54 protein-coding genes and 1 tRNA gene (2 of these 55 only partly in view) are annotated in these 55,345 nt (G+C 68.7%); 23 read left to right on the top strand and 32 right to left on the bottom strand.

The genetic code is table 11. The features are described from left to right. The 5 genes in view from AC6R2M_RS07885 to AC6R2M_RS07905 are tightly spaced (at most 54 nt apart) and all read left to right on the top strand, a layout consistent with a single transcriptional unit that may run on beyond the window. Window positions 1–1,712, top strand: the 3' portion of a protein-coding gene (locus tag AC6R2M_RS07885; RefSeq protein ID WP_500487141.1) for an acyl-CoA dehydrogenase. The gene continues 568 nt to the left of window position 1, outside the view; only the last 1,712 of its 2,280 coding nucleotides appear in the window; its start codon lies off the left edge, out of view; its stop codon occupies window positions 1,710–1,712. Continuing rightward, window positions 1,709–2,992: an acetyl-CoA C-acetyltransferase gene (locus AC6R2M_RS07890; protein ID WP_500487143.1), complete on the top strand. Its 1,284-nt coding sequence runs from the start codon at window positions 1,709–1,711 to the stop codon at window positions 2,990–2,992. The genes AC6R2M_RS07885 and AC6R2M_RS07890 overlap by 4 nt, the downstream gene beginning before the upstream one ends. Window positions 2,993–3,017: 25 nt before the next feature. Then, window positions 3,018–5,144 (top strand): 3-hydroxyacyl-CoA dehydrogenase NAD-binding domain-containing protein, encoded by a 2,127-nt coding sequence (locus AC6R2M_RS07895; RefSeq protein WP_500487145.1) that lies wholly within the window; start codon window positions 3,018–3,020, stop codon window positions 5,142–5,144. Window positions 5,145–5,198: 54 nt separating this feature from the next. Further along, the gene (locus AC6R2M_RS07900; RefSeq protein ID WP_500487147.1) at window positions 5,199–6,974 is read left to right on the top strand and encodes an acyl-CoA dehydrogenase family protein; all 1,776 of its coding nucleotides are present in this window, start codon (window positions 5,199–5,201) and stop codon (window positions 6,972–6,974) included. Window positions 6,975–6,984: 10 nt separating this feature from the next. Continuing rightward, the gene (locus AC6R2M_RS07905) at window positions 6,985–7,731 is read left to right on the top strand and encodes a crotonase/enoyl-CoA hydratase family protein (protein ID WP_500487149.1); all 747 of its coding nucleotides are present in this window, start codon (window positions 6,985–6,987) and stop codon (window positions 7,729–7,731) included. A gap of 77 nt (window positions 7,732–7,808) precedes the next feature. On the opposite strand, the gene AC6R2M_RS07910 is transcribed toward AC6R2M_RS07905, so the two are convergent. Next, a complete protein-coding gene (locus AC6R2M_RS07910) occupies window positions 7,809–9,191 on the bottom strand; it encodes a class II 3-deoxy-7-phosphoheptulonate synthase (RefSeq protein ID WP_500487151.1) in 1,383 nt (460 codons plus the stop codon). A gap of 114 nt (window positions 9,192–9,305) precedes the next feature. After that, window positions 9,306–9,950: a gamma-glutamylcyclotransferase family protein gene (locus AC6R2M_RS07915; protein ID WP_500487153.1), complete on the bottom strand. Its 645-nt coding sequence runs from the start codon at window positions 9,948–9,950 to the stop codon at window positions 9,306–9,308. Window positions 9,951–10,238: 288 nt separating this feature from the next. On the opposite strand from AC6R2M_RS07915, the gene AC6R2M_RS07920 reads away from it, so the two are divergent. Next, a complete protein-coding gene (locus AC6R2M_RS07920; protein ID WP_500487155.1) occupies window positions 10,239–11,099 on the top strand; it encodes an alpha/beta hydrolase family protein in 861 nt (286 codons plus the stop codon). A gap of 31 nt (window positions 11,100–11,130) precedes the next feature. Here the strand turns inward: AC6R2M_RS07920 and gor are convergent, their stop codons facing one another. The 3 genes from gor to rpiA form a co-directional block, all read right to left on the bottom strand. Then, window positions 11,131–12,531: a glutathione-disulfide reductase gene (gor, locus tag AC6R2M_RS07925; RefSeq protein ID WP_500487157.1), complete on the bottom strand. Its 1,401-nt coding sequence runs from the start codon at window positions 12,529–12,531 to the stop codon at window positions 11,131–11,133. A 121-nt stretch (window positions 12,532–12,652) separates the two neighbouring features. Then, window positions 12,653–13,195, bottom strand: a complete 543-nt coding sequence (locus tag AC6R2M_RS07930; RefSeq protein WP_500487159.1) for a DUF2059 domain-containing protein — start codon at window positions 13,193–13,195, stop codon at window positions 12,653–12,655. An 86-nt stretch (window positions 13,196–13,281) separates the two neighbouring features. Further along, a complete protein-coding gene (gene rpiA, locus AC6R2M_RS07935; protein WP_500487161.1) occupies window positions 13,282–13,986 on the bottom strand; it encodes a ribose-5-phosphate isomerase RpiA in 705 nt (234 codons plus the stop codon). 254 nt (window positions 13,987–14,240) lie between these two features. Between rpiA and AC6R2M_RS07940 the strand changes: the two genes are divergently transcribed. Further along, entirely contained in the window at window positions 14,241–14,930 is a 690-nt protein-coding gene (locus tag AC6R2M_RS07940) for an HAD hydrolase-like protein (RefSeq protein ID WP_500487163.1), read from the top strand. 61 nt (window positions 14,931–14,991) lie between these two features. Then, window positions 14,992–15,066, top strand: a tRNA-Val gene (locus AC6R2M_RS07945). A 260-nt stretch (window positions 15,067–15,326) separates the two neighbouring features. On the opposite strand, the gene AC6R2M_RS07950 is transcribed toward AC6R2M_RS07945, so the two are convergent. The 4 genes from AC6R2M_RS07950 to AC6R2M_RS07965 all read right to left on the bottom strand — a co-directional run bounded on the left by AC6R2M_RS07950 (window position 15,327) and on the right by AC6R2M_RS07965 (window position 19,218). Further along, a complete protein-coding gene (locus tag AC6R2M_RS07950) occupies window positions 15,327–15,866 on the bottom strand; it encodes a hypothetical protein (protein ID WP_500487165.1) in 540 nt (179 codons plus the stop codon). A gap of 262 nt (window positions 15,867–16,128) precedes the next feature. Continuing rightward, window positions 16,129–17,187 (bottom strand): YcjF family protein, encoded by a 1,059-nt coding sequence (locus tag AC6R2M_RS07955; protein ID WP_500487167.1) that lies wholly within the window; start codon window positions 17,185–17,187, stop codon window positions 16,129–16,131. Beyond that, the gene (locus tag AC6R2M_RS07960) at window positions 17,184–18,635 is read right to left on the bottom strand and encodes a YcjX family GTP-binding protein (protein WP_500487169.1); all 1,452 of its coding nucleotides are present in this window, start codon (window positions 18,633–18,635) and stop codon (window positions 17,184–17,186) included. The genes AC6R2M_RS07955 and AC6R2M_RS07960 overlap by 4 nt, the downstream gene beginning before the upstream one ends. 76 nt (window positions 18,636–18,711) lie before the next feature. After that, window positions 18,712–19,218 (bottom strand): SixA phosphatase family protein, encoded by a 507-nt coding sequence (locus AC6R2M_RS07965; RefSeq protein ID WP_500487171.1) that lies wholly within the window; start codon window positions 19,216–19,218, stop codon window positions 18,712–18,714. A gap of 227 nt (window positions 19,219–19,445) precedes the next feature. On the opposite strand from AC6R2M_RS07965, the gene dksA reads away from it, so the two are divergent. Next, complete coding sequence (gene dksA, locus AC6R2M_RS07970; RefSeq protein ID WP_500487173.1) at window positions 19,446–19,862, top strand: RNA polymerase-binding protein DksA; 417 nt, start codon at window positions 19,446–19,448, stop codon at window positions 19,860–19,862. A gap of 114 nt (window positions 19,863–19,976) precedes the next feature. On the opposite strand, the gene AC6R2M_RS07975 is transcribed toward dksA, so the two are convergent. Then, on the bottom strand, window positions 19,977–21,407 hold the full coding sequence (locus tag AC6R2M_RS07975; RefSeq protein ID WP_500487175.1) for a flagellar biosynthetic protein FliO: 1,431 nt from the start codon (window positions 21,405–21,407) through the stop codon (window positions 19,977–19,979). 289 nt (window positions 21,408–21,696) lie between these two features. On the opposite strand from AC6R2M_RS07975, the gene cckA reads away from it, so the two are divergent. The 3 genes from cckA to alaS all read left to right on the top strand — a co-directional run bounded on the left by cckA (window position 21,697) and on the right by alaS (window position 28,359). Further along, the gene (gene cckA / locus AC6R2M_RS07980; protein ID WP_500487177.1) at window positions 21,697–24,231 is read left to right on the top strand and encodes a cell cycle histidine kinase CckA; all 2,535 of its coding nucleotides are present in this window, start codon (window positions 21,697–21,699) and stop codon (window positions 24,229–24,231) included. A 186-nt stretch (window positions 24,232–24,417) separates the two neighbouring features. Beyond that, entirely contained in the window at window positions 24,418–25,485 is a 1,068-nt protein-coding gene (gene recA, locus AC6R2M_RS07985; RefSeq protein WP_500487179.1) for a recombinase RecA, read from the top strand. Window positions 25,486–25,701: 216 nt separating this feature from the next. Continuing rightward, window positions 25,702–28,359 (top strand): alanine--tRNA ligase, encoded by a 2,658-nt coding sequence (gene alaS, locus AC6R2M_RS07990; RefSeq protein WP_500487181.1) that lies wholly within the window; start codon window positions 25,702–25,704, stop codon window positions 28,357–28,359. A 198-nt stretch (window positions 28,360–28,557) separates the two neighbouring features. Here the strand turns inward: alaS and AC6R2M_RS07995 are convergent, their stop codons facing one another. Together AC6R2M_RS07995 and AC6R2M_RS08000 are read right to left on the bottom strand one after the other, a co-directional pair. Next, the gene (locus AC6R2M_RS07995) at window positions 28,558–28,926 is read right to left on the bottom strand and encodes a PRC-barrel domain-containing protein (RefSeq protein ID WP_500487183.1); all 369 of its coding nucleotides are present in this window, start codon (window positions 28,924–28,926) and stop codon (window positions 28,558–28,560) included. A gap of 157 nt (window positions 28,927–29,083) precedes the next feature. Further along, the gene (locus tag AC6R2M_RS08000) at window positions 29,084–30,301 is read right to left on the bottom strand and encodes an NADP-dependent isocitrate dehydrogenase (RefSeq protein WP_500487185.1); all 1,218 of its coding nucleotides are present in this window, start codon (window positions 30,299–30,301) and stop codon (window positions 29,084–29,086) included. A gap of 190 nt (window positions 30,302–30,491) precedes the next feature. On the opposite strand from AC6R2M_RS08000, the gene AC6R2M_RS08005 reads away from it, so the two are divergent. The 5 genes from AC6R2M_RS08005 to ttcA all read left to right on the top strand — a co-directional run bounded on the left by AC6R2M_RS08005 (window position 30,492) and on the right by ttcA (window position 34,126). Beyond that, the gene (locus tag AC6R2M_RS08005; RefSeq protein WP_500487187.1) at window positions 30,492–31,262 is read left to right on the top strand and encodes an RNA methyltransferase; all 771 of its coding nucleotides are present in this window, start codon (window positions 30,492–30,494) and stop codon (window positions 31,260–31,262) included. Next, window positions 31,259–32,038 carry a glutamate racemase gene (murI, locus tag AC6R2M_RS08010; protein WP_500487189.1) on the top strand — a complete coding sequence of 260 codons (780 nt, stop codon included), beginning with the start codon at window positions 31,259–31,261 and terminating at the stop codon, window positions 32,036–32,038. Before AC6R2M_RS08005 ends, murI begins: the two co-directional genes overlap by 4 nt. Before the next feature lie 160 nt (window positions 32,039–32,198). Further along, on the top strand, window positions 32,199–32,357 hold the full coding sequence (locus tag AC6R2M_RS08015; protein WP_500487191.1) for a YqaE/Pmp3 family membrane protein: 159 nt from the start codon (window positions 32,199–32,201) through the stop codon (window positions 32,355–32,357). 207 nt (window positions 32,358–32,564) lie between these two features. Continuing rightward, window positions 32,565–33,182 (top strand): 30S ribosomal protein S4, encoded by a 618-nt coding sequence (gene rpsD / locus AC6R2M_RS08020; protein ID WP_500487193.1) that lies wholly within the window; start codon window positions 32,565–32,567, stop codon window positions 33,180–33,182. Window positions 33,183–33,265: 83 nt separating this feature from the next. After that, window positions 33,266–34,126, top strand: a complete 861-nt coding sequence (ttcA, locus tag AC6R2M_RS08025; protein WP_500487195.1) for a tRNA 2-thiocytidine(32) synthetase TtcA — start codon at window positions 33,266–33,268, stop codon at window positions 34,124–34,126. Between the two features lie 5 nt (window positions 34,127–34,131). On the opposite strand, the gene AC6R2M_RS08030 is transcribed toward ttcA, so the two are convergent. The 12 genes from AC6R2M_RS08030 to purC form a co-directional block, all read right to left on the bottom strand. Continuing rightward, window positions 34,132–35,391, bottom strand: a complete 1,260-nt coding sequence (locus tag AC6R2M_RS08030) for a multidrug effflux MFS transporter (protein ID WP_500487197.1) — start codon at window positions 35,389–35,391, stop codon at window positions 34,132–34,134. Window positions 35,392–35,538: 147 nt separating this feature from the next. Next, window positions 35,539–35,883, bottom strand: a complete 345-nt coding sequence (grxD, locus tag AC6R2M_RS08035; protein WP_500487199.1) for a Grx4 family monothiol glutaredoxin — start codon at window positions 35,881–35,883, stop codon at window positions 35,539–35,541. Between the two features lie 58 nt (window positions 35,884–35,941). Then, window positions 35,942–36,298, bottom strand: coding sequence for a hypothetical protein (locus AC6R2M_RS08040; RefSeq protein ID WP_500487201.1), 357 nt, complete (start codon window positions 36,296–36,298; stop codon window positions 35,942–35,944). A 9-nt stretch (window positions 36,299–36,307) separates the two neighbouring features. After that, window positions 36,308–36,541, bottom strand: coding sequence for a BolA/IbaG family iron-sulfur metabolism protein (locus tag AC6R2M_RS08045; protein WP_500487203.1), 234 nt, complete (start codon window positions 36,539–36,541; stop codon window positions 36,308–36,310). 70 nt (window positions 36,542–36,611) lie between these two features. After that, window positions 36,612–38,831: a phosphoribosylformylglycinamidine synthase subunit PurL gene (gene purL / locus AC6R2M_RS08050; RefSeq protein WP_500487205.1), complete on the bottom strand. Its 2,220-nt coding sequence runs from the start codon at window positions 38,829–38,831 to the stop codon at window positions 36,612–36,614. 83 nt (window positions 38,832–38,914) lie between these two features. Next, window positions 38,915–39,301 carry a hypothetical protein gene (locus tag AC6R2M_RS08055; protein ID WP_500487207.1) on the bottom strand — a complete coding sequence of 129 codons (387 nt, stop codon included), beginning with the start codon at window positions 39,299–39,301 and terminating at the stop codon, window positions 38,915–38,917. Further along, window positions 39,298–39,930, bottom strand: a complete 633-nt coding sequence (locus AC6R2M_RS08060) for a hypothetical protein (protein WP_500487209.1) — start codon at window positions 39,928–39,930, stop codon at window positions 39,298–39,300. The genes AC6R2M_RS08055 and AC6R2M_RS08060 overlap by 4 nt, the downstream gene beginning before the upstream one ends. A gap of 117 nt (window positions 39,931–40,047) precedes the next feature. Then, on the bottom strand, window positions 40,048–40,449 hold the full coding sequence (locus tag AC6R2M_RS08065) for a hypothetical protein (protein ID WP_500487211.1): 402 nt from the start codon (window positions 40,447–40,449) through the stop codon (window positions 40,048–40,050). Beyond that, window positions 40,446–41,129, bottom strand: coding sequence for a phosphoribosylformylglycinamidine synthase subunit PurQ (gene purQ, locus AC6R2M_RS08070; RefSeq protein ID WP_500487212.1), 684 nt, complete (start codon window positions 41,127–41,129; stop codon window positions 40,446–40,448). Before purQ ends, AC6R2M_RS08065 begins: the two co-directional genes overlap by 4 nt. Beyond that, entirely contained in the window at window positions 41,126–41,383 is a 258-nt protein-coding gene (locus AC6R2M_RS08075; RefSeq protein WP_500487214.1) for a hypothetical protein, read from the bottom strand. The genes purQ and AC6R2M_RS08075 overlap by 4 nt, the downstream gene beginning before the upstream one ends. A 19-nt stretch (window positions 41,384–41,402) precedes the next feature. Then, complete coding sequence (gene purS / locus AC6R2M_RS08080; protein WP_500487216.1) at window positions 41,403–41,645, bottom strand: phosphoribosylformylglycinamidine synthase subunit PurS; 243 nt, start codon at window positions 41,643–41,645, stop codon at window positions 41,403–41,405. A 73-nt stretch (window positions 41,646–41,718) separates the two neighbouring features. Then, window positions 41,719–42,483 (bottom strand): phosphoribosylaminoimidazolesuccinocarboxamide synthase, encoded by a 765-nt coding sequence (gene purC, locus AC6R2M_RS08085; RefSeq protein WP_500487218.1) that lies wholly within the window; start codon window positions 42,481–42,483, stop codon window positions 41,719–41,721. A gap of 221 nt (window positions 42,484–42,704) precedes the next feature. On the opposite strand from purC, the gene AC6R2M_RS08090 reads away from it, so the two are divergent. Further along, window positions 42,705–43,022 (top strand): DUF1476 domain-containing protein, encoded by a 318-nt coding sequence (locus tag AC6R2M_RS08090; RefSeq protein ID WP_500487220.1) that lies wholly within the window; start codon window positions 42,705–42,707, stop codon window positions 43,020–43,022. Between the two features lie 5 nt (window positions 43,023–43,027). Continuing rightward, window positions 43,028–43,780 (top strand): HpcH/HpaI aldolase family protein, encoded by a 753-nt coding sequence (locus tag AC6R2M_RS08095; RefSeq protein WP_500487222.1) that lies wholly within the window; start codon window positions 43,028–43,030, stop codon window positions 43,778–43,780. A 4-nt stretch (window positions 43,781–43,784) separates the two neighbouring features. On the opposite strand, the gene AC6R2M_RS08100 is transcribed toward AC6R2M_RS08095, so the two are convergent. The 3 genes from AC6R2M_RS08100 to cls all read right to left on the bottom strand — a co-directional run bounded on the left by AC6R2M_RS08100 (window position 43,785) and on the right by cls (window position 47,058). Further along, a complete protein-coding gene (locus AC6R2M_RS08100) occupies window positions 43,785–44,345 on the bottom strand; it encodes an RBBP9/YdeN family alpha/beta hydrolase (RefSeq protein ID WP_500487223.1) in 561 nt (186 codons plus the stop codon). A gap of 32 nt (window positions 44,346–44,377) precedes the next feature. Further along, window positions 44,378–45,502, bottom strand: a complete 1,125-nt coding sequence (locus AC6R2M_RS08105) for a YcxB family protein (protein WP_500487225.1) — start codon at window positions 45,500–45,502, stop codon at window positions 44,378–44,380. 116 nt (window positions 45,503–45,618) lie between these two features. After that, window positions 45,619–47,058, bottom strand: a complete 1,440-nt coding sequence (cls, locus tag AC6R2M_RS08110) for a cardiolipin synthase (protein WP_500487227.1) — start codon at window positions 47,056–47,058, stop codon at window positions 45,619–45,621. A gap of 157 nt (window positions 47,059–47,215) precedes the next feature. On the opposite strand from cls, the gene AC6R2M_RS08115 reads away from it, so the two are divergent. Further along, entirely contained in the window at window positions 47,216–48,004 is a 789-nt protein-coding gene (locus AC6R2M_RS08115; RefSeq protein ID WP_500487229.1) for an endonuclease/exonuclease/phosphatase family protein, read from the top strand. 51 nt (window positions 48,005–48,055) lie between these two features. Here the strand turns inward: AC6R2M_RS08115 and AC6R2M_RS08120 are convergent, their stop codons facing one another. The 5 genes from AC6R2M_RS08120 to AC6R2M_RS08140 all read right to left on the bottom strand — a co-directional run bounded on the left by AC6R2M_RS08120 (window position 48,056) and on the right by AC6R2M_RS08140 (window position 52,461). Beyond that, window positions 48,056–48,439, bottom strand: coding sequence for a hypothetical protein (locus AC6R2M_RS08120; protein WP_500487231.1), 384 nt, complete (start codon window positions 48,437–48,439; stop codon window positions 48,056–48,058). A 138-nt stretch (window positions 48,440–48,577) separates the two neighbouring features. Continuing rightward, window positions 48,578–49,900 (bottom strand): adenylosuccinate lyase, encoded by a 1,323-nt coding sequence (gene purB / locus AC6R2M_RS08125; RefSeq protein ID WP_500487233.1) that lies wholly within the window; start codon window positions 49,898–49,900, stop codon window positions 48,578–48,580. A gap of 143 nt (window positions 49,901–50,043) precedes the next feature. Continuing rightward, on the bottom strand, window positions 50,044–51,051 hold the full coding sequence (locus AC6R2M_RS08130) for a P1 family peptidase (RefSeq protein WP_500487235.1): 1,008 nt from the start codon (window positions 51,049–51,051) through the stop codon (window positions 50,044–50,046). After that, the gene (locus AC6R2M_RS08135; protein WP_500487237.1) at window positions 51,048–52,073 is read right to left on the bottom strand and encodes an ABC transporter substrate-binding protein; all 1,026 of its coding nucleotides are present in this window, start codon (window positions 52,071–52,073) and stop codon (window positions 51,048–51,050) included. Before AC6R2M_RS08135 ends, AC6R2M_RS08130 begins: the two co-directional genes overlap by 4 nt. A 52-nt stretch (window positions 52,074–52,125) precedes the next feature. Next, the gene (locus AC6R2M_RS08140) at window positions 52,126–52,461 is read right to left on the bottom strand and encodes a DUF3140 domain-containing protein (RefSeq protein WP_500487239.1); all 336 of its coding nucleotides are present in this window, start codon (window positions 52,459–52,461) and stop codon (window positions 52,126–52,128) included. A 270-nt stretch (window positions 52,462–52,731) separates the two neighbouring features. Between AC6R2M_RS08140 and AC6R2M_RS08145 the strand changes: the two genes are divergently transcribed. The 3 genes from AC6R2M_RS08145 to AC6R2M_RS08155 form a co-directional block, all read left to right on the top strand. Beyond that, complete coding sequence (locus AC6R2M_RS08145; RefSeq protein ID WP_500487241.1) at window positions 52,732–53,226, top strand: flavin reductase; 495 nt, start codon at window positions 52,732–52,734, stop codon at window positions 53,224–53,226. A 66-nt stretch (window positions 53,227–53,292) separates the two neighbouring features. After that, window positions 53,293–54,198, top strand: coding sequence for an AAA family ATPase (locus tag AC6R2M_RS08150; protein WP_500487243.1), 906 nt, complete (start codon window positions 53,293–53,295; stop codon window positions 54,196–54,198). Further along, on the top strand, window positions 54,195–55,345 hold the 5' portion of the coding sequence (locus AC6R2M_RS08155; protein WP_500487245.1) for a vWA domain-containing protein. 79 nt of this gene lie beyond the right edge of the window; only the first 1,151 of its 1,230 coding nucleotides appear in the window; the start codon lies at window positions 54,195–54,197; its stop codon lies beyond the right edge, outside the window. Before AC6R2M_RS08150 ends, AC6R2M_RS08155 begins: the two co-directional genes overlap by 4 nt.

Consider the following 55,345-nt stretch of genomic DNA (forward strand, 5'->3'; position numbering starts at 1 on the left):
CGGCGATGACCGATGTCGGCGTGGTCGAGTACGGCGAGCACGAGGGCAGCCAGGTTCTCGGCATCCGCCTCAACTTCGAGAAGCGCTACATCACGCTCGGGCCGGTCGCGACCGTCATGGGCCTCGCCTTCAAGATGCGCGACCCGGACAACCATCTGGGGCGCGGCGAAGAGCTCGGCATCACCGTCGCGCTGATCCCGGTCGGCACCAAGGGCGTGACCACCGGCGACCGGCACGTGCCGCTCGGCACCTATTTCCAGAACGGCCCGCTCTACGGCCGCGACGTCTTCATTCCGATGGACTGGATTCTCGGCGGCGAGAAGCAGATCGGCGAAGGCTGGACCATGCTGATGACGGCGCTGGCCGCGGGGCGTGGCATCTCGCTTCCGTCCCAGTCGGCCGCGGCCTGCGCCATGGCCGCGCGCGTCACCGGCGCCTATGCGCGGGTCCGCACCCAGTTCAACATGCCGATCGGCCTGTTCGAGGGCATCCAGGAGCCGCTCGCCGAGATCGCGGCCAACGCCTATCAGGTGGACGCCGCGCGCCGGCTGACGGTCGCCGCCCTCGACGAGGGGCACCGCCCGTCCGTCGTCTCGGCCATCATGAAGTACAACGCCACGACGCGCATGCGCGAGACCATCGAGCTCGCGATGGACGTGCACGGCGGCAAGGGCATCATCGACGGTCCGAAGAACTATCTCGGGCCTCAATACAAATCCGTTCCCATCGGCATCACGGTCGAGGGCGCGAACATCCTGACGCGCTCCCTGATGATCTTCGGCCAGGGCGCCATCCGCGCCCATCCCTACATGCTGAAGGAGATGAAGGCGCTGACCGAGCCCGATCGCCAGAAGGGGCTCGACGCGTTCGACAAGCATTTCTGGGCCCATGTCGGCCACGCCCTGAAGAACACCGGCCGCTCCTTCGTGCGCGGCTGGACGGGTGGTCTCGCCGCGCCAGCGCCGCGCGACGCGGCCTTCACCAGCCATTGGCGGCAGCTCTCGCGCTACTCGGCGGCCTTCGCGCTCCTGTCCGATCTCTCGCTCCTGACGCTCGGGGGATCGCTCAAGCGCCGCGAGATGATCTCCGGCCGCCTCGGCGACATCCTGTCGGAAATGTACCTCCTGGCCGCGACGCTGAAGCGCTTCGAGACCGAGGGGCGCCCCGAGGTCGACCGTCCGATCGTCGAGTATGTCATGCAGCGCGGCTACAACCGCATCGGCGCGGCCTTCGACGGCGTGCTGGACAATCTCCCGGCGCGCTGGGCCGCGATCCTGACGCGGGTCATCGCCTTCCCGCTCGGCGTGCCGCGGACCGCGCCGGTGGACGAGCTGATCAGCGAGGTCGCGGACATTCTGATGCGCCCGTCCTCGCAGCGCGACCGCCTGACGCCGGACCTCTATCTGGGCACCCGCCACGCCGAGCACCCGATCGCGGACCTCGAAGCGGCGTTCGAACTGGTGACGCGCGCCGCTCCCGCCGCCAAGAAGATGCGGGAGGCGAAGATCCGCGACCGGGACGCCGCGCTGTCGGCCGGGACGATCACGGCCGAAGAGGCCGACCTCCTGGCGCAGGCGCAGGAGGCCGTCGCCAAGGTGGTCGCGGTCGACGCCTTCAAGGCCGAGGACGTGTCGCCGCTCTTCGAGCAGCACCGTCGCAAGGAGGGCGGCGAACGCGACCAGCCCGAGGCCCGTGCGGAGGCCGCCGAATGAGCCGCGCCGTCTACATCGTCGACGGCGCCCGCACGCCCTTCATCAAGGCGCGGGGCAAGCCGGGGCCGTTCACTCCGGTCGATCTGGCCGTGCAGTGCGGGCGGCCGCTTTTGCTGCGGCAGGGGTTCGACCTGTCGGCGATCGACCTCGTCGTTCTCGGCTGCGTCAACGTCGTGGCCGAGGAGATGAACCCGGCGCGCGTGGCGACCCTGCGGCTCGGCCTGCCAGAGACGGTTCCGGCCTATACGGTGCAGGTGAACTGCGGCTCCGGCATGCTGTCGATCGACACGGCGCTGCGCCAGATCTCCGACGGACAGGCGGAGATCGCGCTGGCGGGCGGCGCGGAGGCCCTCAGCCATTCGCCGCTCGTCCTCTCGCGCAACGCCGTCGACTGGTTCGCCAAGCTCAACGGCGCACGCTCGGCGGGCGACCGCGTGAAGGCGGCGGCCGGCTGGCGGCCGGAGTTCCTGAAGCCTATCGTCGGGCTGGAGCGCGGGCTGACCGATCCGATCACCGACCTCAACATGGGCCAGACGGCGGAGAAGGTCGCGCATCTCTTCGGCGTCACGCGGGAGGAGGCCGACGTCTACGCGGCGGAGAGCCATCGGCGGCTGGCCGCCGCCCACGCGGAAGGTCGCCTGAAGGGCGAACTGATCCCGGCTTTCGCGCGCGACGGACAGGTCTTCGACCACGACGACGGCGTGCGGCCGGATTCGTCGGCCGCCAAGCTGGGCCAGCTGAAACCCGTCTTCGAGCGACCCTACGGGCGCGTGACGGCCGGCAATTCCTCGCAGATCACCGACGGCGCGTCCTGGACGCTGCTGGCCTCGGAGGAGGCGGTGGAGAAGCACGGCCTGACGCCGATCGCGCGGATCGTCGATTCGCACTGGGACGCGCTCGACCCTTCGATCATGGGGCTCGGGCCTGCGCTCTCGATCGCCTCGCTGCTCAAGCGCAATTCGACGTCGCTGGACGCAATCGACCTCGTGGAGCTGAACGAGGCTTTCGCGGTCCAGGTGCTCGGCTGCGTCCGCGCGCTGGAGGACGAGACCGTCTGCCGCGAGGTGATGGGGCTCGACGGAGCGGCCGGCACGATCGACCGCGAGAAGCTGAACGTCGACGGCGGTGCCATCGCGCTCGGGCACCCGGTCGGGACCAGCGGCAACCGCATCACGCTGCATCTGGCGCGCCAGCTGAAGGACCGCGGTCTCAAGCGCGGCATCGCCACGCAATGCGTCGGCGGCGGCCTCGGCGGCGCCCTGCTCCTCGAAGCGGCCTGATCCAATCCAGACGGGAGAGACGTCCATGAGCGGAATGCTCGAAACCCTGTCCGATCGCCTGATCGAACTCGGACCCGTTCGCGATGTGGAGGCGGTCGGCAACTGGCGCGTCGGCAGGGACGGGGAGGGCGCGCTCTGGCTCGTGCTCGACCGCCCCGGCCGCTCGGTCAACACGATCGACCGCAGCGTCCTGGAAGAGCTGAACGGCCATCTCGACCGGATCGACGCCGAGCGACCGACCCGCGTAATCGTCCGTTCGGCCAAGCCCGCCGGCTTTGCGGCGGGCGCCGACATCAACCAGTTCGTCGGGGCGACGACGGCGGAGGTGTCGGCCGCGCTCGACGAAGGCCATGCGGTCCTCGACCGGCTGGCGAACTGCCCCGTTCCGACGATCGCGGTCATTCACGGCCATTGCCTCGGTGGCGGCCTGGAACTGGCGCTCGCCTGCCGTCGGCGCATCGCGACGCCGAGTGCCAGCCTCGGCTTTCCCGAGGTGATGCTCGGCCTGCATCCGGGCCTCGGTGGCACCTTCCGCTCCACGGAAGTCGCCGACCCGGTCGAGGCGATGACGATGATGCTGACGGGCAAGACCGCGCGCGCCAAGCGTGCGAAGTCCATCGGCCTCGTCGACGAGATCGTCGAGGAGCGGCACGTCCTGAAGGCCGTCGCCTCCGGTCCGCGAGACAGACGCGCCGCCGGTCTGAAGTCCCGCGCCCTGTCCTTCAAGCCGGCGCGTGCGCTCGTCGCGCGTCAGATGCGCAAGAGCGCCGAGGAGAAGGCCCCGCAGCGCCACTATCCGGCGCCCTATCGCCTGATCGACAATTGGGAGGCGCACGGCGCGGACCCCAGGGCGATGCGCCGGGCCGAGCAGAAAAGCTTCGCCGAGCTGATCGAAACCGAGACCTCGCGGAACCTCGTGCGGGTCTTCTTCCTGCGCGAGGCGATGCGCGGGCTGCGCGAGGGCAAGTCCGGCATAAGGCACGTCCATGTCATCGGCGCGGGCGCGATGGGCGGCGACATCGCGGCCTGGGCGGCACGCGAGGGCTTTGCCGTCACGCTCGCCGACATCGATCCCAAGCCCGTCGGCCGCGCCATCAAGGCGGCGGCCAAGATGCTGGAGAAGACGGTCAAGGACCCGCTCAAGGTCCGCGACGCACTCGACCGGCTGGTGCCGGACCTCGAAGGTTCGGGGGTGCGCCACGCCGACCTCGTCATCGAGGCCGCGCCCGAGAAGCTCGAACTGAAGCGTCGGATCTACGCCGAGGTCGAACCGAAGCTGAAGGACGGCGCGATCCTTGCGACCAACACCTCGGCCCTGCCGCTGGAGACGCTGACGGAAGGGCTGACCGATCCTTCGCGCTTCCTCGGCCTCCACTTCTTCAACCCGGTCTCGCGCATGCAGCTCGTCGAGATCGTGCGCCATGCGGGCACGAGCGCCGAGGCTCTTCGTCGTGCGACCGCCTTCACGGTCGAGATTTCGCGGCTTCCCGCGCCGGTCACTTCCGCACCGGGCTTCCTCGTGAACCGCGCGCTGACGCCCTACATGGCCGAGGCTCTGCTGATGGTGGACGAGGGGATCGCGAAGGAGCGGATCGACCGCGTGGCGGAAGAGTTCGGCATGCCGATGGGGCCGATCGAGCTGACCGATCAGGTCGGTCTCGACATCGCCGTGGACGTTTCCGCCTCCCTGCGCGAGCGGCTGGACACGGCCTTCCCGGACACGCCGGCCTGGCTGACGCGGATGGTCGAGGAGAAGCGCCTCGGCCGCAAGACCGGCGCCGGCCTCTACGCCTATGAGGACGGAAAGCCGAAGAAGGCCGAGCTGTCCGACGAGGCCAAAGCCAAGGGCGGGTCGGATGCCGACATTCTCGACCGCATGCTCCTGCCGATGCTGAACGCCGTCGTCGCCTGCCTTCGCGAGGGCGTCGTCGCGGACGAGACGATCGCCGACGGGGCGATGATCTTCGGCACCGGCTTCGCGCCCTTCCGGGGCGGCCCGATCCAATACGCCCGCCAGCGCGGCGTGGACGAGATCGTGTCGCGCCTTCGCGCGCTGGAGGAGAAGCACGGTGCCCGCTTCCGCCCCGACGAGGGCTGGGCGACGTTGAGACGCGACCCCGAGCACGCGGAGGGCGAGCCCTCGTCGCATTGACGTTAACGTCAAGCGCGGCTAGGTCAGGTCATCGGCAGGACGGGAGGCTCGGCGATGTATGTTGCACCGGTAAGGGACATTTCCTTCGCGCTCGGCAAGGTCGCCGGGCTCGACGCGGCGATCGACGCGGGGCTGATGGGCGATCTCAGCCACGATGTCGTGGACGCGATCCTCGAGGAAGCCGGCAAGTTCGCTGCCGAGGAGATCGCGCCGCTGGGCGAGAGCGGCGAGCGCGAGGGCGCGAAATTCTCCGCCGGCAGCGTCACCATGCCCGCCGGCTGGAAGGATCTCTATGCCCGGTGGAGCCAGGCGGGCTGGAACGCGCTGACCGGGCCGGACAGCCATGGCGGGCAGGGGCTCCCGACCGCCCTTTCCGCCGCCGTCACCGAAATGTGGAACGGCGCCTCCATGGCCTTCGCCATCGGCCCGACGCTGACGATCGGCGCGGTGGACGCGCTGGAGAAGCACGGCTCCGACCAACTGAAGGCGACCTATCTCGACAAGCTCGTCTCGGGCGAGTGGATGGGGACGATGAACCTCACCGAGCCGCAGGCCGGCTCGGACCTCTCGGCGCTGCGCACCCGCGCGGAGCGCGCCGATGACGGCACCTACCGGATCTTCGGCCAGAAGATCTTCATCACCTATGGCGAGCACGATCTGACCGAGAACATCGTGCATCTCGTTCTCGCGCGCCTCCCGGACGCGCCGGCGGGCGTGAAGGGCATCTCGCTCTTCCTCGTGCCCAAGCGCCTCGTGAACGAGGACGGCTCGCTGGGCGAGCGCAACGACGTGCGCTGTCATTCCATCGAGCACAAGATGGGCATCCACGGCTCGCCCACCTGCACGATGATCTACGGCGACGACGGCGCGGGCGCCGTCGGCTGGCTCGTCGGCGAGGAGAACAAGGGCCTCGCCTGCATGTTCACGATGATGAACTCGGCGCGTCTCTATGTCGGCATCCAGGGGTTGGGCGTGGCCGAGGCCGCGACGCAGAAGGCTCTGGCCTACGCGAAGGAGCGCCGGCAGGGGCGGTCCACGCTGCTCGCCAAGAAACCCGAGCCCTCCAACCAGATGTCGCCCATCATCGAGCATGCCGACGTCGCCCGCATGCTCCTGACCATGAAGGCGCTGACGGGCTCGGCCCGCGCCATCGCCTATGCCTGCGGGCACGCCATCGACATGATGCGCGTCCACGAGGGTCACGATGCGAAGCGGTGGAGCGAGCGGGCCGGGCTGCTGACGCCGCTCGCCAAGGCCTTCCCGACCGACGTCGGCGTCGAGGTCGCCTCGCTCGGCATCCAGGTTCATGGCGGCATGGGCTATATCGAGGAGACGGGCGCGGCCCGCTATCTGCGCGACGCGCGCATCGCGACAATCTACGAGGGAACGAACGGCATCCAGTCGATCGACCTCGTCACCCGCAAGCTGCCGCTTTCGGACGGCGCGGCGGTGAAGACCTATATCGACGAACTCGCGGCCGTCGCGGAGGACGTCCGCGCCTCGAACCGGGACGGGCTCGGCCGGACCGCCGAATGCCTGTCCACCGCCCTGTCCGATCTTCGCGAGACCACGGACTTCCTGCTCGACGCCTTGCGGGCCAAGCGCATGGACGAGGCTTTGGCGGGCGCGACGGCCTATCTGCGGCTGTTCTCGCTCGTGGCCGGTGCGAGCTACCTCGCCAAGGGCGCGATCGCCGATTCCGATGGCGAGGCACGCACCGCGCTTGCGCGCTTTGCGGCCGAGAATCTGCTCGTCGAGGTCGGCGCCCTGAAGGACCAGGTGCTGACCGGCGCCGCGAGCCTCGACGCGGCGCGCGTCGCGCTGGCTTGAGGAGAGCCGCATGACCCAGACGGTCGAGGTCGGGCGCGCCGACGGCGTGCTGACGATCCGCATGAACCGCCCCGAGAAGAAGAACGCGCTCGACCGGGCGATGTACGGGGCGATGGCGGATGCCTTAAGCTCGGCCGAGGCGGATTCCGCCGTGCGGGCCGTTCTCCTGGCCGGTTCGCCGGGCGCCTTCACGGCGGGCAACGATATCGCGGACTTCGTCGCCTTCGCGCAGGGCGGGCTGCGGCCGAACGAGGTGGAGAACTTCCTGCTCGCGCTGGTCCGCTCGACCAAGCCGCTGGTCGCGGCAGTGGACGGCCTTGCGATCGGCATCGGCACGACGATGCTGATGCACTGCGACCTCGTTCATGCCTCGCAGCGTTCGGTGTTCCGCACGCCCTTCGTCGATCTCGGGCTGGTGCCGGAGGCGGCATCCAGCCTCATCGCGCGGCGGCTGATGGGCCATCAGCGCGCCTTCGCGCTTCTGGCGATGGGGGAAACGCTCGACGCCGAGGCGGCGCGGAGCGCCAATCTGGTGACGCGGATCTGCGACGACGTCGAAACGGCGGGCCTCGAAGCCGCGAAGGCCTTGGCAGCCAAGCCGCCCGAGGCGCTTCGCGTGTCCCGCGAGCTGATCCGAGGGGATCGCGAAGAGGTCGAGAGGCGGATCCGGATCGAGATCGACCATTTCGCCGAGCGTCTGACGTCGCGCGAGGCCCAGACAGCCTTCGCATCCTTCATGGCGCGCCCGAAGGGCTGAACGCACAAGCCGGGACGGCAACGAAAAAGGCCGGCGGATCAGAGCGATCCGCCGGCCTTTTTACGTCTTGCGGGAGATCAGAACCCGGCGGCCTGCTTCTTCGGCGCGTGGGCCATGTCCTCGCGCTTCACGAGTTCCGCGACGAGGAAGGCGAGCTCCAACGCCTGATTGGCGTTGAGGCGCGGGTCGCAATGCGTGTGGTACCGGTCGGACAGATCCTCGGCCAGAACCGGGCGTCCGCCGCCCGTGCACTCGGTCACGTCCTTGCCGGTCATCTCGATGTGGATGCCGCCGGCATGCGTTCCCTCGGCCCGGTGAACGTCGAAGAAGCGCTCGACTTCCGACAGGATGCGGTCGAAGGGCCGGGTCTTGTAGTTGTTCACCGTGATCGTGTTGCCGTGCATGGGATCGCACGACCAGACCACCTTGCGGCCCTCCTTCTCCACGGCCCGGATCAGGCGGGGCAGGTGCTGCTCCACCTTCTCGTGCCCGAAGCGCGTGATGAGGGTCAGCCGGCCCGGCTCGTTCTTCGGGTTGAGCGTATCGACGAGACGCAGGAGATCGTCCGGCTCGGTGGTCGGGCCGCATTTCAGGCCCAGCGGGTTCTTGATGCCGCGGCAGAACTCGACATGCGCGTGGTCGAACTGGCGCGTGCGGTCGCCGATCCAGATCATGTGGCCGGAGGTCGCGTACCAGTCGCCGCTCGTCGAATCGACGCGCGTCAGCGCCTGCTCGTAGCCGAGCAGCAGCGCCTCGTGGCTGGTGAAGAAGTCGGTCTCGCGCAGATTCGGGTAGGATTCGGCGTTGATGCCGATCGCGTTCATGAACCGCATGGTTTCGGAGATGCGGTCGGCCACCTGCCCGTAGCGCTCCGCTTCCGGCGAGCCGGAGACGAAGCCGAGCATCCACTGGTGGACGTTCTCCAGATTGGCGTAGCCGCCCTGCGCGAAGGCGCGCAGCAGGTTCAGCGTCGCGGCGGACTGGCGGTAGGCCTCGATCTGGCGCTCCGGGCTCGGAATGCGCGAAGCCTCGTCGAAGTCGATGCCGTTGATGATGTCGCCGCGGTAGGAGGGCAGCGTCTTGCCGTCGATCGTCTCCGAGCCGGACGAGCGCGGCTTGGCGAACTGGCCCGCGATCCGGCCGACCTTCACCACCGGGGAGGACGCCGCGAAGGTCAGGACGACCGCCATCTGGAGGAACGCGCGGAAGAAGTCGCGGATGTTGTCCGCGCCATGCTCGGCGAAGCTCTCGGCGCAGTCGCCGCCCTGGAGGAGGAAGCCCCGGCCCTCGGAAACCTCGGCGAGCGAGCGTTTCAGCTTGCGGGCCTCACCTGCAAAAACGAGGGGCGGAAAGGTGCCGAGCCGTGCCTCCGCGTCGGCGAGCGCCTGCGGATCGGGATAATCGGGGACCTGAACGATCGGCTTGTTGCGCCAGCTCGACGGGCTCCAATTCTCGGGCATAGCTCATCCTCGGGGTCGGCGTTGCAGGCTCGGGCGGCGGGACGGTCCCGCTCACGCGCGGCCTTTCCGCGCGGCCCGACGGCCCGCGCGTTTAACCATCTCGGGCCTGCTTTGTCATCCCGCGCGATTCGAGGCCGGCCGAAGCTTCATGCCGCGCTGCGCGACCAGCTCGTCGAAGAGCGCGCGCTCGCCGTCGTGCAGGGTGACGGAGCGCGGATAGAGGGGTCGTTCGCGGTCGCAGAGGAGGGTGGTCTCGAAACCCTCCGTCTCCTCGACGAAGCGACGGACGCCCGCCTCGCCATAGAGGGCGAAGAAGCCCTGCATCACGGCGTCGAGATAGGATTGCAAGACGAAGGCGCCGGTCTCGGCCGCCGTCTCCTCGGCGCGCGAGGCCTCGTAGATGAAGAGCGGGACGTCGCAGAGCGGCATGGCCTCGATCTCGACATGGCCCGGCATCACGACGCGGCGGCGGTATCCGGCCTCGCGCTCGTCGACCGAGGGCAGGTGGTCCGCATGGTCGTACACGACGACGCCCTGCGTCGTATGGGTCTCGTCGGGTTTCACCGAAAGCAGGGCAGGCATGTGTTCGCCGCGGGGCAGCCAGAACCGCCGCCACCCGGAAACCTGGGCTTTCCGGATGCCGAGGAACTGTGTCCGAAGCGTGTGCCGGTTGACGAGCGAGCCGTATCCGAAGTAGGCAACCACCTGCCCGTCGGAAGCAAGGCGAGCAAGGTCGCGATGATCTTCGTGGATTTGCATGACGGGTTTTTATTCGACCGACGCCGTGGCGCAAGCGCCCCCGTCCGTCATCAGAGGTGATACCGGCCGTTCTGGCCCATCTGATTCCAGACAGGACAATTGAAACGCTTACGCGCGCTGCCCACATGGGCCGCTCGCCCTGCCGACGACAGCGTTCAGCCGCTTTCGCGCAAGCTCCGACGGGCAGGTATCTTATAGGTCGAGACGATTAACAGTTCATGAAGGCGTGCAAGCCATTCTGCACCAGTGAACTGAAGCCCAAGTATAACAGTGCTTTGGACCATTTCGATGAACCATCATCGCAACGTTTGCATCTCCACGAAGGACGGTCTGACCCTGGTCGGCACGCTTTTCGAGGGATCGGGTGACGGCCCGGCCGTCCTGATTTCCTCGGCGGCCGCCGTCGAGCGCCGCTTCTACCGCGCCTTCGCGGAAGGTCTGATCGAACGGGGCGCCTCCGCTGTGCTGACCTACGACTATCGCGGCGTCGGCAGCTCCAAGCCGCGTTGCCGCAAGGCGCTGCACATGAAGGACTGGGGCGTCTACGACCTGCCCGCGGCCCTGTGCGCGCTCAAGAAGGCGGCGCCGGGCCGTCCGGTCGTCGGGATCGGGCACTCCTTCGGTGGCGTCGCCCTCGGCCTGTGCGGCGTGTCGGACGAGTTCGAGCGCTATGTGATGGTCGCTTCGCTGAACGGCTATTACGGCCGGACGCGCGAGCCGCTGAAGGTCTACGCGCGGATGAACCTTCTCGGCGTCCCGATGGCGGTGCTTCTCGGCAAGCTGCCGAAATCCGCCGGTCTGGGCACCGAGCTGCCCGGCACGATCTTCCGCGACTGGGCCAAATGGTGCCGGCATCCGGAGTTCTTCTTCTCCGATCCCAAGGTGCCGGAGGCCGACCGCTTCTCGGATGTCCGCATCCCGGTCCTCTCCGTCGGCATCTCCGACGATGCGTGGGGCACCCCGCAGGCCGTCTCCGCTCTTCTCGATCACTTCCCGAACGCCAAGGTCGAAGAGACCTGGCTGACGCCGCACGACAACGGCGACCGGCCGATCGGCCACAACGGCTTCTTCCGCAAGACGGCCTCCGAGCAGCTCTGGCCGAAGATCGCGGACGCCCTGATCGGCCGTCCGCAGGCCCTGGCGGCCTGAGAGCCGCGCGGTCCGGGAGACGCGGCGGCCGTCAGGCCGCCATGCGCTCGCCGTTCCGGAGCCGGTAGGTCGGCTCGTACATCGTCACCAGCTCTTCGGCCGCCGTCGGATGCACCGCCATGGTGCGGTCGAAATCCGCCTTGGTGAGGCCCGCCTTGACGCAGATCCCCAGCACCTGGGCCAGTTCCCCGGCATCGGGGCCGAGGATGTGGGCGCCGACGACGGTCTGCGACGCGCCGTCCACGACGAGCTTCATCAGCATCGTCTCGTCCCGGCCCGAAAGCGTGTGCTTCATCGGTCGGAAGCTCGTGCGGTAGATGTCGACCGTCTCGTAGGTCTTGCACGCCTCCTGCTCGGACAGGCCGACCGTGCCGATCTCGGGCTGCGAGAAGACGGCCGTCGCCACCGTCTCGAAGTCCGGCTTGGTCGGATTGTCCTTGTAGACCGTCTCGACGAAGCACATCGCCTCGTGGATCGCGACCGGCGTCAGCTGGACCCGGTTGGTGACGTCGCCGATGGCGTAGATGTGATCGACGCTCGATCGGGAGAATTCGTCGACGACGATCTCGCCGCGCGGGCCGAGCTCGACCCCCGCCTTCTCGCAGCCCAGATCCTCCGTGTTGGGCATCCGGCCGACCGCCAGCATCACCTCGTCGGCGTCGAGGCAGTCGCCGGACTTCAGATGCGCCTGGAAACGTCCGTCGGGCTTCTGCACGACCTCCGTCAGCGTGTCCTCGCAGCGCACGCGCATGCCCTTCTTCGCCATCGCCTGATGCAGCGTATGGCGCAGATCGTCGTCGAAGCCCTGGAGGATTTCCTTGCCGCGATAGACCAGCGTCACCTCGACGCCGAGGCCGAGGAAGATGTTGGCGAATTCCACCGCGATGTAGCCGCCGCCGAGGATGACGATCGATTTCGGCAGGCGCTTGAGGTGGAACGCCTCGTTGGAGGAGATGCAGTGCTCGGCGCCGGGCATGGTCGCGAAGGGGTTCGGGCGACCGCCCGTCGCGATCAGGATGTGGCGCGCGGTCACGACCTTGTCCGTCTCGGTCAGGCGGATCTCGTGCGGCCCTTCGAGCACGGCGCGCGACTGCAGGAGCTCGGCGCCGGACTTTTCCAGATTGCGCCGGTAGACCTGCTCGAGCCGGTCGATCTCCTTGTCCTTGTTGGCGATCAGGGTCGGCCAGTCGAAGGAGCGGGTTCCGACGGACCAGCCGTAGCCGGCGGCGTCCTCGAAGGCCTCGGAGAACTGCGAGGCGTAGACGAGGAGCTTCTTGGGCACGCAGCCGCGGATGACGCAGGTGCCGCCGTAGCGGAATTCCTCCGCGATCGCGACCCGCTTGCCGAGCGCGGACGCGCGCCGCGCGGCGCGCACGCCGCCGGATCCGCCGCCGATGACGAAGAGGTCGTAATCGTATCCGTTGTCGCTCACGGGGGTCGTCTCCTCGGAAATCGAAAGGTCCGGGCGGGACGCCGCCCGGGAAACGGGGCAAAAGAAAGGGGCGGCGCCTCGCGGCCCGCCCCTCAGGCTTATAGGGTCGATGCGCGGCCCGTCACTGGGCAGGCGGTGTCGCAGGGGTGGCGGAGGCGGCGGGGATGATTTCGCGCGCGCCCTGGTCGGCCGCGGCGCGAAGATCCCGCACCAGCGCGTTCGCCCAGATTTCCGCGGCCGCCACCGTCTCGCGGTTGGCGAGCGGACCCTGCTGGATCAACTTCTGGCCGGCCGGGGAGGCGTAGAACTGCGCGATGGCGGTCAGCTCCTCCTCCGTGAAGAGCTGGGCGTAGATGCGGGCGATCTCGTTCTCCAGAACCGCCCGGCGGGGCGCCAGTTCGATCGCCGCCTCGTCCACCATGTCGGACAGCTCGTCCGTCCGGTCGGGGTTGTTCATGATGAGCTCCCCCTTGATCTGGGTCGCCGCGTTCATCAGCACGGAGTCGAACTGGTCGGTCGCGTCGATGGCGGCGATCGCCTGACGGGCCGCCGTCAGATGCGAGGCGCTCGGCTCCTCCTGCGCCAGGACCGGAGGCGCGGACAGGGCCACCAGAGCGGCGGCGGCGAACAGGCCGTTCCGCAGGGATCTCGTCAGGGCGGTCAAGGTCGGTCTCCGTTGGCTTCGACTTGTGTCACGTTCAGTTACGAAGATCGGGCGCGCGCCGCAACCGATCCCGCGTCCACCCCGCGTCAGGAGGGGCGCTCGATCCGCCGCACGCCGTCCCGGCCCGCCAGGAAGAGGGACGTGGCGAGGCCGACGAAAAGCCCGTGCTCCACGACGCCCGGCACCGTGTGCAGGGCGACGGACAGGGCTTCTGGATCGGGAATTTGTCCGAATGATGCGTCGACGATGAGGTGGCCGCCATCCGTCACGAAGGGCTCGTCGCCGCGCCGGCGCAGCGCCAGTTCCCCTTCGACGCCGAGGCGCTCGGCCGCCTTGCGGATGGCGAGCGTCGTCGCGGTCAGCCCGAAGCCGTTCACCTCGATCGGCAGGGGGAAGGCGCCCAGCGTTTCGACCAGCTTGGAGCCGTCCGCGATCACGATCATGCGTCGCGAGGCCGCTGCCACGATCTTCTCGCGCAAAAGCGCGCCGCCGCCGCCCTTCACGAGACGAAGCGCATGGTCCGCCTCGTCCGCGCCGTCGATCGTCAGGTCGAGCTCGGGCGTCTCGTCGAGAGTCGTCAGCGGCACGCCGAGCTCGCGGCACAGGGCCGCGGTGCGCTCGGAGGTCGGCACGCCCACGATGTCGAGCCCGTCCTTCACCCGCTCCGCCAGCTGCCGGACGAAGGCTTCGGCCGTGGAGCCGGTGCCGATGCCGAGCCGCATGCCGTTCTCGACGTCGCCCAGCGCGGCGCGGGCGGCCTCTTCCTTCATTCTCGCGCTGTCGTCGGCCATGGATCGTCCTCTCGTCGCTCGGCGCCGTCTGTAGACCTTCGCGTGCCGGGGGGAACCGGTGCGCCCGCGCTTTTCCGGTGTGGCCTGCTTGCGCCAGAGCGCGCCGGAACGGCGCGAAGGCCAGTTCCGCGTCAGGTCGGGCGGGCCGTTCGCCTTGACCGGTCGAGGCGCAAAACCTCATGTCGTTGGCGATGAGCGAGCTCCGGATCACGACGAGTGAAGCGATTCGGGAGCCGCAGGCTGCGCCCGGACCCTTGGGCCGCGCCGTCGCGGTGTTCGATCTCGACGGGACGCTCGTCGACACGGCGCCCGATCTGGCCGCCAGCGTCAATCACTGCCTCGCGTTGGCAGGCCTGCCGGGCGTGCCGGAAGCGGTGATCCGGCCGCATTCCGGTTTCGGCGCGAGGGCGATGCTGACGCTGGCCTTCGGAAGGTCGGGACTGACGCTGACGGACGCCGAGATGGACGCGCAGCTCGCCTGCTTCCTCTCCTACTACGAAGATCACATCGCCGATCGTTCGCAGATCTTTCCGGGCGTCGCGGAGGCGCTGGACCGGCTGGAGGCCGACGGCTTCGTCCTCGCCGTCTGCACCAACAAGACCGAGCGGCTGGCGCGCCTTCTCTGCGAGACGATGGGTCTCGCCCCGCGCTTCAAGGCCGTCTGCGGCGCCGACACGTTCCAGCGCCGAAAGCCCGATCCGATCCACCTTCTCGGAACGATCGAGCGTTGCGGCGGCGATCCGCGCGCCTCGGTGATGATCGGGGACAGCCGCATCGACATGGACGCTGCCTGGGCGAGCGGGGTCCGCTCGATCCTCGTCGAGTTCGGAGATGGGGTGGATGCCGGCGCGCGGGCGGCGGCGGGACGGGTCGTCTCGTCCTACGCGCAGATCGATCGCGAACTTCTGGAAAACCTCCTGCACAACCGCGCCGGAGCCAGTTGACGCGCGGGCTCGCGCAAGCCTATACCGCAGACCTGCCCGGCGCGCTGCGCGTCGCGGGCAAGGGCGCGTAGCTCAGCGGGAGAGCACCTCGTTCACACCGAGGGGGTCACAGGTTCGATCCCTGTCGCGCCCACCATTACAATCGCTTACGAGATTTGTCGAACGTGACGGGCGAAGTCGCCGGTCGCGCGATCATGCGTTTGCGCAACGAACGGGACGCAGGCGTTTCGGCCGAACGGCATCGGCCCGAAAATGCGGATCGATTTTCGGGGAAAGCCTGACGCGTCGATTCAAGGAGATGGAGCGGTCTTCGTGCGTCCGCTCGGACGCACCGCGCTCTCGCACGGATCATGCCGGGGCCGTGGACCCCGGTACGGGAATCGAGCCTGGAGCCGATCAGTTCGCGAGAGCGGAGCGGCGAACGGCAGGGCCGCTGCGCTGCAGGTTCATGCCGATGACCGGCACGAGTTCGGTGCCCACGCGGACCGAAACGGTGACCGCGAGGCTGTCCGAGCCGTCGAGCCGCGCGACCATCGCGCCGTTCAGCTGCTTGCGGCCGAGCGCGAAGACCATCCGGTCGCCCTGCAGGACGCCCGAGGTGATGTCGAGGCCCGAGCCTTCCGCGCCGTCGAGGAAGGAGCCCGAGAAGCGGCCGTCGCGGCGCGAGACCTTCGCGCTCATCGGCTGGGCGAACAGGCCCACGCGGCAGGAGCCGTCGAGCGCGATGCCGAGATCCGATCCCGGCGTCGTGTCGCCCGCCAGCGTGCAGGTGAAGCGCGTGCCCTTGTACTTGCCGGCCACGATCTCGCCGGGGCCGACCCACTGGCCCGACACGGTGCGCAGGAAGGATTCCTCCGGATCGGCGGCTGCGGGCGCGGCGGGGAAGAGCAGGCCGGCGGACAGGAGAGCGAGACCGGCAGCGAAAGAGCGAAGCATCGACCCATCTCCCTGAAGCGCCCTGCGCCCGGTCGGGCCCACCATGGTCGCTCAAACCCAAAATTCACGGACCGGACCCGCGAAACCGCGCGCGATTTCGGGCGCCTGTGCCACGCCGCCCGGCAGGGGACGAGGCACCTCGGAGCGCGACCCATCTTATCCGTTGGAAGGGTTAACCGATCCTTGCGGGGCCGGTCGAGTGCAGGGCTGCAACGGTCCTCAAGCCACGCGAATCGGGACCGGACGCCGAGGGCGGTCCATCCTATTTCGACGGCGTGTCGGGGCTGGCGGTCCGCACGAGATCGCCGAGGAAGTCGCCGACGGAGGGGCGCCGCACGGTCAGGAACGGCATGGGGCGGCAGAGGTCCATGGCGGCAAGGCCGATGCGCGCGGTCAAAAGCCCGTTGACGACGCCCTCGCCGAGCTTGGCGGAGAGGCGCGTGGCCAGCCCATGCCCGACCACCTGCTGGATGAGCCCGTCGCCGATGGCGATCGAGCCGGTGACGGCGAGATGCGCCAGAACGTCGCGCACGAGCCGCACGAGCCCGACCGTGCCCGGCCGCGCGCCGTAGAGCTCGGACATGCGCCGGATGAGGCGGACGGTCTCGAAGAGGACGAAGATCAGATCGAAGGCCGCGCGCGGGCTGACGGCGGTGACGACCGAGACGCGCTTGGCCGAGGCCATGACGAGCGCGCGCGCCCTGGCGTCGAGCGGGCGCAAAAGCTCGCGCTCGGCAAGACCCAGCATGTCGCGCCCGTCGATGACGTCGTCCTTGATGCTCGCCAGCCGCGCGCGCCCCGCCGCCGTGTCCGGCAGCTTCGAGACGATGGTCTCGAGGCCGGCCAGAGCAGATCGAGGATCGGCGTTCGTCTCGTAGACCCGCACGACCTCGCGGCGTTCGGCCTCGACGGCTTTCAGCCGCATCAGCGCCGCGACCTCGCGCCCGACGACGCCGACGAGCGCGACGAGAAGGAGGACGGCGAGACCCGTTCCGAGCCAGCCGAGCCATTCGGCGCGCGCGAAGAGATCGCGCAGCAGCGCGTCGATGGCGAGGCCGAAGGCGAGCGAGGCGATGGCGCCGAGCGCGCCGAAGAGCACCCGTCCGAAGGGAAAGCCGCGACGCTCGCGCCGCCGCTGGGCGGGCGCGGCGTCGAGCGTTTCCAGCGCCTCCCGCTCCAGGGCGTCGTCCGGCTCGATCGAGACGTTCGATAGGTCGGAAACCGATCGCGGCAGGCGAGCGGCGGGCTCTTCCACGCTCGTGCCGCTCGGCTTCGGCGGAACCGGGATCGCCCGCGGTCCCCGGGGCGGAACGTCGCTCATGCCAGCCTGTCTCCGACGAGGAATTGCAGCGCCCGGTCGAGCCGGATGTGGGGCAGGGAGAGCGTCAGCCCCTCCTCGGTCCGCTCCAGTCGCGGCGGGCGGAACCGCACGAAGTTCATCGGGTGGACCGGCGTCGCGCTCCCGGCGCCGAACAGGCGTCTCGGGTCTTCGGGCAGGTCGCCCGGAAAGATGGCGGTCTCGCGCTGCCCGTCGAAGGTCTCGTTTCCAAGGCGCTCGCCCGCCGCCGGAGTGCCGACGATGACCGGCAGCGTCTCGCCGCGATCCGCCACGCTCGCCTCGCGCGTGGCGCGCACCGCCGCCATGGCCGCGACCTCGACCTCGGCGCCCGAGAGCTCGGCCTGTCGCACGGCGTCCTCGACGAGCGCGCGCACGATCGCCTCCAGCCGCCGGTGGCCCTCGCGGTGCATGTGGTCGGCCTTGGTCGCGGCGACGAGGATGCGGTCGATCCGGCGCGTCAGGAGCGAGCCGAGCCAGCTGGCGCGGCCGGGCCGGAAGCAGGTGAGGATGTCGCTCAGGGCCTGACGCAGGTCGGCGACGGCTTCGGGACCCGCATTGATCGCCTGCAGCACGTCGACGAGCAGGATCTGCCGGTCGAGCCGCGCGAAATGCTCGCGGAAGAAGGGTTTGACGACGACCGACTTGTAGGCCTCGTAGCGCCTCGCGTGGACCGCCCCGAAACTACCCTTCGGGTAGACCATGCCCTCGTCGAGGATCAGTGGCGAGAAGGTGAGGGCGGGCGAACCTTCGAGGTCTCCGGGCATCAGGAAGCGGCCCGGCGGCAGGGTCGAGAGCGCCGTCGCGTCCTGGCGCGCGCGGCGCAGATAGTCGGCGAAGGTCGCGGCCAGCCTCTGGCCGGTTTCCTCCTCGTAGGGCGCGGAGGGATCGACCGCATCGAGGGCTGCGAGAACGTCCGACGCGATGCCGGCTCGCGACGGAAGTCGTGCCCGTTCCACCGCCTCGGCCGAAAAGCGGGCGAAATCCTTGTCGAGGAGCGGAAGGTCCAGCAGCCATTCGCCGGGATAGTCGACGATGTCGAGCGAGAGCTTGCCGGCCGAGAAGTAGCGGGACCAGCCCGACGCCGATTCGTATTCGATCGTCAGGCGCAGCTCGGAGATCGCGCGCGTCGATTGCGGCCAGAGACGGTCCTCGACGATCGTTCGGATGTGGTCCTCGTACTGGAACCGCGGAACGGCGTCGTCGGGCTGCTCCTCCAGATAGGTGCGCGCGATCCGCCCCGAGGACGCGGCCTGGAAGAGAGGCAGGCGCCCGCCATGCAGGAGGTTGTGGACGAGGGCGGAGATGAAGACGGTCTTGCCGGCGCGGGACAGGCCCGTAACCCCGAGCCGCAGCGTCGGGTGGAACAGGCCGCCGGCGCGCTCGGTGAGATTGTCGAGCGCGATGCGCGCCTCGTCGGCGAAACTCGTCATTCGGGCCGCTTCCTTCGTCCGGTTCCGCCATATAGGCGCGGGCGGGCGAGGCCGGTAGGCTCGGGGCCTCGTGCCGCTACCGCGGCCGGTGCGGCGGAACGAGGAGGTCTTCCAGTCGCGCCGTCCCCAGATCGGACGGATCGTCGAGACGGAAGGTCGCGAGCGTGCAGGTGGGAAAGCCGTGCGTGAGCCGGTCTGCGGCCGCGATACCCGAAATCCGCGCCAGCGAGCGGGCCAGACTCCCGATCGCGGGATTGTGTCCGACGATGAGGGTGTCGAGCCGGTCGCTCGCCGTCGCCGCTTCGCGATAGGCATCGTCCGTGCCTTCGTAGAGCGTGTCGTCGAAGCGGATCTCGGCGCCCTGCACGACAGCGTCCAGGCAAGCGAGCGTTCCGCGCGTTCGCGCAGCGCCCGAGCAGATCACCAGTCCGAAGGAGGTTCCGGCGGCCTGAAGCGTGCGCGACAGCGACCGCGCGTCCGCCTCGCCCTGTCCGTCGAGCAGACGATCGTAGTCGCGGCCGCCGACGGGAGCGGCGGCGGCCTGGGCGTGGCGCAAAAGGTAAAGTCTGCGTGTCGCGGTCATCTAGAGGCCGCAGTAGCGGACGGCGCGAGGCGCGGCAATCGACTTCTCGCGGCGATCGGGCGGCCCTGTCCGCTCGGGGTTGCGCCGCCGTGCCCTCCGGTCGCCCGAATGCGGGAATCGGCGCGGACCGGTCCCCGGTTGCAGCCCGAACATGCCCGTTCGTGCGGGTTGTAGGGGGGCGGAAGCATCGCTATAAGCACCGCCACTCGGGTCTGGAGGAAGCAGTGATGAGCGAAACCCTGCAGCACGGCAGCGTCCTCTCCGAAGACGGCCCGTTCATGAACGACCGGCAGAAGGAGTACTTCCGCCGCAAGCTCCTGACCTGGAAGAGCGACATCCTGCGCGAGGCGCGCGAGACGCTCGAGACCTTGGCCCACGAAAATTCGAACCTCGCCGACGTGGCCGACCGCGCCTCGTCCGAGACCGATCGCGCGATCGAGCTTCGGGCGCGCGACCGGCAGCGCAAGCTGATCGCCAAGATCGACGCGGCTCTGGAGCGCATCGAGGAGGGCACCTACGGCTATTGCGAGGAGACCGGCGAGCCGATCAGCCTCAAGCGCCTGGACGCCCGCCCGATCGCGACCCTCTCGCTGGAGGCGCAGGAGCGGCACGAACGGCGTGAGAAGGTCTACCGGGACGAGTAGACCGCTCGACGGAGAGCACCGTACCAAAGGGAAGGGCCCGGAACCGACGATCGGTTCCGGGCCCTTCGCGTTTCAGGCTTTCCGGGAACCGCCCGCGGGTCCCGGGCCGGCGTTTCAGCGCCGGTCGGCGTGGGCGGAAAAGTCGCGCAGGAGGCGCTGCATCTCGTCCTCCAGGGACAGTTCGCGACGGGCGGGGACGCCGGGCGCGGCATCCTCGCTCCGGTCCGAAGCGCTCGGCTCCGGCGCGTCCGGCTCGTCGGGCATCTCGAGCTGCCGGGTGAGATCGGCCAGAAGATCGTCGTCGAGGTCGAGATCGCCGGCCTCCTGGGACGGCGCCGGCGGCGGGGAGGCGACCATCGGAGGCGCAGGCATGACCGGGCCCGACCGGCGCTCGCTGATCGTCGAGGCGAAGCTGCGGACGACCAGCGGACGCTCTTCGGCCGAGGCTGTGTTCGGCGACGCGGGCGCGCCGACCTTCGCCGGCGCGGACGGCGCGGCCCCCTGCGTGGCGCTCGGCCGTTCGGGGAGCGGAGCGTCCACCTTGTCGCGGACCGGCCACTCGACCGGCGGCTGACGACCGGAGCTCGGCGAAGCGATCGGCTCGGGCGCCTTCGGCGTGTCGACGGACGCCCTCGGCTGCGGCGCGGGCGAGAGGCGGCGTTCGGGCGCGCCGGCCCGTGCATCGGCGGCGACGGGCGGTGCCGAGACCGGCTGGGCGATCGAGCGGGACGGCGGCACCGGCGACGAAGGCCCGACGGGCGCGGGGTCGATGGCCGGCGCGACGGCGGGAACCGCCGGGTTCTGGGACGAGGGCGAGCCGGAGCGCTCGACTGCGCCCGGGCGCTCGCCGGAGCGTGTATCGGAGCGGGGGCCTTGGTGCGACGCGGTCCGGGCGGGTGCGGGTTCCGCCGGCTGAACGCGCGGCGCCTCGGGCGCATCCAGAACCGGCTCGACGCGGCGGCCGCTCTCCTCCGTCATCCGGGCGGGCGGCGCCGGCACGACGGGAGCCGTAGCCTGCTGGCGCGGCTGCATCTGCGGCTGGGGCGCGCGAACGGCGGGAGCCGGGACCGGCTCGGCACGGCTCGAGTCCACGGCGCTCCTCACCGGTTGCGCCGGTTGCGCCGGGGCGCGGAAGGGTGCTTCCGGCGTCTCATTCATCGGCTCCACGGGACGGGGCTCGCGGCGTGCTTGCGGAGCGGGCGCGAAGCCGGCACCCGGCTCGGCCCTGCGGGCCGGCGGCGGGGCGGGGCGTCCGATGCGCGATTCGACGACCAGATCGTTCGCGCCCCCGATCAGGATCAGGTGCTCCACCTGATCGCGGCGCACGAGCACCAGCTTGCGCTTGGGATCGACGGCGGTGACGTCCATCACCTCCACGCGCGGCCCCTCGACGTTGCGCAGTCCGCCGATCCCGCCGGTGAGAACGCCGCGAAGCAGCCGGATGACGACGACGGCGAGGCCGGCGACGAAGAGCGCGGCCAGAAGGACGAAGAGGATCGGTGCCAAATCCTCTCCGACGAGCCCTGCGAGCCAGTCCTGCATCATTCATCCTTCCCGCCGGGTGGGGCCGGCACGGGACGCGCCGATTCGCGCCGCCGGCCATTCGCCTGCCGCTGTCTTTCCGCCTTGATGACGCCTTGAGGCGCGCGCTTCAAGGCTTTGCACCTTTTCCCGGCACCCGATCCCGCATTCGCCCGGATCGGACCGCGCGCCGCACGCGTATACGCATGAAAACGTCGCGTCCGTTCCTCCATTCGTTTATGCGATGGCAGGAGACTTGGATGCCGCACGGCGATTGGCCGGCATCGGCGCGCAACGGAAGCAGTTGGGACCCATGACGACCCGGACGCCCCAGACGAGCGAGAAGGCCCTGGTCGATCGCAGCGCGGCCCCGCACGGCATGCGCCGCCTCCTGTTCCTCGGGGGCTTCCTGCTCGTCTTCTCCGCCACGCTCGCGCTCTTCGGCCACACCTACGGCCCGCTGGCGCTTTTGGCACTCTTCGGCTTCCTCGCCATCGTCGGCATCGTGGCCATGTTCGCGCTGGCGCTCGGGCTCGTGCGCTTCAGCCGGGAGCGGACCGACCAGGGGATCTCGCGCACCTTCATCGACACGCTGCCGACCGGCACCATCATCACGGACCGCAAGGGCCGCATCGTCTACGCCAACAAGGCCTATGGCGAGGTGACGGGCGCGGGTTCGGGGCAGGGGCTGCGCACGCTGGAGCGGCTGCTCGCGCGCGAGCCCGAGGCCGCCGAGGCCGTCTACCGGCTCGGCAACCTCGCCCGCGAGGGCGGCAGCGGCGAGGAGGAGTTCCGGCTCTCGCGCTGCCTGGCCGGCGCGACCGACCCGTCCGCGCGCTGGTATCGCGCATCCGTCCGCCCGCTCGGTGATGCGGAGGCTCTGCGCGTCTGGCAGCTGAAGGACATCACCGTCGAGCGGCGCGAGCAGGAGGGGTTCTTCCGCGATCTCCAGCACGCGATCGACTATCTCGACCACGCCCCGGCGGGCTTCTTCGCCTCCGACGAGGACGGGCGGATCGCCTATATCAACGCCACGCTCGCCAGCTGGCTGGGCATCGACCTCGCCGCCTTCCGGCCGGGCACGCTCTCCATCCACGATTTCGCCGGCCCAGACGCGCGGACCTTCCTGGACACGGCCGTCGGGGAGGCAGCGTCGTCGTCGCCGCAGATCCTCGACATCGACCTCGTTCGCACCAGCGGGCAGCGGCTCCCGGTTCGGCTCCTTCGACAGGCCACGCACGCGGCGGACGGCGCTCCGGGGCCGACGCGCACGCTCGTCCTGAACCGCTCGACGGAGACCGAGGGCGCCCGCACGCTGGAGGCGGCGGAGCTGCGCTTCACCCGCTTCTTCAACTCGTCGCCCATGGCGATCGCCGCGCTTGACGAGCGCGGGCGCGCCACGCGCGCCAATCCGGCCTTCGCGCGCCTCTTCGGCCAGGCGGCGGCCGGCGGCTCGGTCGCGCTGCAGGACGCGGTCCACGAGGACAGCCGCGAGGCCTTCGATCAGGCGCTGGCGGCGGCCCGGCGCGGACAGGCCGGCATCCCCTCGATCGACGTCGATCTGCGCGGCGAGACGGCCCGCACGGTCCGCTTCTACTTCAGCGCCGTCTCCGATCTGACGGAAGGATCGAAGGACGCGACGATCGTCTACGGCGTCGACTTCACCGACCAGCGCGCGCTCGAGGAGCAGGTGGCCAAGGCGCAGCGCATGCAGGCCGTCGGGAATCTGGCGGGCGGCATCGCGCACGACTTCAACAACGTCCTCACGATCATCACCGCCTCGGTGGACTTCCTCCTGCTCAACCACCGCTCCGGCGACCCGGCCTTCCAGGATCTCCTGCTGATCAAGCAGAGCGCCAACCGCGCGGCCTCGCTGGTGCGCCAACTGCTCGCCTATTCGCGCCGCCAGACGATGCGCCCGAAGATGCTGAATCTGACGGACGTCGTCGCGGACATGCATCTCCTGCTCAAGCGGATCGTCGGCGATCTCGTGAAGCTCGAACGCCATCACGGCCGCGACCTCTGGCCCGTCATGGCCGACATCGGCCAGTTCGAGCAGGTCATCACCAACCTCGTGCAGAACGCGCGCGACGCGATGCCCGAAGGCGGCACGATCACGATCGCGACGCGCAACATCGCGGCCGAGGAAGCGGCGAAGCTGCCCTATGCCGAGCTTTCGAGCGGCGACTACGTCCTCGTCGAGGTCTCGGACACCGGTGCGGGGATGCCGGCGGACGTCGCCGAGCGCATCTTCGAGCCCTTCTTCACCACCAAGGAGATCGGCAAGGGCACCGGGCTCGGCCTCTCCATGGTCTACGGCATCGTCAAGCAGTCCGGCGGCTTCATCTTCGTCGATTCGAGGATCGGCGAGGGCACGACGCTCCGCATCTTCCTGCCGCGCCACGTCCCGGCCGAGGTGGCCGCGCCCAAGGAGTCCGGCGGAGCGCCACAGGCGGCGACCGCCAAGGTCGATCTTTCGGGCACTGCCTCCATCCTCCTCGTGGAGGACGAGGATCACGTGCGCGCCGGCAATGTGCGCGCGCTGAAGATGCGCGGCTACGAGGTCCACGAGGCCTCGTCGGGCGTCGAGGCGCTGGAGGTGATGGAGGAGATCGGCGGGCGCGTCGATCTGGTGGTCTCCGACGTCGTGATGCCGGAGATGGACGGGCCGACGCTCCTGCGCGAGATGCGCCGGACGCGGCCGGACCTGAAGTTCATCTTCGTCTCCGGCTATGCGGAAGACGCCTTCGCCAAGAACCTGCCGGAGGGCGAGAAGTTCGGCTTTCTCGCCAAGCCCTTCTCGCTGCGCGAGCTCGCGGTTGCGGTGAAGGCGGAACTCGACCAGTAGCCCCTGCGACCTCGCCGCCTTTACCTTTACTTAGGGTTCGATCGCGCCGCACGTCATGCGGATCGGCGATTCGGAATGGGAACAAATCGGGAAAATCGCTTGATGGGAGAGAACAAAGCAGGTACATAGATCGCCGACGACACGCCGATTATGCGACCCGTTCCCGCTGGATAAAGGGCTTCTCCCATGGCACAGAACGCACTCCGACTCGTTGAGGACAATTCCGTGGACAAGAGCAAAGCCCTCGATGCGGCGCTGTCGCAGATCGAGCGGGCCTTCGGCAAAGGCTCGATCATGCGTCTCGGCCAGACCGAGAAGCTCGACATCGAGACCGTCTCCACCGGCTCGCTCGGCCTCGACATCGCGCTCGGCATCGGCGGACTGCCGAAGGGGCGCATCATCGAGGTCTACGGGCCGGAAAGCTCGGGCAAGACGACGCTGGCGCTGCACACGGTGGCCGAGGCCCAGAAGGCCGGCGGCATCTGCGCCTTCGTCGATGCCGAGCATGCTCTCGATCCGGTCTACGCCCGCAAGCTCGGTGTCGATCTGGAGAACCTCCTGATCTCGCAGCCGGACACCGGCGAGCAGGCGCTGGAGATCGTCGATACGTTGGTCCGCTCCGGCGCGATCGACGTCCTCGTCGTCGACTCGGTCGCCGCGCTCACGCCGCGCGCCGAGATCGAGGGCGAGATGGGCGACTCGCTGCCGGGCATGCAGGCGCGCCTGATGAGCCAGGCGCTGCGCAAGCTCACCGGCTCGATCTCGCGCTCCAAGTGCATGGTCATCTTCATCAACCAGATCCGCATGAAGATCGGCGTCATGTTCGGCAATCCGGAGACGACGACGGGCGGCAACGCCCTCAAGTTCTACGCCTCGGTGCGCCTCGACATCCGCCGCATCGGCGCGATCAAGGACCGCGACGAGGTCACGGGCAACCAGACCCGCGTCAAGGTCGTGAAGAACAAGATGGCGCCGCCCTTCAAGCAGGTCGAGTTCGACATCATGTATGGCGAAGGCGTCTCCAAGATGGGCGAGCTCGTCGATCTCGGCGTGAAGTCGGGGATCGTCGAGAAGTCCGGCGCCTGGTTCTCCTACAACTCGCAGCGTCTCGGCCAGGGACGGGAGAACGCCAAGCAGTTCCTGCGCGACAACCCCGATCTCGCCGCCGAGATCGAGAGCGCGATCCGGCAGAACGCCGGCCTGATCGCCGAGAAGCTGCTGGAGCAGGGCGGGCCGGACCCGCAGGAAGACTGACCGTCTTCGAGGGCTCGCCGATCGGCGGGCCCTTTTTTCATTGCAGATCCCCCCACGGGCGATGCGGCGGGCTCGAACGCGTCCGCCGAAGGTCGTCGCGACCGGCGCTGCCGGTCGGCGTGATGGACAGGGTTTGGGCGCACGGTTACAAGGCCAGCCCGAAGGGAAGGCGCGGGTGATCGCCTTCCGCTCCCCCCGCGTGTCCGAAGGCTTTCCATGAGCGGCGTGAACGAGATCCGGTCGACCTTCCTCGATTACTTCGCGAAGAACGGCCACGAGAAGGTGGCGTCTTCGCCGCTGGTGCCGCGCAACGACCCGACGCTCATGTTCACGAACGCCGGCATGGTGCAGTTCAAGAACGTGTTCACCGGGCTGGAGAGCAGGCCCTACGACCGGGCCGTCACCTCGCAGAAGAGCGTGCGGGCGGGCGGCAAGCACAACGATCTCGACAATGTCGGCTACACGGCCCGGCATCTGACCTTCTTCGAGATGCTCGGCAACTTCTCCTTCGGCGACTATTTCAAGGAGCGGGCGATCGAGCTCGCCTGGAACCTCGTCACCAAGGAGTTCGACCTTCCCAAGGACAAGCTTCTCGTCACCGTCTATCACGAGGACGAGCAGGCGGCGGGCCTCTGGCGCAAGATCGCGGGCTTCTCGGACGATCGCATCATCCGCATCGCGACCTCGGACAATTTCTGGCAGATGGGCGACACCGGCCCCTGCGGCCCGTGCTCGGAAATCTTCATCGACCGCGGCGAGCACATCTTCGGCGGACCTCCGGGGAGCCCGGACGAGGACGGCGACCGGTTCCTGGAGTTCTGGAACCTCGTCTTCATGCAGTTCGACCAGATCGAGCCGGGCAACCGCGTGGCGCTGCCGCGCCCCTCGATCGACACCGGCATGGGGCTCGAGCGCATGGCGAGCGTCCTGCAGGGCGTCGACAGCGTCTTCGAGACCGACACGTTCAAGCGCCTGATCGCGGCGGCGGGCGAAGCGGTCGGCCGCGAGCCGGCGGGCGAACCCTCCTTCAAGGTCATCGCCGATCACATCCGCTCCACGGCCTTCCTGATTGCGGACGGCGTCCTCCCGTCCAACGAGGGCCGCGGCTACGTGCTGCGCCGGATCATGCGCCGGGCCATGCGGCACGCGAAGCTTCTGGGCGCCCGCGAGCCCGTTCTTCACAATGTCCTGCCCGCGCTCGTCTCCGAGATGGGCCGGGCCTATCCCGAGCTGGTCCGCGCCGAGCAGCTGATCTCCGAGACGCTCAAGCTCGAGGAGAAGCGCTTCCTGACCACGCTCGACCGGGGCCTGACGCTCCTGAACGAGGCGTCGGACGGACTGAACGAAGGCGACAACCTCGACGGCGAGGTCGCCTTCAAGCTCTACGACACCTACGGCTTCCCGCTCGATCTGACGCAGGACGCGCTGCGCTCGCGCGGCGTCGGCGTGGACGTCGCGGCCTTCGATGCCGCTATGGCGCGCCAGAAGGCGGAGGCGCGGGCGAGCTGGGCCGGTTCCGGCGAGGCCGCGGCCGACACGGTCTGGTTCGCGGTTCGCGAGCGGGTCGGGGCGACGGAGTTCCTCGGCTACGACACCGAGGAGGCGGAAGGCCAGGTTCTGGCGCTCGTTCGCGACGGAGCGGAGGTCGACGGGGCGTCCGCCGGCGAGGCGGTCTCGATCGTCCTCAACCAGACGCCGTTCTACGCCGAGTCCGGCGGTCAGGTCGGCGACACGGGAACGATGACGGGCGAGGGCGTACGCGTCGAGATCGACGACACCCAGAAGGTGGCGAACGGTCTTTTCATTCATCGCGGACGGGTGGTCGAGGGGCGCCTTGCGAAGGGCGCCGCGCTCGAACTCGTGGTCGATCACGCCCGCCGGTCGAAGATCCGCGCGAACCATTCCGCCACGCATCTCCTTCACGAGGGGCTTCGCGAAATCCTTGGCACGCATGTCGCGCAGAAGGGTTCGCAGGTCGCGCCGGACCGGCTGCGCTTCGACTTCTCCCATCCCAAGCCGATGGACGCGGGCGAGTTGGCCGAGGTCGAGCGTCTCGCCAACGACATCGTCCTGCAGAACGCGCCCGTCGAGACGCGGCTGATGGCCGTGGACGACGCGATCGCGGAGGGCGCGATGGCGCTCTTCGGCGAGAAGTACGGCGACGAGGTCCGCGTCGTCTCCATGGGCACCGCGACGGAGGGCGAGAAGGCCGGTCGCCGCTATTCGGTCGAGCTGTGCGGCGGCACCCATGCGCGCGCGACGGGCGAGATCGGTCTCGTTCACATTCTCTCGGAATCTGCGGTCGGCGCGGGCGTTCGCCGGATCGAGGCGCTGACGGGCGCTGCGGCGCGCGCCCATCTCGGCGAGCAGGATGCGCGCATGCGCCGGATGGCCTCCGCCCTGAAGGTCGCGCCGTCCGAGGTCGCCGACCGGCTGGAAGCACTCGTCGAAGAGCGCCGCCGCCTGGAGAAGGAGCTGGGCGAGGCCCGAAAGCGGCTCGCGCTCGTCGGTGACGGCGCAGGCGAAAAGGGCTCGGCCGCGCGCGAGATCGGCGGCGTGAGCTTCGTCGGCCGCGTTCTGGAGGGCGTTTCGGCGAAGGACCTCAAGGGTCTGGTCGACGAGACCAAGTCCGGCCTGGGATCGGGCGTCGTCGCCTTCGTGGCCGTCGCGGACGGCAAGGCCAGCGTCGTCGTCGGCGTCACGCCGGATCTGACCGAGCGGTTCAGCGCGGTCGACCTCGTGCGGTCGGCCAGCGAGGCGATCGGAGGGAAGGGCGGCGGCGGACGGCCCGACATGGCGCAGGCCGGCGGCCCGGACGCGGCCAACGCGCAGGCCGCCCTGACGGCCGTCGAAAAGGCGCTCGAAGCCGCCTGAACCAGCCGGGCGGCGAAGGCCCAGGCCCTACGGCGCCGCCGGCTTCGCCCCAGCGCATCGGGGTTTGCCCTGCGGGCAGTTCGGCGCATCGGTCCGTGAAGCGGTCGGCGCCGGCCCGATGCGAGCGGTGACACCCAACGAAGAAGGCCGCCCGCGTTCGACGCGGACGGCCTTCTTCGATTCGAGCTGTCGGAAGGATCAGTCGTCCCAGCTCTGCAGGGCCGAGACCTCCTCGGGGGTGAGGTTCACGACGATCCGCCCGTCCGTGAAGCTCACATCGTCCAGCGAGACGATGGAATTGTCCGTGTCCGGGTAGGTGCTGCCGTCGTCGTCCGAGAAGTCGATCGCCAGATGCGTCGGCGTCTGCTCGTTCGATCCCAGAACCTCCTCGACCTCGCCGATCTCGGTGCCCGCGCTGTCGTAGACGTCCATGTCCTCGACGCTGTCCACGTCCATGGAGAACTGCGGGACCATCACGTCGTCGTTCACCTCGGTGAGGCTCGACTGCGCGAGGGCGGGCGTTGCGATGAAGGCGGCGGCGGCCAGAAGGGCTGCGGTGCGTTTCATGAGGAGTTGGCTCCGTCTGATTGCGTTTCGCCTCACCAATGTGCGCTCCGGCGCCCTCGTTCCTGCGGGGCGGCAAAAATTCCGGCGGTCGGCGCAAAGAAAAGGGGCCGCACCCTTTCGAGCGCGGCCCCTTCTTCGTCTCGTTGGCGGAAGGCGCTCAGGCCTTGGCCATCGCCGCCTTGAGGTTCTCGTCGATCTTGTCGAGGAAGCCCGTGGTCGACAGCCAGCGCTGATCGGGACCGACCAGCAGCGCGAGATCCTTCGTCATGTGGCCGCCTTCGACCGTGTCGATGCAGACGCGCTCGAGCGTGTGCGAGAACATCTTCAGATCGTCGTTGCCGTCGAGCTTGGCGCGGTGGGCGAGGCCCCGCGTCCAGGCGAAGATCGAGGCGATCGAGTTCGTGGAGGTCTCCTGGCCCTTTTCGTGCTGGCGGAAGTGGCGCGTGACCGTGCCGTGCGCGGCCTCGGCCTCCACCGTCTCGCCGTCCGGCGTCATCAGCACCGAGGTCATCAGGCCGAGCGAGCCGAAGCCCTGAGCCACGATGTCGGACTGGACGTCGCCGTCGTAGTTCTTGCAGGCCCAGACGTAGCCGCCGGACCACTTCAGCGCCGCGGCGACCATGTCGTCGATCAGGCGGTGCTCGTAAGTGATCTTGCGCTTGTCGAACTCGGCCTTGAACTCGGCGTCGAAGACCTCCTGGAAGATGTCCTTGAAGCGCCCGTCATAGGCCTTCAGGATCGTGTTCTTCGTGGACAGGTAGACGGGGAAGTTGCGGTTCAGGCCGTAGTTGAACGAGGCGCGGGCGAAGTCGCGGATCGACTCGTCGAGATTGTACATCGCCATGGCCACGCCCGAGCCCGGCGCGTCGAACACCTCGTGCTCGATCTTCTGGCCGTCCTCGCCGACGAAGGTGATCGTCAGCTTGCCCTTGCCGGGGAACTTGAAGTCGGTGGCGCGGTACTGGTCGCCGAAGGCGTGGCGGCCGACGACGATCGGCTGCGTCCAGCCCGGAACGAGGCGCGGCACGTTCTGCATGATGATCGGTTCGCGGAAGATCACGCCGCCGAGGATGTTGCGGATCGTGCCGTTCGGCGAACGCCACATCTTCTTCAGGCCGAACTCCTCGACCCGCTGCTCGTCCGGCGTGATCGTCGCGCACTTCACGCCGACGCCGTGGCGCTTGATGGCGTTGGCCGCGTCCACGGTGATCTGGTCGTCCGTCTCGTCGCGCTTCTGGACCGAGAGGTCGTAATATTCGAGATCGACGTCGAGATAGGGGTGGATCAGCTTGTCCTTGATAAGCTGCCAGATGATCCGGGTCATCTCGTCGCCGTCGAGCTCGACGACCGGGTTGGCGACCTTGATCTTAGCCATGCTGTTCCTTCCTGTTGAGAATCGTCTGCCCGCTCGGCGGTCCGGGCTGTCCCTTCGGGAGCGGCCGCGGCGCTGCCGGGCCGGCCCTTGCAAATTGTATGCGCGCGTATATCACCCGCTCCGCCGACTGCAAAGCAAGGCCGGGACGGCATTCGAGCCGCGCGCAGCCTGCCAACGGAGGGCGTGGACCATGGCCGAAGCGGAACATCCAGAGACGGCAACCGACGGCCGCGGACCGGTGATCGTCCTCGTCGAACCCCAGCTCGGCGAGAATATCGGCATGGTGGCGCGGGCCATGGCCAATTTCGGCCTGTCCGACCTTCGCATCGTCAATCCGCGGGACGGCTGGCCGAACGAGAAGGCGAGGGCGGCCGCGTCGCGCGCCGACGCCGTGATCGACGGGGCGCGGGTCTTTTCGACGACCGAGGAGGCGCTCGCCGATCTGACCTATGTGGTCGCGACCACCGCGCGCCCGCGCGATTCCGAGAAGTCCGTGCTGGGCCCGGAGGAGGCGACGGCGAAGCTCCACGCGCGGGCGGGCGAGGGCGTCGGCATCCTGTTCGGGCGCGAGCGGCACGGCCTGTCGAACGAGGAGATCGACCTCGCCGACGAGATCGTCACCTTCCCGGTGAACCCGGAGTTCGCCTCGCTGAACATCGCGCAGGCCGTGCTCCTGATGAGCTACGAGTGGTCGAGGCAGGCGGGGCTCGGCACCGGGCGGCCGCGTCTGGGCGCCGAAGCGCCGCCGGCGCCTCCCGCGCGAAAAGAGGATCTGTTCCGGCTGTTCGAACGGCTGGAGGGCGCGCTCGACGAGCGCGGCTACTTCTTCCCGGAGGCCAAGCGCGCCGTCATGATCCACAATCTGCGCAATCTCCTGACGCGCGCGGCCTTGTCCGAGCCGGAGGTCCATGCGCTGCACGGCGTCGTGCGCTCGCTCACGCGGAGGCAAGGGGAGAGTTGAACCAGGCTCCGATCCTCGTCTTCGATTCGGGCATCGGGGGCCTGACGGTGCTGCGCGAGCTGCGTGTCGCCATCCCCGACCGACGCTTCGTCTACGTGGCCGACGACGCCGGCTTTCCCTACGGCAATTGGGAGGAGGAGGCGCTGATCGAGCACATCGTCGCGCTCTTCGCCCGGCTCATCGAGGAGCACCGGCCGCAGATCGCGGTGATCGCCTGCAACACGGCTTCGACCCTGGTCCTGACGCCGCTGCGCGCCGCCTTCGACATTCCCTTCGTCGGCACCGTTCCCGCCATCAAGCCGGCGGCCGAGCGCTCCCGCTCCGGCCTCGTCTCGGTGCTCGCCACGCCCGGAACGGTGAAGCGCGGCTACACGCGCGGGCTCATCACCGATTTCGCGCGCGACTGCGAGGTGACTCTCGTCGGCTCGACCCGTCTGGCGGCGCTCGCCGAACAGCACATCCGCGGCGAACGCGTCGGCTTCGACGAACTGACGGAGGAGATCGCGGGCTGTTTCGTGGAGAAGGACGGGCGGCGCACCGACATCGTCGTGCTGGCCTGCACCCATTATCCCTTCCTCGCCAATGCCTTCCGCAAGATCGCGCCCTGGCCGGTGGATTGGCTCGATCCGGCCGAGGCGATCGCCCGGCAGACGGCGAAGTTCCTGCCGGACCTCTCGCCCTCGCTTCCCGAAGGGTTCGACCGGGCCGTCTTCACCGCCGGTCCGCCGGACTACGCGACACGGCGTCTTCTCTACGGGTTCGGTCTGGCGGGTTGAGCGCGGGGCGTCCCTATGGACCCTCGAGGATCGGCCCGCGCCTCGGCGAAGCGAGCCATCGGGCCGAGCGAAAGCGGGCTGCGGTCCTTCGGCCGATCCTGTCAGGGAACGGTCGCGCGCCGTCGGCGTTCGACAGGGAGTTCCAACAGACGGAAGCCCCATGGACCTGATCCGCGTCATCTTCGCCATCATCCTGCCGCCGGTCGGCGTGTTCCTGCAGGTCGGGTTCGGCAAGCATTTCTGGATCAACATCCTTCTGACGCTGCTCGGCTACATTCCCGGCATCGTCCACGCGATCTGGGTGATCGCGCGCAAGTAGCGCCTCGCGGTTGACACCGCGCCCCCCTCCCTTTACCAAGCGCCACATCGGCGGGGCCTCGTGCTCCGCCGATATTTTTACGTGTCCCGTGGACGGTCCGCTCCCGCAGCGCCGTCCTGTCAGTCCGCCGAAGCGCGGACAGAGGAGGGCGCGTTTCCTCGCCCGCCGGAGCGATCCGGCCGGGCTGTTGTGTGGCAAGGAAATGCGATGAGCAAGCGCGAAGCATCCAAGTACAAGATCGATCGCCGCATGGGCGAGAACATCTGGGGGCGTCCGAAGTCCCCGGTGAACCGCCGCCAGTACGGCCCGGGCCAGCACGGCCAGCGCCGCAAGTCCAAGCTCTCCGACTTCGGCACGCAGCTGCGCGCCAAGCAGAAGCTGAAGGGCTACTACGGCGACGTCTCCGAGAAGCAGTTCCGCAAGATCTACGAAGAGGCCGCCCGTCGTCGTGGCGACACCTCCGAGAACCTGATCGGCCTGCTCGAGTCGCGTCTGGACGCGATCGTGTACCGCGCGAAGTTCGTCTCGACGATCTTCGCGGCCCGTCAGTTCGTCAACCACGGCCACGTGAACGTCAACGGCGTGCGCACGAACATCGGTTCGTACCGCTGCAAGGCCGGCGACGTGATCGAGGTTCGCCAGAAGTCGAAGCAGCTGACCGTCGTCGTCGAGGCGACCCAGCTCGCCGAGCGCGACGTGCCGGACTACATCGAGGCCGATCACTCCAAGATGGTCGCGACCTACGCGCGCGTTCCGGGTCTGGCCGACGTGCCGTATCCGGTCGTCATGGAGCCGAACCTCGTCGTCGAGTTCTACTCGCGCTAAACGGTTCTGCCGCTGTGGAATGGGAAAGGCCGCGCTCGTCGCGGCCTTTTTCGTTATAGGGGCCGGACACACGGAGCCGATCCATGCTGGACGACACGGCGAGCGCCGAAATCGAACATTCGGGGGGCGAGGGCGGCCATCCGCTCTTTCGCGACGCGCCGACGAGCGTCGGCTTTAACAAATTGCGCAAGCGCCTCGTGCGACAGATGCGCGAAACCATGGCGAGCCACGCCATGGTGCGGCCCGGCGCCCGCTGGCTGGTCGCCATCTCCGGCGGCAAGGATTCGCACACGCTGCTGGCGCTGCTGCTCGATCTGAAATGGCGGGGCCTGCTGCCGGTCGATCTTCTGGCCTGCAATCTCGACCAGGGCCAGCCGGGCTTCCCCAAGCACGTGCTGCCGGACTTCCTGACCCGCCACGGCATCGCGCACCGGATCGAGTATCGCGACACCTATTCGGTGGTGAAGGAGAAGGTGCCGGAGGGCGCGACGACCTGCGCGCTCTGCTCGCGCCTTCGGCGCGGCAATCTCTACCGGATCGCGCGCGAGGAGGGCTGCGAGGCTCTGGTTCTCGGCCACCATCGCGACGACGGTCTGGAGACCTTCTTCCTGAACCTCCTGCACGGCGGAAAACTGTCCGCCATGCCCGCCAAACTCTTGAACGACGAGGGCGACCTTCTGGTGCTGCGCCCGATGATGGGCTGCGCGGAAGCCGACATCGCGCGCTTCGCCGAAGGCATGGCGTTCCCGATCATCCCCTGCGATCTCTGCGGCAGTCAGGAGGGCTTGCAGCGCGGCGTCCTGAAGGCGTTCCTATCGCAGATGGAGGAGCGCTTTCCGGGCCGCCGAGAGACGATGGCGCGCGCGCTCGGCAACGTGAAGGCGAGCCATCTGCTCGACCCCGCGCTTTTCGACTTCGCCGGCCTTACGCCGAAAGCCGACTGAGGCCTCTACTCGGCGGGACGCCCGACGCCCGCCTCGCGGTCGTAGCGCGAACGGAACAGCGCGCCGCCCTCCGCCCAGAAGACGCAGCCGAGCGACAGAAGCGACAGGACGACGAAGCCCATGAGAAGCGGCACGGCCGTTCCGTCGAACATGTAGCCGACGGCCGCTCCCAGAAGCCCGCCGCCCAGTGTCTGCGTGAAGCCGAGAACGGAGGAGGCCGTTCCCGCGACGTGCCCGAGCGGGTCCATGGCGAGCGCGTTGAAGTTCGTGCCGATCAGGCCGAACATGCAGAAGGTCAGCGCGAGCAGCGGCAGGAACAGCCAGAAGGGCGCGACGCCCCCGAAGGCGAAGGTCAGGCCGAGATGCAGGATCGACAGGCCGACGAAGCCGAGCAGCGCGGAATGGGCGAGGCGCCGCATGCCGTAGCGCTCGACCAGCTGCGAGTTCACGAAGGAAACGCCGGCCATCAGGATCGCCACGGCCGAGAAGTAGAGCGTGAACTCCGGCCCGATGCCGTAGACGATGGTGTAGAGCTGTTCGGCCTGGTTGATGAAGGCGAAGAGCACGCCGAAGATCAGCGCCGTCGCGATCGCGTAGCCGAAGGCGAGACGGTTGGTGACGACGGTGCGGAAGGCACCGGAGACCCGCTCCACCGTCAGCGGAATGCGGTCCTCCGGCGCGAGCGTTTCCGGCAGGCGCAACAGCGTCCAGAGGCTGACGGCGAGACCGAAGGCGGCGACCAGCATGAAGATCTCCGGCCAGGACCCGAACAGCATCACCGCCTGCCCGATATTCGGTGCGAGCACGGGGATGACCATGAAGATCATCATGACGATGGACATGACGCTGGCCATGCGGCGCCCGTCGAACTGGTCGCGCACGATGGAGACCGCAACGACGCGGGTCGCGGCCGCGCCGATGCCCTGGATGGCCCGCAGCGCGAGGAGCGCCGCGAAGCTCGGCGCGAAGACCGCCGCGATGGAGGCGAGCGTGTAGACCGCGAGCCCTCCCAGAAGCACCGGGCGTCGCCCGAAGCGGTCCGACAGCGTGCCGTAGACGATCTGCGCGGCGCCGAAGCCCAGCACATAGGCGGTGATGACGAACTGACGCGAGTTCTCGTCGGCGACGTTCAGCGCGAGGCCGATGGAGGACAGCGCCGGGATCAGGATGTCGATCGCCGCCGCGTTCAGGGCCATCAGGCTGGCGACGAGGGTGACGAGCTCCCAATGGGGGAGGCGACGCGGCGTGACAGGCGCGTTCCACATGGCTTCGAGCTTTCAGAATGACGATTTGGGCGGTTACGCCCCTCGCCGGCAAATAGCAAGTCCGACTGACGATCGCATGACGCGAGCGTGAAACGAAAAGGCCCGCCGGGAAGGGCGGGCCTTTGGAACCGGTCGGGATGGATGGACTCAGGCCGTCGCGGCGGGCGTCTGCACCGGGATGCCCTTCTCAACGAAGAAGTCCTGCAGCTCGCCGGCCTGGAACATCTCGCGCACGATGTCGCAGCCGCCGACGAACTCGCCCTTGACGTAGACCTGCGGAATGGTCGGCCAGGAGCCGTATTCCTTGATGCCGTTGCGCAGCTCGTCGGAGGACAGGACGTTGACGCCCTTATAGTCGACGCCGAGATAGTTGAGGATCTGGACGACCTGACCGGAGAACCCGCACTGCGGGAAATCGGGCGTGCCCTTCATGAAGACGATCACGTCGTTCGTCTTCACCTCGTTGTCGATCCAGTCGTTGATGCCGGTCATGGGAATGTCCATTTCGGTTCGGGATGCCCGCGCGGGGCGGCATGTTCGGGAGCGGGCGTCAGGCGCCCGGTGGATTTGACTGCTCGAGAGCGGTCAGGCGCTCCTCGTGCTCGTCAATGCGTGCGCTTGCGAAGTGGTCGCTGGTGATCGCGGTGATGACGCGGTTCTCCATCAGCACCATGTCCGATCGCATTTCACGGATGTCCCGTTGCACGCTCTGCAGATCGCTGCGGAGATTGGAGCCGTCGCGCTGGACGATGCCGAAGCCTTCGCGCATGTCGCGGTCGAGGCGACCGATCAGTTCCTGTTGTCGTAAGACGAGATCGGTCAGCTCGTCCATGCGTCGGTCCAACCGACGAAAGTAGGCCAGCGTATGGCTGGCGACGTTGGAGTTCGTATCCACAAGGTCGGACATCGCCTCCTCCTACTTCGGCGCGCTGGTCTGCAGCGCGAGCGCGTGGAGGACGCCGCCCATGTTCCCCTGCAGCGCCTGATAGACCATCTGATGCTGCTGAACGCGGGTCTTGCCCCGGAAGCTCTCCGAGACGACGTCGGCCGCGTAATGGTCGCCGTCGCCCGCCAGATCGCGGATCGTCACCTCGGCATCCGGAATCCCCGCCTTGATCATCGTCTCGATGTCGTGGGCGTTCATCGGCATGCCTGTCTCTCCGTCTGCGGTCTGCTTCGCCTCCGAAGATAGGCGGAGGACCGCCGGCCCGCAATGCGCGTCAGGCCGCTTCCGCCGACGCGGCCCGGCCGCTCATGTAGTTCGGGAACCAGCTTTCGTGCGCGATCGTCAGATCCGCGACGGCGAGTCGGAACAGGTCGCCGAAGGCGAAGCTGTCGCCGCCCGCCTCGCCGAGTTCGCGAACCGGCACGCTCGCCTCCGCCGCAGCCGAGAGGGTCTGCGCAACCGCGTCGCGCTTCACCGCGATGACGTAGCGGGCCTGATCCTCGCCGAAGAGCTCGGCATGCGGCTCGCTGCCGACGGACGCGACCGTCATGCCGATGTTCGAGGCGATGGCGAGTTCGGCCAGCGCGACCGCCAGTCCGCCGTCGGACAGATCGTGACAGGTCCTCACGGTGCCGGCCCGGATGAGCCCGCGCACGAAGTCGCCGTTGCGCTTCTCGGCCGCCAGATCGACCTCCGGCGCGCGGCCGTCCTCGCGGCCGTGGATCTCTCGCAGAAAGATCGAGGCGCCGAGATGGGTGCCGTCGCCGCCGACGAGGATCAGGACGTCGCCCTCGGCGAGATTGTCGGTCCGCCCCGTCTTCGTGCGGTCCTCGACGAGCCCGACGCCACCGATCGTCGGGGTCGGCAGGATCGCGGCGCCATGGGTCTCGTTGTAGAGCGAGACGTTGCCCGAGACGATCGGGAAGGAGAGCTGGCGGCAGGCCTCGCCGATGCCCTCGATGGCCTTGACGAACTGGCCCATGATCTCTGGCTTCTCGGGATTGCCGAAGTTCAGATTGTCGGTCGCGGCCAGCGGCTCGGCGCCGACGGCCGTCAGATTGCGCCAGCATTCGGCAACCGCCTGGGCCCCGCCGCGATAGGGATCGGCCTCGCAGTAGCGCGGCGTCACGTCGGAGGAGAAGGCGAGGGCCTTGGTCGGATGGCCGTCGACGCGCACCAGCCCGCCGTCGCCGCCGGGACGCTGCAGCGAGTTGCCCTGGATCAGCGTGTCGTACTGCTCGAAGACCCAGCGGCGCGACGCGATGTCCGGCGAGCCGAGGATCGTCAGGAGCGCCTTGCCGTAGTCGGCAGGCTGGGGGACTTCGGCGGCCGCGATCGTCGGCAGCACCTTCGGGTCCACCCACGGGCGGTCGTATTCCGGCGCCTCGTCGCCGAGCTCCTTGATCGGAAGGTTCGCGACCTCGCGCCCCTCGAACAGGATGCGGAAGCGCAGATCGTCGGTCGTCTTGCCGACGATGGCGAAGTCCAGACCCCATTTCACGAAGATGGCCTCGGCCTCCTCGCGCTTCTCGGGGCGCAGCACCATGAGCATGCGCTCCTGGCTTTCCGAAAGCATCATCTCGTAGGGGCTCATGCGCTCCTCGCGCACCGGCACCTTGTCGAGCTCCAGCTCGATGCCGAGGTCGCCCTTGGCGCCCATCTCGACGGCCGAGCAGGTGAGGCCCGCCGCGCCCATGTCCTGGATCGCGATAACGGCGCCCGTCACCATGAGCTCCAGGCACGCTTCGAGCAGGCACTTTTCGGTGAAGGGATCGCCGACCTGCACGGTCGGGCGCTTCTCCTCGATCGTGTCGTCGAATTCGGCCGAGGCCATGGTCGCGCCGCCGACGCCGTCGCGGCCCGTCTTGGCGCCGAGATAGACGACCGGCAGGCCGACGCCCTCGGCCTTGGAGTAGAAGATCGCGTCCGTCTTCGCGAGGCCGGCGGCGAAGGCGTTGACGAGGCAGTTGCCGTTGTAGCGGGGGTGGAAGTTGACCTCGCCGCCGACGGTCGGAACGCCGAAGGAATTGCCGTAGCCGCCGACGCCCGCGACGACGCCCGCCACCAGATGGCGCGTCTTCGGATGGTCCGGCGCGCCGAAGCGCAGCGCGTTCATGGCCGCGATCGGCCGGGCGCCCATGGTGAAGACGTCGCGCAGGATGCCGCCCACGCCCGTCGCCGCGCCCTGGTAAGGCTCGATATAGGAGGGGTGGTTGTGGCTCTCCATCTTGAAGACCACGCACAGGCCGTCGCCGATATCGACCACGCCGGCATTCTCGCCCGGCCCCTGGATGACGCGCTCACCCTTGGTCGGCAGCGTGCGCAGCCAGCGCTTGGAGGACTTGTACGAGCAATGCTCGTTCCACATGGCCGAGAAGATGCCGAGTTCGGTGATCGTCGGCTCGCGGCCGATCAGTCCGAGGATGCGCTCGTACTCGTCCGGCTTCAGCCCATGGCTGGCGACGAGTTCGGGCGTGATGGCGATGTCGGTCATGGGGGCTCGGCTCGCGGGAGGGAGACGCCGAACCCTCTAGCCCGGCTGGCGTCGAGATTGAAGGCCCGTCGTCGCCTGTCTCGTCAGTTCGCGCGCACCCACAGGCTTCGGCCGTTCGCGAGGCTTCGGCAGGGCGCCGCCTCCTGTGCGGTCCGCAGGATCAGGACGTCGTCGTCGGCCTGGCTGATGAAGTCTTCCGTGATCCGCCGCTGCAGGATCAGGAGCGTGTAGTCGGCGGCCTCGCCCGCACCGGAGGGCGAACGCACGCAGGTGCCGTGTCCTCGGGCGTCGGAGAAGAGGAGCCCGGCCAGCCGGTCGACGCTCGCGCGCCGATAGACGACCGCAGCGGTCTGGCCGACATAGGTCGCCTCCGCCGGCGTCATCGGCAGGAGTACCGGATCGGCGGTGACGGACGCGCAGGCACCGAGCGACAGAACCGCCGAGAGCGCGAGGACGAGCGCTGATCTCATGCGCCGGACCAGACGTGGAAGCGTCGCCTCGTGTCGCGACCGTCCGCCCGACGCCCGGCTTCCTGTCCGGCCGCAAGGGCGGCGAGCGCGAGGAGAAGATAGGCCGAAAGCTCCGCCAGTTCCTCGACGACCGGCATGTTCTGGCGATCGCCGATCTGTCCGACGACGAGAAGGACGGCGACGGACAGGAGGGGCAGGCAGCGCCAGACGAAGCGCGTCAGGGCCGAGAACTCGCTCCGGCGCAGGGCGCGCGGCCCCAGAAGCGGATTTCTCCACACGAGCCAGATCCAGAGCGGGATCGGCAGAAGGTAGCCGAGCGTCTTCGTCCGCCCCGGCATGCAGGGGCCGGCGTCGAAATAGGGACTGCCGCAACGCGGCAACTCGCGCACGAGAAAGAGCAGCGAGAAGAGCGCCAGCGCGAGCGCCAGCCGCCCAGGCCAGCCGTCGAGCGACAGGCTGGCGCGGGAGAAGACGATGCAGGCGCCCAGAAGGGCGCCGAGCTGCAGCATCTCCCAGGGGCCGTTCTCGATGAACCAATTGCCGTGCCAGTCGGACAAGGCGACGATCAGGAACGACCCGGCCAAGCACGACGACAGGTTGATGACGTCCAGAAGACGCGGAGATGACACCCGGAACATAGGGCGTGCTTACCGTCTACGGCGTCGGCCCGGAAGCCGGAATCGACGTCGGACCGCCGGACCGGAAATCAGGGAGCCCCGCTCGACGTCGGAGCGGAAGGCGCGATCTCAGGCTTCGCAGGAGGACGCGCCGGCGCTCCATCGTGCGAGGTCGGCGCGGATGCGGGCGGCGGCTGGCGTGCCCAGCAGCGGCCCGTAGGTGTCGATCGCGCTCGATCCGGTCTGTCCTTCGACGACGAGAAGCGGGCGGGCTTCCATGCGGCCGCGCGGAACGAGAAGGAAGCGGGGGCGGCCGGAGAAGGACGAGAGTTCGGGCGCGAGGCTGAACTCCGCGAAGGTCGAATCGCCGGACCTTATCCAGCAGCGGTTCGCCGTCACGGCCAGACGCTCCATGCGGTCGAGGCCGGTGTCGGCGGTCGCGGGCGTCGAGGGCGCGATCGTCGGCGTGCGATCCGCGCAGCCGCTCACGAGCGCCAGAAGCGCCAGGGCGGCCAGACGCCGCCTGTTCACGCGGCCTGCGCCTTCGAGCCGAGGCCGAGAACGCTGTCGAAGATCCCCCGTCCGTCGGTGCCGCCATGCTCGGGCTCGACGAGGTTTTCGGGGTGCGGCATCAGGCCGAGCACGTTGCCGGCCTCGTTCACGATCCCGGCGATGTCGCGCACGGCGCCGTTCGGGTTGGTGCCCTCGGCGTAGCGGAAGGCGACGCGGTTCTCGCCTTCGAGCCGCGCCAGCGTCTCCTCGTCGGCGAAGTAGTTGCCGTCGTGGTGGGCGACGGGGCAGCGGATGATCTGGCCCTGCTCGTAGGCGCTCGTGAAGCGCGTCGAGGCGTTCGCGACCTCGAGCTTCACCTCGCGGCAGACGAAGTGAAGGCTCGTGTTGCGCATGAGCGCGCCGGGCAGAATGCCCGCCTCGCACAGGATCTGGAAGCCGTTGCAGACGCCCAGCACCGGAACGCCCTTCTTCGCCTCTTCCGCCACGGCCTGCATGACCGGCGAGCGCGCGGCGATGGCCCCGCAGCGCAGATAGTCGCCGAAGGAGAAGCCGCCGGGCACCACGATCAGATCGACCGCCGGGATCGCCATCTCGGTCTGCCAGACGGTGAGGGGCTCGGTCCCGGTGATGTGCCGCAACGCCGCGATCATGTCGCGGTCGCGGTTGAGGCCGGGAAGGAGAACGACGGCGGTCTTCATGGATGCGGCTCGAATGGATGCTGGGGTTCGGCGAGCTCGCGAAGTTCCAGGCGCCGCTCGATCCGGTCGAGGCGCTGGTCTATCCGGGATAGGACGCCGTAGATGTTGTTCGTGTCGGTCTGGATCGACAGAAGATGCCCGCGGAACGCGGCCATGCTCTGCGAATGCTCGATCGCAAGATGTTCGAGATTCATCGTGCGCTGCTGGAGGTTTCGGAGCACTTCGAACATCAGCTCGTTCGTCACGTCCGCCATCGATCACGCTCCTTCGAAGCTAAACGATCTCCACAGCGTAGTTCTCGATGACCGTGTTGGCGAGGAGCTTTTCGCACATCGCCTCGAGTTCGGCGGCGGCCGCCGCGCGGTCGCTCGTCTCGAGCGTCACGTCGAAGACCTTGCCCTGGCGGACCGCCCCGACGCCCTCGAAGCCGAGCGAGCCGAGGGCGCCCTCGATGGCCTTGCCCTGAGGGTCGAGAACGCCGTTCTTGAGCGTGACGAGGATGCGGGCCTTGATCACTTGATATGCCTGTCCCTGGAGTAGACGAGTCGGGGTCCCGATGCCGGACGCGGCGCCGTCGGGCGCCGCCGCCTCACTTGACCAGCACCGGCCCTGTAGGGCGGGGCGGCTCGTTCTCGTTCATGATGCCGAGCCGGCGGGCCACTTCCTGGTAGGCCTCGACGAGGCCGCCCATGTCCCGGCGGAACCGGTCCTTGTCGAGCTTGTCGTTCGTCGACACGTCCCAGAGGCGGCAGCTGTCCGGCGAGATCTCGTCGGCGACGATGATTCGCATCATGTCGCCTTCGTAGAGCCGGCCCGTCTCGATCTTGAAGTCGACGAGCTGGATGCCGACGCCGAGGAAGAGACCGGACAGGAAGTCGTTGACGCGGATCGCCAACGCCATGATGTCGTCGATCTCCTGCGGGCTCGCCCAGCCGAAGGCCGTGATGTGCTCCTCGGAGACCATCGGATCGTCGAGCTGGTCGGCCTTGTAGTAGAACTCGATGATCGAGCGGGGCAGGACGGTGCCCTCCTCGATGCCGAGGCGCTTGGCCAGCGAGCCGGCCGCGACGTTGCGCACCACGACCTCTAGCGGAATGATCTCGACTTCCTTGATCAGCTGCTCGCGCATGTTGAGCCGCCGGATGAAGTGCGTCGGGATCCCGATGCGGTTCAGGTGCGTGAAGATGTATTCCGAGATGCGGTTGTTCAGGACGCCCTTGCCGTCGACGATCTCGTGCTTCTTCTTGTTGAAGGCGGTGGCGTCGTCCTTGAAGAACTGGACCAGAGTGCCGGGCTCCGGGCCTTCGTACAGGATCTTGCCCTTGCCTTCGTAGATGCGGCGGCGACGTGTCATCAATGAGCGCTCGATCGTGAGTGGACGGCCGGGGCGGTCGCAACCGCTCGATCTGCTCCCGGGCCTCAAGGCGCGTGAATAGACCATCGAGCCGCTCTAAACAATCGTCGCGCGACGATTGACACGCAGGCGTGCTCCGGTTCGAGCGCCGTGTCGATCCTTCAAATCGACGCGGCTTTTCCTAGATCGGTAGCAGCCGAAGCAACGAGGAGAGGCAGGCAATGTCGCTGAAGGACCGCCGGGACGAGATGGAAGCGCGCTATGCGCACGACCAGGAGAAGAAGTTCAAGATCGAGTCCCGCCGCAACCGTATCGTGGGGCAGTGGGCGGCCGGCAAGCTCGGGAAGTCCGGGCCGGACGCCGACGCCTATGTCCAGGACGTGCTGAAGGCGAGCTTCTCGCGGCCCGGGGACGAGGACATCGTCGAGAAGATCGAGGCCGACTTCCAGTCCGCCGGCGTCGACGTATCCGCCGACGGGATTCGCCGCGAGCTGGAGACCGCCTTCATCGAGGCCGAGCGCCAAGTGAACGAGGCCTGATCGCCGTGTCCATTCCGAACCCTCGAGGAGACGGCTTCCGCGTCGCCGCATGGTCGGGGCTGACCGACCCGGCGATGCTGGAGACGATCGCCGCGGCCCCCTTCGACGTCGTCGTCCTCGACATGCAGCACGGCCTTCATGACGTCGCGAGCGTCCATCAGGGAATCCGCGCGGTCACGGCCGCCCGCAAGCCCGTCATCGTCCGCGTGCCGCTCGGCGAACTCGGCACCGTCTCGCGCGCGCTCGATTTCGGGGCGGCAGGCATCATCCTGCCGATGATCGAGAGCGTGGAGGACGCAGAGGCCTTCGTTTCGGTCGCCAAATACGCGCCGCTCGGCCAGCGCTCCTTCGGCCCGTCCCAGGCGGTCCGCGTCCACGGCTACGCGGACACGCGCAGCTACATGGAGGACGCCAACGCCGCGACGCTCGCCATCGCCATGATCGAGACCAAGGGCGCCTATCGCGACCTCGACGACATTCTGGCGGTGGAGGGGCTCGACGGGGTGCTCGTCGGCCCGGCGGATCTCTCCCTGGCGCTGACCGGAACGCTCGATCCCGACGGCGCCGCCACGGCGGAAGCCTCTGCGCAGATCGCGCGAAAGGCCAGAGCGGCCGGCAAGCTCGCCCTCATCTATGTCTCGGGCGAGGCCGCCTCGCGCCGGGCGAAGGAGCAGGGCTTCGATCTGGCCTGTTCGCAGGTGGACGATTTGTCGGACGCGGCGGCGGCCTCCGCGAGGGCGGCGGCCTTGAGAGGCTGACGCCTCAGTCGTGCAGCTTCAGCCCCGACAGGAACTTGCCGAATGTGAGGAGACCTTCCGGCCACGGTCCGTGGCCGGAAGCCGCGTTCAGATGGCCCGATTCCCCCGCGTCGACGAAGAGCGAGCCCCAGGCCCCCGCGATGTCCTCCGCCGCCTCGAAGGAGGAGAACTCGTCGTTTCGGCTGGCGACCACGATCGAGGGAAAGGGCAGCGGGTCGCGCGGATAGGGGCCGAAGGTCATCAGATGGCGCGGCCGGATCGTCTCGCTCGCCACGTCCGGGGGCGCCACCAGGAACGCACCGACCACCGGGCGACGGAACTCGGGTATGGCGTGGATCGCCGTCGCGACGCCGAGCGAATGGGCGACGATGACGACCGGCTTCTCGGCCTCGTTCACGGCGTGGGCCATCGTGCGGACCCAGTCCTCGCGCACGGGCTTGGACCACTCGGCCTGCTCGACCCGGCGGGCGCTGGAGAGCTTGCGCTCCCACCGCGTCTGCCAGTGCTGTTCGGACGAACCGGTGTAACCGGGAACGATGAGGATGTCGGCTTGGGATGCGCGCATGGGCGGCGAGGTGGGCGATCGCCCGTCCGTTGTCAACGTGCCGGCCGGGTCCTTCCGTCGCCCAGTGCTCGAAATGCGGCCTCCTGACCCGGCGCGAAAGCTCGTTTGGGGATGGCGTAATGGGCACCGCCGGCCAGAATCGCGACCAGATGGTTCGGGCGCTCCTCGATCCGCACGATAATTCCGCGAGCGATGTCGTCGCGGTAGCCGTCCTGGGCGATCCGCAGCCCCTTGTCGTCGAAGGTCAGAACCATCGGCCCGTGCTTTCCCGACCCGTCATAGACGGTCTGCTGAAAGTTTCGGGCGTGCACGCGCAGCATCGTCGGTCGAGCGAGCTGCAGGCCGATGACGACGAAGGCGGTGACGGTGAGCCAGAGCCAGCCGCCGAGAGGGAAGGTCTGCGCGAAGGCGGAAAGGGCCTCGTCCAGGTGAGGACGCCGCAAGTCCACGAACCAGAGGAGCAGGGGACCGGCCGGCACGACGAGACAGAGGATCAGCCACGGCAGCACGCTCGAGCGAAACCAGGCGAGGGGGGTGTAGGCGGTCTCAAGGTTGTGCAGGACTTCTTCGGTGTGGTCGTCGGCCGTGACGAGATACTCCAGGCGCTCCCAACCTTCGCCGGCGGTCGGCTCCTGCGGCGCGGAGCCATGCGGACGCCCCGCCCGTTCCTCCATCCAGCGCAGGACCGTGGCCTTTTCGTCCGCGCCGAGCGTCTCCTTCGTCAGGATGACCGGCTCCCGTCCCGCGCTGCTCCGAAGGACGAGTAGGCGTTCCGTCTCGGCGGTTCCGACGAAGCTCGACCAGGGCTGATGCAGCGCTCGTCCCTCGCTCGTGGTGGTCACCCCGTCCTCGGCGATGTGATGGGTCATCGTCAGGCGTTCCGGCACGCCCCGCGTGACCAACAGACGAAGGCTCGTGCCCCGGTGCCAACGCATGAGCGTCCGAGCGGCCAGCCAGCTGCCGAGGCCGGCGGCGAGGACGAGCAGAAGCAGGGGAAAGCTGGCGGACCATTCGATCGGCGTATCGCGCGGGTCCGTCGCCCAGATCGAAAGCGTGGCCGCCGCTATGAGAAAGACGGAACAGGCGAAGAGGCCGAATAGGGCTTGCCGCTCGACCACTTCGGGATCGGTGCCGATGGCAAGGACGTTGCCTTTCATGAAGTCCTCCCGCCTCAGTTCCACCGGTATGGAGAGCGGCGGCAGACGCGAAACTCCGACCTTCGGCACGCTGGGCAATTTCGCTTTCCCTTTCCCGTTCGGTACCCGATCCGGTTCTACAGCAGCGGGCTGATCAGACGCGTCACGTTCTCGCCGAGTTGCACGAAGAAGCCGCGCTTCTCCCACTCGGCCGGGTCGAGTCGGTGGCTCTTGCCGCGATAGTCGTTCTCGATCCGCCGAAGCCGGGCGACGACCTCCGAATCGTAGCAGACGAGCGTCACCTCCGAGTTCAGCTCGAAGGAGCGACGGTCCATGTTGGCCGAGCCGATGATGGCGATGTCGTCGTCGATCGACAGGTGCTTGGCGTGCAGGAAGCGCTCGCGATAGAGCATCACCTCGACGCCGGAGAAGAGCAGCTCCTCGTAGTAGGACTGCTGAGCCCGGTCGATCAGCACGGAATTGGTCGTGGAGGTCACGAAGAGCGTCACCTTCACCCCTTTGGCGACGGCCGTGCGCATCGCCTGGAGCAGCGGTTCGTTCGGGATGAAGTAGGGCGTCGCCAGAACCACGCGCTCGCGCGCCGTGTGGATGAGATTGGTGAAGAGCACGTCGACGCCGCCGCCCGGATAGTCCGGTCCCGTCGGCAGAACCTGCGCCATCGCGGTCCCGGCCGGCACGTCGCCGCCGGGCGGCATCAGGTCCGGGGAGGCGATGTCCTCCTCCGTCTCCAGATACCAGTCGCCGATGAAGATCGCCTGGAGCTCCAGCACGACCGGCCCTTTCACCCGCGCCATCAGCTCGCGATAGAAGGTCTTCGGCTCGTATTCGATGCGGTGCATGTTCTGCGAGCCGACCCATCCGGTCTTGCCGTCGATGACGACGATCTTGCGGTGGTTGCGCAGGTCGGCGCGCGTCGCCCGGTTCCAGAAGGAAAGCGGCAGGATCACCTGCAGGTGCACGCTGGTCTTCGCCAGACGCTTCGCGATCGTCTTGCGGTCCGCGCTGGAGCCGACCGCGTCGATCAGAAGCCGGCAGGTCACGCCGCGCCGGGCCGCGCGTTCCAGCGCGCTGAGCACCTTGTTCCCCGCCTCGTCGGCCTGGAGGATGTAGAACATGACATGCGCGTGGTGCTCGGCCTTGTCGATATCCGCGACGATCCGGTCCACCACGCGGTTGTAGTCCGCGTCGAACTCGATCGAGTTTCCGGACAGACACGGCAGGCGGCCGATCGTGCGCACGAGATTGGAGGCCATGCGGTGGCGCGGCTGCAGATCGTCGCAGCCGCCCCGCTGGTCGAGCGTCAGCTCCCCCAGCGCCTTGCCGATGATGGCGGGCACCTGACGCAGCCGCTTCTTGCGCCAGCGCGGATGCTCGGCATGGCCGAGCGCCAGATAGACGATCAGCGCCGCCCAGGGCAGGAAGAAGAAGAGGATCATCCAGGCCTGCGCGGCCGCGGGAGAGCGCCGGAACGGGATGTAGACCAGGGCGCCGAGGATGATGCTCCAATTGGCGATGGCGATGGCATACGCCCAGTAGGGGCCGCTGAAGAAGTCCATGCACGCTCCTTCGGCACGGGCTTGCGCCCGCGCCGTCACGTCGTCGATGCCGGGTCCGCCGGACCCCGCATCGACCGACCGGCCGCGAAACCGATTCCGATTCCCGGCCCGATGCTGTAGGTAGCGCGCCGAAACGCAAACCGGAGGTCCGGCCTGGATGCCCCGTATCGTCTACGCCAATCTCGGCTATTCGCGGGAGATCGACGGTTCGATCGGGCACCATGTCCGGCGCGCGCACCACCACATCTATACACCGCGCGACGCGCAGCTGCGCAGCCTGAACTTCGTCAAGGAAGCGCTTCGGGGCCTGAGGCCGGACCTGTCCTGCTTCGTGGAGATCGACCGCGGCTCGCTGACCAACGGCTTCTTCGACCAGCTCCCGGTGCTCCGGGAGGACCATCACACGATGGTCCAGATCGATTCGAAATACGCGCAGGAGCGCAAGTTCCGCCGCTTCTCGATCTCGCGCGGCAAGTCCAACGCCTTCCTGGCGTCGACGCCGCTGGAGTTCCGCGCGCGCTATCTCGACTTCGGGAAGAAGCGGCTCGTCTACGACATCGACCTGGCCGGGCTTCGCGTTCTCGTCGCCCATTGCTCGCTTCTCTACCGCGTCCGCGAGCGGCAGTTCGAGCAGCTCGCCGAATGGACCCGCGAGAGCGACGGGCCGACGGTGGTCGTCGGCGACTTCAACATCTTCCGGGGCGGGCGGGAGCTGCGGCCGCTCCTGGCCGACAAGCGCTTCAAGCACCTGAACGAGGCCCACGGACCGACCTTCCGGTTCGGCCCCTACCGCGCCAATCTCGACACCTGCCTCGTCTCGACGCAGATCGCGGAGCGCTGCGCCCTGCAGCTCGTCGCGCTGCCCTTCTCCGATCACGACATGCTCTGCATTGATGTCGATCTCGAAGCGGGCGTCGCGGCGCCGACGGCGGTCGAAGCCGCTTGATCCAAAAGAAAAGCCCCACCTTTCGGCGGGGCTCTCTCGTTCGTCCGGGGCTCAGTTGGCCGGTGCGGCCGGGGCCGGAGCGGCCGGCTCGGGCGCCGCCGGGGCCGGTGCGGCAGGCTCCGCTGCGGGCGCCGCAGGCTCGGGAGCGGCCGGGGCCGCCGGGGCGTCGGCCGCGGGCGGCGTGGTCTCCTCGACGGCCGGCGCGCCCGCGCCGGTGGTCGTCGTGCCGGGATCGGGCGTGCCCGTGAAGAACAGGAAGTAGAGGACAACGGCGACGATCAGGCCGCCGAGAATGAACCAGATGGCGCTCGGGCCGCTTCCGCCGCCGCCCGTCGTGGTGGTGTGGGTCGAGGTCTCGCGGACATGGGTGTCGCGCGGCGGGACCGGGTCATGCGGGGGAGGCGTGCTGCCGGCAGGCGGGGGCGTGTAGGTCATGGGCGACATCCTTTGCTGTGGCCGGTCCGAACACGGACAGGCCGGCGACATTTCGAGATGAAACGCGCCCGGCGGGAATGCGTTTCGCGCATGTCCCATCGGGCCGTTCACCGTCGCCCAGCAAGTAGAGGCGCCCGTCTAGTTGAAAACCCGCCCGAAGATCGTTTCGACCTGCGCCGTGTGGTAGCCGAGGTCGAACTTCTCGCGGATCGTCGCCTCTGGCAGCGCCGCGACCACCTCCGGGTCCGCCATCAGCGACTCCATGAAGTCCACCTGGGCCGACCCGGTCTTCTGGTAGCTGTCCCAGACCTTCATCGCGTTGCGCTGAACGAGCCGGTAGCTGTCCTCGCGCGAGAGGCCCGCCTGCGTGAGCGCGAGCAGGATGCGCTGGGAATGCACGAGACCGCCGAGCCCGTTCATGTTGGCCGCCATGCGCTCGGGATAGACCAGCAGCTTGTCCACGACGTTGGTCAGGCGCGCCAGCGCGAAGTCGAGCGTGATGGTCGCGTCCGGGCCGATATAGCGCTCGACGGAGGAGTGCGAGATGTCCCGCTCGTGCCAGAGCGCGACGTTCTCCATCGCGGGCAGGGCGTAGGCGCGCACCATGCGGGCAAGGCCCGTCAGATTCTCCGTCAGGACCGGGTTGCGCTTGTGCGGCATGGCCGAGGAGCCCTTCTGGCCCGGCGAGAAATATTCCTCGGCCTCCAGAACTTCGGTGCGCTGCAGATGGCGGATCTCCGTCGCCAGCCGCTCGATCGAGGAGGCGATGACCGCCAGCGTGGCGAAGAACATGGCGTGCCGGTCGCGCGGGATCACCTGCGTCGAAACCGGCTCGGGCTTGAGGCCCATGGCCTTGGCGACGTGCTCCTCGACGCGCGGGTCGATGTTGGCGAAGGTGCCGACCGCCCCCGAGATGGCGCAGGTCGCCACCTCCTCGCGCGCCGCGACAAGGCGCTGCCGGCAGCGCTCGAACTCGGCATAGGCGAAGGCGAGCTTGACGCCGAAGGTCGTCGGCTCGGCGTGGATGCCGTGGCTGCGGCCGATCGTGACCGTGTCCTTGTGCTCGAAGGCGCGCCGCTTGAGCGCCGCCAGAAGCGCGTCCATGTCCTCGAGCAGAAGGTCGGAGGCCTTCACCAGCTGGACGTTGAAGCAGGTGTCGAGCACGTCCGAGGAGGTCATGCCCTGATGGACGAAGCGGGCGTCCGGTCCGACGAACTCGGCCAGATGCGTCAGGAACGCGATGACGTCGTGCTTGGTCTCGCGCTCGATCTCGTCGATCCGCGCCACGTCGAAGGTCGCCGCGCCGCCCTTCTCCCAGATGGTCTTGGCCGCTTCCTTCGGGATGACGCCGATCTCGGCCAGCGCGTCGCAGGCATGTACCTCGATCTCGAACCAGATCCGGAACTTCGTCTCCTGCGACCAGACGGACACCATCTCGGGGCGGGCGTAGCGGGGGATCATGGGGACGGTCCAAAGCTGATCGAAGGGGATGGGCGCGGTCTACAGCATCGCTCCGCGAGCCTCAACGTGAGGCGGCGCGAACGGCGGGGAAACCGATTGGCGGGTGTACAGGGGGGCTCAGTCGAAGCGGAGCGGCGCGACCCTCACGCCAGATCCTTCCAGCTCGGCACCCGATCCGTCGCCGCCGGCACGGCCGCGAAGACGGCGCGGGCGATCGCACGCGCCATGACGCTCGAGGCGGCCGCCGCCAGCTCGACCCGTGCCGCTCCGTCCGGCCGAATGCCGCTGGTGCCCGTGGCCGCGCTGAACACGAGATCGCCGTCGAAGTCCGTATGCGCGGGCCAGAGCGCCAGCGAGAACCCGTCCTGCGCGGCGAGAGCGAGGCGGTTGGCGCCCGGCTTGTCGAGAACGGCGTCGGTCGCGATCACCGCGATCGTCGTCGCCATGCCCGGCTTCGGGTCGAGCTTGGATCGCGGCACGGCCACGTCCGCCGGCATGGGATGCGGCAGGCCGAGCCCGCCGAACTCGGCGCCGATCTCGAAGGGCGCGGCGCGAAGATGCCGTGTGGATCCCAGGAGCGGAGAGCCGACCGCGTTGACGGCGACGAGGGCGGCGACGGTCACGCCGCCGGGGAGGACGACGGAGGCCGAGCCGAGCCCGCCCTTCACGACGGCCGTCGTCGCGCCCGTCCCGGCACCGACGCTGCCAAGTGCGAAGTCTCGCCCGGCCGCTCGGGCCGCGGCCGCTCCGAGTTCGCGATAGGGCGAGTGCAGTCCCCAATCCTTGTTGCCGCCATTGGCGAGGTCGAACAGGATCGCGGCGGGCACGATGGGAACGCGGAAACCCGCGACGTCGAAGCCGCGTCCGGCCTCGCGCAGGACGGACTGGACGCCGCTCGCCGCGTCCAGTCCGAAGGCCGAACCGCCGGAGAGGACCAGCGCGTCCACGCCCGGAACGAGCCGGTCGGACGACAGGAGTTCGGTCTCGCGCGTTCCCGGTGCGCCGCCGAGGATGCTGATGCCGGCCACCGTGGGCCGGTCGAAGAGGATTGCGGTCGTCCCGCTCTTCAGCCCGTCGTCCTGCGCGTGCCCGACGGCGAGGCCCGCGACGTCGGTCAGGAGGTTGCGCGGACCGGGGCGCCAGCCCGTCACGACTGCGGCTCCGGCACGAAGCGCGCGCCGTCGAAGGTCAGCACCTCGAAGCGGGGGCGGTCGGCGTCTCCGGTCTCGTCGAACGCGACGGGTCCGAGCACCGTGTCGAAGACCGTGCCCTCGATGGCCTGTGTGAAGTCCGTCCCGTCTTCGATTGCCGCGAGCGCGATCTGCGCGGCGGCGAAGGCCGGTCCGAAATATCCCTCGCGCGTCCCCGCCTCGGCGTCCGTGCCCGCCTCGGGGTCGATCGCGACGGCGCGAACGCCCGCGGGCAGTGCGGGGCCTTCGCCGGGCTCGTCGAGAAGCTGCTCGCTTCCCACGATGTCGAGAGCGAGGTCGAGTTCGGCGGTGTCGCGCGCGATGATCGCGACGTCGGCGCGCGTGCCGAGCAGCAAGAGCCGCGTCACGCCGCTCTGGAGGATGCGCCGGCCGAGGGCGAACTGCCGCTCCTCCGCCGGGCGGTAGTCGTCGACGAGCGAGGGCTCGATCGAATCGGGTCCGAGCCGCGCGCGGATTTCGTCGGAAAGGTCGCGCGCGTTCACCGAGCCGTCGTCGATCAGTCCGAAGGGCGCGTCCCGCCAGTTCGACCGGACGAATTCGGCGATCGCATCTGCCTCGTCCTCGGTGCGCGGACCGAGCCGCCAGACGAGGTGGCCGGAGCGCTCGCGCGCGTCCGTCAGCCGATTGGCCCGTACGCCGACCGAGATCGTCGGCATGCCGGCCTCGGAGAGGATCGGGAGCGCGGCCTCGATTTCCTGGCGGCAGAGGAAGCCGAGGACGACGGAAACCTCGCTCTCCACGAAGGTGCGGGCCGCTTCCGCGCCGCCCTCGGCGCTGCATTCGGTGTCGAAGGCGATGACCTCGGCCCGCGCGCCCGCCGCTTCGCCGACGCCCGCCGCGATCTGCAGTCCCAGCGGCTGCTGGGAGCCCGACAACGCCGCTGCGACGCCGATCCGCAAAGGCTCGGCGGAGGACGGCGCGGCAGCAACGATCAGGGCGAGGGCGGCGAGGGCGGGGCGCATGGTGCGCCGACCATAGACCAAGCATCGCCCGCCCGGAACAAGCAGAGGGGCGCTACTTCAGCGGGTCGTGCCCCCAGTTCATGAGCGAGTAGCGCCATTTGGTGTCCTCCACGTCGCCCTTCGGCCGCTGCTTGGAATGGCGGGCGACATAGCCGTTGACCTTCTTCATGTGCGCCCACTGAGCGTCCGAGAGTTCGGCCTTCTTCGTTTCCTTGATCTCGATGATCTTGCGACCGGAATCGTGGCCGACCGATTCCGAATCGCCGTCCTTCTGGCCGACGGACTTGGACTCCTCGGTCTCCAGCCAGTCCTTCAGCTCCTTGGGCGTCATGTTGACGTTCTCCCGGAACTCCTTCCAGATGGTTTCGTGATCGTCCTTCTCGGCCATGGCCATTCTCCTGGTTTCGCGTGTGGCGAACAGGAAAGGCGTCGCTCCGTTCCCGGACAGAAGGTCGCGGCGAAGGCGAGCGGGGCGGAGAACGCCCCGACATCGCCGAAGCCCGATCCCTCGAACACGGCGCTTCCGTGTCGGGCTGAAACGCACTAGGTCGGAAGGGCGCATGCCGGCCGACCCCGCCGGAGATGCCAGTCCATTCGAAGGGGCGAAGGAAGAGGGGCAGGTCTCGCCCCGTCGGCCCCAAGCGACGCAGGATCGGTCTTGTCCCAGCATTCCATCATCGACCGCGCCGGATTCCGCCAGGCCATGAGCCGGGTCGCGGCGTCGGTCCATCTCGTCACGACCGACGGCCCGGCCGGACGGCGCGGCGTGACCGCGACCTCCGTCTGCTCGGTCTCCGACGATCCGGCGACGCTGCTCGTCTGCCTGAACGTCTCCAGCGCCTCCAACGAGCGCTTCGCCGCCAACGGCGTGCTGGCGGTCAACACGCTCGGCGCCGAGAGCGAGACGCTGGCGCGCGCCTTTGCCGGCGAGGGGAAGCTCGAGGCCGACGAGCGCTTCGCCAGGGGCATCTGGTCGCGGCTCGAGACGGGCGCGCCCGTGCTCGACGCCGCGCTGGCGAGCTTCGACTGCCGGATCGTGGAGAGCCGCATCATCGCGACCCATCATGTGATCGTGGCCGAGGTCGCGGCGATCCGTATGGGCCCGGAAGGCGCCTCGCTTCTCTACCGCGAGCGCCAGTACCGCATGCTCTGAAGCGCGGCCTGCTTCGTTCCGGGCGCGTCGCGCACTATCTTGAGGCGCGTTGGGAGGAGGCCGCCGATGATGCCGACCGGGATCGACGAAACGCATGCGCTCCTGGAGGGTCAGGGCTACGTCGCCGACCGGGCGTTCGCGACCGTCCTGTTCCTGTCCCTGAAGATGGGGCTGCCGCTGTTCCTCGAGGGCGAGGCCGGCGTCGGCAAGACCGAGATCGCCAAGGTCCTCGCCAGCGCGCTCGACCGGCCGCTCATCCGCCTCCAATGCTACGAGGGGCTCGACGCCGCATCCGCGCTCTACGAGTGGAACTACGCGGCGCAGATGATCGAGATCCGGCTGGGCGAAGCCGGTTCGGCCTCTCAGGAAACCCTTCGCGCCGAGATCTTTTCCGACCGCTTCCTCCTGCGCCGCCCGATTCTTCGCGCGCTGCAGGGCGAGCCCGGCCGGGCGCCGGTCCTGCTCATCGACGAGCTCGACCGCGCCGACGAGGCGTTCGAGGCCTTCCTCCTGGAAATCCTCTCCGACTTCCAGGTCACGATCCCCGAACTCGGCACCGTGCGCGCCGCCGAGCCGCCGATCGTGATCGTGACCACCAACCGCACGCGCGAAATCCACGACGCGCTCAAGCGCCGCTGCCTCTATCATTTCGTGGGCTACCCGGACGCGGCGCGCGAACTCGCCATTTTGAGGGCGAAGGCGCCGGGCGCGAACGCCGCGCTCTCGGCCGAACTCGTGGCCTTCGTTCAGCGGCTGCGCGCCGCCGACCTCTTCAAGGCGCCGGGCGTGGCGGAGACCATCGACTGGGCGACGGCGCTGACCGAACTGAACGCGGTGACGCTCGACCCCGATCTCGTCTCCGACACGCTCGGGGTCATCCTGAAATATCAGGACGACATCGCCCGGATCGAGAAGGGCGAGGGCCGGGCGATCCTCGCCGAGGTGAAGCGAGAGATGGAGGCGCCGCGATGAGCGCGCCGCCGGACGAGGACGGCCGGCTGGCCGAGAACGTTGTGCGCTTCGTGCGGGCGCTGCGCGAGGCGGGGCTGCGTCTGGGACCCGCCGCCTCGCTGGATGCGGTCGAAGCCGTGCGGGCGGTCGGCCTCAACCGGCGCGACGACGTCTTCTGGGCCCTGCACTCGACGCTGGTGACGCGACCGGAGGACGATCCGGTCTTCGAGGAGGTCTTCCAAGCCTTCTGGCGGTCGCGCCGCCTGAACGAGCGCCTGATCGCGATCCTGTCTCCGACCGCGCCGCCGCAGGCGAGAGCGCAGCCCCCGCGCGCCGGGGAGCGCCGGGCGCAGGATGCGCTGCGGGAGGCCGCCCCGCGCGCGGCCAAGGCCCCCGAACGCCTGACCATCGAGGCGGACGCGCGGATGACGTCCTCCGCCGACGAGGTTCTTCGGGCCAAGGACTTCGCGCAGATGAGCGCGCGCGAGCTGGACGAAGCGCGCCGCGCCGTCGCGGCGCTGGCGATGCCGGACGAGCGGGTCGCGACCCGGCGCTTCCGCGCCGCGAGGCGCGGACGGCCCGATCCGCGCGCGATGCTCCGGGCCGCCATGCGCTCCGGCGGAGAGCTGATCCTGCCGGCCTTCCGCGCGCCGCGCCGACGCGTGCCGCCGGTGGTGATCCTGGCGGACATTTCCGGCTCGATGAGCCGCTACAGCGACATGGTGCTGCGCTTCGCCCACGCCCTCACCGACCGGCGCAGGCGGGTGTCCACCTTCCTCTTCGGCACGCGCCTTTCGAACGTCACGCGGGCGCTTCGCCACCGCGACGCGGACGAGGCGATGGCGGCCTGTTCGGCGTCCGCGGCCGACTGGTCCGGCGGCACGCGCATCGGCTCGAACCTGACGCGCTTCAACCGCGACTGGTCGCGCCGCGTGCTCGGGCAGGGCGCCATCGTGCTCCTCGTCACCGACGGGCTGGAGCGCGGCGAAGTGGAGGAGCTGGCGCGCGAGGCGGACCGTCTGCGGCGGTCGTGCCGCCGGCTGATCTGGCTCTGCCCGCTTCTCGCCTACGAGGATTTCGCGGCCAAGGCGCGGGGCGTTCGGGCCTTGCTGGCGAATGTGGACGAGTTCCGCCCCGTCCATTCCCTCGATGCCATCGCGGATTTGTG

The organism is Aureimonas sp. CAS (assembly GCF_059838215.1).

Coding starts and splice junctions, on each gene's coding strand:
- AC6R2M_RS07890 (WP_500487143.1), top strand. CDS start 1,709: ATGAGCCGCGCCGTCTACATCGTCGACGGCGCCCGCACGCCCTTCATC.
- AC6R2M_RS07895 (WP_500487145.1), top strand. CDS start 3,018: ATGAGCGGAATGCTCGAAACCCTGTCCGATCGCCTGATCGAACTCGGA.
- AC6R2M_RS07900 (WP_500487147.1), top strand. CDS start 5,199: ATGTATGTTGCACCGGTAAGGGACATTTCCTTCGCGCTCGGCAAGGTC.
- AC6R2M_RS07905 (WP_500487149.1), top strand. CDS start 6,985: ATGACCCAGACGGTCGAGGTCGGGCGCGCCGACGGCGTGCTGACGATC.
- AC6R2M_RS07910 (WP_500487151.1), bottom strand. CDS start 9,191: ATGCCCGAGAATTGGAGCCCGTCGAGCTGGCGCAACAAGCCGATCGTT.
- AC6R2M_RS07915 (WP_500487153.1), bottom strand. CDS start 9,950: ATGCAAATCCACGAAGATCATCGCGACCTTGCTCGCCTTGCTTCCGAC.
- AC6R2M_RS07920 (WP_500487155.1), top strand. CDS start 10,239: ATGAACCATCATCGCAACGTTTGCATCTCCACGAAGGACGGTCTGACC.
- rpiA (WP_500487161.1), bottom strand. CDS start 13,986: ATGGCCGACGACAGCGCGAGAATGAAGGAAGAGGCCGCCCGCGCCGCG.
- AC6R2M_RS07950 (WP_500487165.1), bottom strand. CDS start 15,866: ATGCTTCGCTCTTTCGCTGCCGGTCTCGCTCTCCTGTCCGCCGGCCTG.
- AC6R2M_RS07955 (WP_500487167.1), bottom strand. CDS start 17,187: ATGAGCGACGTTCCGCCCCGGGGACCGCGGGCGATCCCGGTTCCGCCG.
- AC6R2M_RS07960 (WP_500487169.1), bottom strand. CDS start 18,635: ATGACGAGTTTCGCCGACGAGGCGCGCATCGCGCTCGACAATCTCACC.
- AC6R2M_RS07965 (WP_500487171.1), bottom strand. CDS start 19,218: ATGACCGCGACACGCAGACTTTACCTTTTGCGCCACGCCCAGGCCGCC.
- dksA (WP_500487173.1), top strand. CDS start 19,446: ATGAGCGAAACCCTGCAGCACGGCAGCGTCCTCTCCGAAGACGGCCCG.
- AC6R2M_RS07975 (WP_500487175.1), bottom strand. CDS start 21,407: ATGATGCAGGACTGGCTCGCAGGGCTCGTCGGAGAGGATTTGGCACCG.
- cckA (WP_500487177.1), top strand. CDS start 21,697: ATGACGACCCGGACGCCCCAGACGAGCGAGAAGGCCCTGGTCGATCGC.
- recA (WP_500487179.1), top strand. CDS start 24,418: ATGGCACAGAACGCACTCCGACTCGTTGAGGACAATTCCGTGGACAAG.
- alaS (WP_500487181.1), top strand. CDS start 25,702: ATGAGCGGCGTGAACGAGATCCGGTCGACCTTCCTCGATTACTTCGCG.
- AC6R2M_RS07995 (WP_500487183.1), bottom strand. CDS start 28,926: ATGAAACGCACCGCAGCCCTTCTGGCCGCCGCCGCCTTCATCGCAACG.
- AC6R2M_RS08000 (WP_500487185.1), bottom strand. CDS start 30,301: ATGGCTAAGATCAAGGTCGCCAACCCGGTCGTCGAGCTCGACGGCGAC.
- AC6R2M_RS08005 (WP_500487187.1), top strand. CDS start 30,492: ATGGCCGAAGCGGAACATCCAGAGACGGCAACCGACGGCCGCGGACCG.
- AC6R2M_RS08015 (WP_500487191.1), top strand. CDS start 32,199: ATGGACCTGATCCGCGTCATCTTCGCCATCATCCTGCCGCCGGTCGGC.
- rpsD (WP_500487193.1), top strand. CDS start 32,565: ATGAGCAAGCGCGAAGCATCCAAGTACAAGATCGATCGCCGCATGGGC.
- ttcA (WP_500487195.1), top strand. CDS start 33,266: ATGCTGGACGACACGGCGAGCGCCGAAATCGAACATTCGGGGGGCGAG.
- AC6R2M_RS08030 (WP_500487197.1), bottom strand. CDS start 35,391: ATGTGGAACGCGCCTGTCACGCCGCGTCGCCTCCCCCATTGGGAGCTC.
- grxD (WP_500487199.1), bottom strand. CDS start 35,883: ATGACCGGCATCAACGACTGGATCGACAACGAGGTGAAGACGAACGAC.
- AC6R2M_RS08040 (WP_500487201.1), bottom strand. CDS start 36,298: ATGTCCGACCTTGTGGATACGAACTCCAACGTCGCCAGCCATACGCTG.
- AC6R2M_RS08045 (WP_500487203.1), bottom strand. CDS start 36,541: ATGCCGATGAACGCCCACGACATCGAGACGATGATCAAGGCGGGGATT.
- purL (WP_500487205.1), bottom strand. CDS start 38,831: ATGACCGACATCGCCATCACGCCCGAACTCGTCGCCAGCCATGGGCTG.
- AC6R2M_RS08055 (WP_500487207.1), bottom strand. CDS start 39,301: ATGAGATCAGCGCTCGTCCTCGCGCTCTCGGCGGTTCTGTCGCTCGGT.
- purQ (WP_500487212.1), bottom strand. CDS start 41,129: ATGAAGACCGCCGTCGTTCTCCTTCCCGGCCTCAACCGCGACCGCGAC.
- AC6R2M_RS08075 (WP_500487214.1), bottom strand. CDS start 41,383: ATGGCGGACGTGACGAACGAGCTGATGTTCGAAGTGCTCCGAAACCTC.
- purC (WP_500487218.1), bottom strand. CDS start 42,483: ATGACACGTCGCCGCCGCATCTACGAAGGCAAGGGCAAGATCCTGTAC.
- AC6R2M_RS08090 (WP_500487220.1), top strand. CDS start 42,705: ATGTCGCTGAAGGACCGCCGGGACGAGATGGAAGCGCGCTATGCGCAC.
- AC6R2M_RS08100 (WP_500487223.1), bottom strand. CDS start 44,345: ATGCGCGCATCCCAAGCCGACATCCTCATCGTTCCCGGTTACACCGGT.
- AC6R2M_RS08105 (WP_500487225.1), bottom strand. CDS start 45,502: ATGAAAGGCAACGTCCTTGCCATCGGCACCGATCCCGAAGTGGTCGAG.
- cls (WP_500487227.1), bottom strand. CDS start 47,058: ATGGACTTCTTCAGCGGCCCCTACTGGGCGTATGCCATCGCCATCGCC.
- AC6R2M_RS08115 (WP_500487229.1), top strand. CDS start 47,216: ATGCCCCGTATCGTCTACGCCAATCTCGGCTATTCGCGGGAGATCGAC.
- AC6R2M_RS08120 (WP_500487231.1), bottom strand. CDS start 48,439: ATGACCTACACGCCCCCGCCTGCCGGCAGCACGCCTCCCCCGCATGAC.
- purB (WP_500487233.1), bottom strand. CDS start 49,900: ATGATCCCCCGCTACGCCCGCCCCGAGATGGTGTCCGTCTGGTCGCAG.
- AC6R2M_RS08135 (WP_500487237.1), bottom strand. CDS start 52,073: ATGCGCCCCGCCCTCGCCGCCCTCGCCCTGATCGTTGCTGCCGCGCCG.
- AC6R2M_RS08140 (WP_500487239.1), bottom strand. CDS start 52,461: ATGGCCGAGAAGGACGATCACGAAACCATCTGGAAGGAGTTCCGGGAG.
- AC6R2M_RS08150 (WP_500487243.1), top strand. CDS start 53,293: ATGATGCCGACCGGGATCGACGAAACGCATGCGCTCCTGGAGGGTCAG.